This is a genomic window from Propioniciclava sp. LT432 (assembly GCF_059515965.1).
On the sequence record NZ_JCAKNE010000020.1, the window covers coordinates 1 to 57,671 of the forward strand.

The 57,671-nt window shown below is 71.2% G+C and carries 46 protein-coding genes and 2 pseudogenes (1 of these 48 running past the window's edge); 22 read left to right on the forward strand and 26 right to left on the reverse strand.

Translation table 11 applies throughout. From position 1 onward, the window contains the following. Positions 1-100 precede the first annotated feature (100 nt). Positions 101-1,291 (reverse strand): integrase catalytic domain-containing protein, encoded by a 1,191-nt coding sequence (locus AC5YDV_RS12210; protein ID WP_496182577.1) that lies wholly within the window; start codon positions 1,289-1,291, stop codon positions 101-103. A gap of 173 nt (positions 1,292-1,464) precedes the next feature. Here AC5YDV_RS12210 and AC5YDV_RS12215 point away from each other — a divergent pair, with 173 nt between their 5' ends. From AC5YDV_RS12215 to AC5YDV_RS12290, 16 genes and pseudogenes are all read left to right on the forward strand, one after another. Then, entirely contained in the window at positions 1,465-2,229 is a 765-nt protein-coding gene (locus AC5YDV_RS12215) for a dihydrofolate reductase family protein (protein ID WP_496184020.1), read from the forward strand. Between the two features lie 383 nt (positions 2,230-2,612). Continuing rightward, on the forward strand, positions 2,613-3,485 hold the full coding sequence (locus tag AC5YDV_RS12220) for a transporter substrate-binding domain-containing protein (protein WP_496184019.1): 873 nt from the start codon (positions 2,613-2,615) through the stop codon (positions 3,483-3,485). A 1-nt stretch (position 3,486) separates the two neighbouring features. Further along, positions 3,487-4,170, forward strand: coding sequence for an amino acid ABC transporter permease (locus AC5YDV_RS12225; RefSeq protein WP_496184018.1), 684 nt, complete (start codon positions 3,487-3,489; stop codon positions 4,168-4,170). Further along, a pseudogene (locus AC5YDV_RS12230) lies at positions 4,167-4,901 on the forward strand (amino acid ABC transporter ATP-binding protein); the annotation flags it as partial. The gene AC5YDV_RS12225 and the pseudogene AC5YDV_RS12230, both read left to right, overlap by 4 nt. Before the next feature lie 94 nt (positions 4,902-4,995). Beyond that, positions 4,996-6,198: a CaiB/BaiF CoA transferase family protein gene (locus AC5YDV_RS12235; protein WP_496184017.1), complete on the forward strand. Its 1,203-nt coding sequence runs from the start codon at positions 4,996-4,998 to the stop codon at positions 6,196-6,198. Continuing rightward, positions 6,195-6,923 (forward strand): enoyl-CoA hydratase/isomerase family protein, encoded by a 729-nt coding sequence (locus AC5YDV_RS12240; RefSeq protein WP_496184016.1) that lies wholly within the window; start codon positions 6,195-6,197, stop codon positions 6,921-6,923. Before AC5YDV_RS12235 ends, AC5YDV_RS12240 begins: the two co-directional genes overlap by 4 nt. Before the next feature lie 145 nt (positions 6,924-7,068). Then, positions 7,069-7,491 (forward strand): DoxX family membrane protein, encoded by a 423-nt coding sequence (locus AC5YDV_RS12245; RefSeq protein WP_496184015.1) that lies wholly within the window; start codon positions 7,069-7,071, stop codon positions 7,489-7,491. Between the two features lie 215 nt (positions 7,492-7,706). Beyond that, positions 7,707-7,979 (forward strand): hypothetical protein, encoded by a 273-nt coding sequence (locus AC5YDV_RS12250; protein ID WP_496184014.1) that lies wholly within the window; start codon positions 7,707-7,709, stop codon positions 7,977-7,979. 37 nt (positions 7,980-8,016) lie between these two features. Further along, complete coding sequence (locus AC5YDV_RS12255; RefSeq protein ID WP_496184013.1) at positions 8,017-8,694, forward strand: helix-turn-helix transcriptional regulator; 678 nt, start codon at positions 8,017-8,019, stop codon at positions 8,692-8,694. A gap of 125 nt (positions 8,695-8,819) precedes the next feature. Next, positions 8,820-9,104, forward strand: a complete 285-nt coding sequence (locus AC5YDV_RS12260) for a hypothetical protein (protein ID WP_496184012.1) — start codon at positions 8,820-8,822, stop codon at positions 9,102-9,104. Between the two features lie 134 nt (positions 9,105-9,238). Beyond that, positions 9,239-10,429: a WXG100 family type VII secretion target gene (locus AC5YDV_RS12265; protein WP_496184011.1), complete on the forward strand. Its 1,191-nt coding sequence runs from the start codon at positions 9,239-9,241 to the stop codon at positions 10,427-10,429. Then, positions 10,429-10,917, forward strand: a complete 489-nt coding sequence (locus tag AC5YDV_RS12270; RefSeq protein WP_496184010.1) for a hypothetical protein — start codon at positions 10,429-10,431, stop codon at positions 10,915-10,917. The genes AC5YDV_RS12265 and AC5YDV_RS12270 overlap by 1 nt, the downstream gene beginning before the upstream one ends. Further along, entirely contained in the window at positions 10,914-11,636 is a 723-nt protein-coding gene (locus AC5YDV_RS12275) for a hypothetical protein (RefSeq protein ID WP_496184009.1), read from the forward strand. Before AC5YDV_RS12270 ends, AC5YDV_RS12275 begins: the two co-directional genes overlap by 4 nt. Before the next feature lie 12 nt (positions 11,637-11,648). Next, positions 11,649-12,449: a hypothetical protein gene (locus tag AC5YDV_RS12280; protein WP_496184008.1), complete on the forward strand. Its 801-nt coding sequence runs from the start codon at positions 11,649-11,651 to the stop codon at positions 12,447-12,449. A gap of 3 nt (positions 12,450-12,452) precedes the next feature. After that, the gene (locus AC5YDV_RS12285; protein ID WP_496184007.1) at positions 12,453-13,886 is read left to right on the forward strand and encodes a WXG100 family type VII secretion target; all 1,434 of its coding nucleotides are present in this window, start codon (positions 12,453-12,455) and stop codon (positions 13,884-13,886) included. 5 nt (positions 13,887-13,891) lie between these two features. Next, on the forward strand, positions 13,892-14,290 hold the full coding sequence (locus AC5YDV_RS12290; RefSeq protein ID WP_496184006.1) for a hypothetical protein: 399 nt from the start codon (positions 13,892-13,894) through the stop codon (positions 14,288-14,290). 45 nt (positions 14,291-14,335) lie between these two features. Here AC5YDV_RS12290 and AC5YDV_RS12295 read toward each other — a convergent pair whose 3' ends face one another. From AC5YDV_RS12295 to AC5YDV_RS12360, 14 genes are all read right to left on the reverse strand, one after another. Beyond that, entirely contained in the window at positions 14,336-18,709 is a 4,374-nt protein-coding gene (locus tag AC5YDV_RS12295; protein WP_496184005.1) for a type VII secretion EssC family protein, read from the reverse strand. Then, on the reverse strand, positions 18,706-19,431 hold the full coding sequence (locus tag AC5YDV_RS12300) for a hypothetical protein (RefSeq protein WP_496184004.1): 726 nt from the start codon (positions 19,429-19,431) through the stop codon (positions 18,706-18,708). The genes AC5YDV_RS12295 and AC5YDV_RS12300 overlap by 4 nt, the downstream gene beginning before the upstream one ends. After that, positions 19,428-21,074 (reverse strand): serine/threonine-protein kinase, encoded by a 1,647-nt coding sequence (locus tag AC5YDV_RS12305; protein WP_496184003.1) that lies wholly within the window; start codon positions 21,072-21,074, stop codon positions 19,428-19,430. Before AC5YDV_RS12305 ends, AC5YDV_RS12300 begins: the two co-directional genes overlap by 4 nt. Then, on the reverse strand, positions 21,071-22,408 hold the full coding sequence (locus AC5YDV_RS12310) for an FHA domain-containing protein (RefSeq protein ID WP_496184002.1): 1,338 nt from the start codon (positions 22,406-22,408) through the stop codon (positions 21,071-21,073). Before AC5YDV_RS12310 ends, AC5YDV_RS12305 begins: the two co-directional genes overlap by 4 nt. 2 nt (positions 22,409-22,410) lie before the next feature. Beyond that, positions 22,411-23,262 (reverse strand): PP2C family protein-serine/threonine phosphatase, encoded by an 852-nt coding sequence (locus AC5YDV_RS12315; RefSeq protein WP_496192497.1) that lies wholly within the window; start codon positions 23,260-23,262, stop codon positions 22,411-22,413. A 5-nt stretch (positions 23,263-23,267) separates the two neighbouring features. After that, entirely contained in the window at positions 23,268-24,443 is a 1,176-nt protein-coding gene (locus AC5YDV_RS12320; RefSeq protein ID WP_496184000.1) for an FHA domain-containing protein, read from the reverse strand. Next, the gene (locus tag AC5YDV_RS12325; protein WP_496183999.1) at positions 24,440-26,743 is read right to left on the reverse strand and encodes a transglutaminase TgpA family protein; all 2,304 of its coding nucleotides are present in this window, start codon (positions 26,741-26,743) and stop codon (positions 24,440-24,442) included. Before AC5YDV_RS12325 ends, AC5YDV_RS12320 begins: the two co-directional genes overlap by 4 nt. Further along, positions 26,740-27,969, reverse strand: a complete 1,230-nt coding sequence (locus tag AC5YDV_RS12330; RefSeq protein WP_496183998.1) for a DUF58 domain-containing protein — start codon at positions 27,967-27,969, stop codon at positions 26,740-26,742. The genes AC5YDV_RS12325 and AC5YDV_RS12330 overlap by 4 nt, the downstream gene beginning before the upstream one ends. Beyond that, positions 27,966-28,937, reverse strand: coding sequence for an AAA family ATPase (locus AC5YDV_RS12335; RefSeq protein ID WP_496183997.1), 972 nt, complete (start codon positions 28,935-28,937; stop codon positions 27,966-27,968). Before AC5YDV_RS12335 ends, AC5YDV_RS12330 begins: the two co-directional genes overlap by 4 nt. Positions 28,938-28,981: 44 nt before the next feature. Continuing rightward, the gene (locus tag AC5YDV_RS12340; RefSeq protein ID WP_496183996.1) at positions 28,982-35,011 is read right to left on the reverse strand and encodes an Ig-like domain-containing protein; all 6,030 of its coding nucleotides are present in this window, start codon (positions 35,009-35,011) and stop codon (positions 28,982-28,984) included. Between the two features lie 171 nt (positions 35,012-35,182). Continuing rightward, positions 35,183-35,827 carry a CoA transferase subunit B gene (locus AC5YDV_RS12345; RefSeq protein ID WP_496183995.1) on the reverse strand — a complete coding sequence of 215 codons (645 nt, stop codon included), beginning with the start codon at positions 35,825-35,827 and terminating at the stop codon, positions 35,183-35,185. Position 35,828: 1 nt separating this feature from the next. Continuing rightward, complete coding sequence (locus AC5YDV_RS12350) at positions 35,829-36,605, reverse strand: CoA transferase subunit A (RefSeq protein ID WP_496183994.1); 777 nt, start codon at positions 36,603-36,605, stop codon at positions 35,829-35,831. 2 nt (positions 36,606-36,607) lie between these two features. Next, on the reverse strand, positions 36,608-37,813 hold the full coding sequence (locus AC5YDV_RS12355; protein WP_496183993.1) for an acetyl-CoA C-acetyltransferase: 1,206 nt from the start codon (positions 37,811-37,813) through the stop codon (positions 36,608-36,610). 118 nt (positions 37,814-37,931) lie between these two features. Further along, positions 37,932-38,630: a GntR family transcriptional regulator gene (locus tag AC5YDV_RS12360; protein ID WP_496183992.1), complete on the reverse strand. Its 699-nt coding sequence runs from the start codon at positions 38,628-38,630 to the stop codon at positions 37,932-37,934. A 98-nt stretch (positions 38,631-38,728) separates the two neighbouring features. On the opposite strand from AC5YDV_RS12360, the gene AC5YDV_RS12365 reads away from it, so the two are divergent. Genes AC5YDV_RS12365 through AC5YDV_RS12385 form a run of 5 tightly spaced genes read left to right on the forward strand, consistent with a single transcriptional unit; the run spans position 38,729 to position 43,037 of the window. Beyond that, complete coding sequence (locus tag AC5YDV_RS12365) at positions 38,729-39,952, forward strand: NRAMP family divalent metal transporter (protein WP_496183991.1); 1,224 nt, start codon at positions 38,729-38,731, stop codon at positions 39,950-39,952. Further along, complete coding sequence (locus tag AC5YDV_RS12370) at positions 39,949-40,713, forward strand: LamB/YcsF family protein (protein WP_496183990.1); 765 nt, start codon at positions 39,949-39,951, stop codon at positions 40,711-40,713. Before AC5YDV_RS12365 ends, AC5YDV_RS12370 begins: the two co-directional genes overlap by 4 nt. Next, complete coding sequence (gene pxpB, locus AC5YDV_RS12375) at positions 40,710-41,369, forward strand: 5-oxoprolinase subunit PxpB (RefSeq protein ID WP_496183989.1); 660 nt, start codon at positions 40,710-40,712, stop codon at positions 41,367-41,369. Before AC5YDV_RS12370 ends, pxpB begins: the two co-directional genes overlap by 4 nt. Further along, complete coding sequence (locus tag AC5YDV_RS12380; RefSeq protein ID WP_496183988.1) at positions 41,366-42,250, forward strand: 5-oxoprolinase subunit C family protein; 885 nt, start codon at positions 41,366-41,368, stop codon at positions 42,248-42,250. Before pxpB ends, AC5YDV_RS12380 begins: the two co-directional genes overlap by 4 nt. After that, entirely contained in the window at positions 42,243-43,037 is a 795-nt protein-coding gene (locus tag AC5YDV_RS12385) for a putative hydro-lyase (protein WP_496183987.1), read from the forward strand. Before AC5YDV_RS12380 ends, AC5YDV_RS12385 begins: the two co-directional genes overlap by 8 nt. A gap of 15 nt (positions 43,038-43,052) precedes the next feature. Here the strand turns inward: AC5YDV_RS12385 and AC5YDV_RS12390 are convergent, their stop codons facing one another. The 4 genes from AC5YDV_RS12390 to AC5YDV_RS12405 all read right to left on the reverse strand — a co-directional run bounded on the left by AC5YDV_RS12390 (position 43,053) and on the right by AC5YDV_RS12405 (position 47,287). Then, positions 43,053-43,322, reverse strand: coding sequence for an HPr family phosphocarrier protein (locus AC5YDV_RS12390; RefSeq protein WP_496183986.1), 270 nt, complete (start codon positions 43,320-43,322; stop codon positions 43,053-43,055). Positions 43,323-43,356: 34 nt separating this feature from the next. Further along, entirely contained in the window at positions 43,357-45,405 is a 2,049-nt protein-coding gene (locus tag AC5YDV_RS12395; protein ID WP_496183985.1) for a PTS fructose transporter subunit IIABC, read from the reverse strand. 11 nt (positions 45,406-45,416) lie between these two features. After that, positions 45,417-46,421, reverse strand: a complete 1,005-nt coding sequence (locus AC5YDV_RS12400; RefSeq protein WP_496183984.1) for a 1-phosphofructokinase family hexose kinase — start codon at positions 46,419-46,421, stop codon at positions 45,417-45,419. Between the two features lie 98 nt (positions 46,422-46,519). Then, positions 46,520-47,287 (reverse strand): DeoR/GlpR family DNA-binding transcription regulator, encoded by a 768-nt coding sequence (locus AC5YDV_RS12405; protein ID WP_496183983.1) that lies wholly within the window; start codon positions 47,285-47,287, stop codon positions 46,520-46,522. Positions 47,288-47,428: 141 nt separating this feature from the next. Between AC5YDV_RS12405 and ptsP the strand changes: the two genes are divergently transcribed. Further along, entirely contained in the window at positions 47,429-49,096 is a 1,668-nt protein-coding gene (ptsP, locus tag AC5YDV_RS12410; protein WP_496183982.1) for a phosphoenolpyruvate--protein phosphotransferase, read from the forward strand. A 13-nt stretch (positions 49,097-49,109) separates the two neighbouring features. Here the strand turns inward: ptsP and AC5YDV_RS12415 are convergent, their stop codons facing one another. The 7 genes and pseudogenes from AC5YDV_RS12415 to AC5YDV_RS12445 all read right to left on the reverse strand — a co-directional run. Beyond that, the gene (locus tag AC5YDV_RS12415; RefSeq protein ID WP_496183981.1) at positions 49,110-50,588 is read right to left on the reverse strand and encodes an FGGY-family carbohydrate kinase; all 1,479 of its coding nucleotides are present in this window, start codon (positions 50,586-50,588) and stop codon (positions 49,110-49,112) included. Positions 50,589-50,619: 31 nt separating this feature from the next. Beyond that, entirely contained in the window at positions 50,620-51,882 is a 1,263-nt protein-coding gene (locus tag AC5YDV_RS12420; protein ID WP_496183980.1) for an ROK family protein, read from the reverse strand. A gap of 129 nt (positions 51,883-52,011) precedes the next feature. Then, the gene (locus AC5YDV_RS12425) at positions 52,012-52,968 is read right to left on the reverse strand and encodes an ABC transporter permease (RefSeq protein WP_496183979.1); all 957 of its coding nucleotides are present in this window, start codon (positions 52,966-52,968) and stop codon (positions 52,012-52,014) included. A gap of 4 nt (positions 52,969-52,972) precedes the next feature. Beyond that, entirely contained in the window at positions 52,973-54,481 is a 1,509-nt protein-coding gene (locus AC5YDV_RS12430; protein WP_496183978.1) for a sugar ABC transporter ATP-binding protein, read from the reverse strand. A 60-nt stretch (positions 54,482-54,541) separates the two neighbouring features. Further along, on the reverse strand, positions 54,542-55,624 hold the full coding sequence (locus tag AC5YDV_RS12435; RefSeq protein ID WP_496183977.1) for a sugar ABC transporter substrate-binding protein: 1,083 nt from the start codon (positions 55,622-55,624) through the stop codon (positions 54,542-54,544). 48 nt (positions 55,625-55,672) lie between these two features. Then, positions 55,673-56,437, reverse strand: a complete 765-nt coding sequence (locus tag AC5YDV_RS12440; protein WP_496183976.1) for an SDR family oxidoreductase — start codon at positions 56,435-56,437, stop codon at positions 55,673-55,675. A 228-nt stretch (positions 56,438-56,665) separates the two neighbouring features. After that, positions 56,666-57,671 (reverse strand): annotated as a pseudogene (locus tag AC5YDV_RS12445) (zinc-dependent dehydrogenase); its annotated part runs 34 nt beyond the window's last position; the annotation flags it as partial.

Consider the following 57,671-nt stretch of genomic DNA (forward strand, 5'->3'; position numbering starts at 1 on the left):
CCGTGATGCCTCATGTCAATACCTCCGGATGGATTAGGTCGTTGCCTCACCTGTGACCTCCGGTTCGGCAGGAGTCGTTGCCTCACGTGTCTCCTCCGGTTCAGCCGGTCGCGGCACGGCGTTGCCGGGCGGTACGGCCCTTGGCCTGGGCGAGGGCTTCGAGGCGTCCGGTGTGGTGGAGGATCTCGCGTTGCAGGGCACCGAGGCGAAGCTTCTTGAACCGGGCGTTCATCGTGATCACGGGCCGTTTCCGGGTCGCGGGGTGGGCGAGGGCACGCTGGTGCGGGGTGGCGGCCTGGTGGTACTTCTTGACGACCTTGGCGCCGTCGCGGTGCTTGGAGGCCAGCTTCAGGCTGGGCAGGAAGTAGTTCGCGAACGCGTCATCCAACGCCCAGATCCGGTTCAGCAGCTCGAGCTCGGCGTCGGTGTCGTACCGGTAGTAGCCGACCAACTCCCGCACCCGGGCCCAGTTCTTCTGCTCCACGTAACAGCCGTCGTTCTTCTTCCCCGCCCGCCCGCGCGTGAACGTGATCTTGCGGGTCTCGCAGTAGTGCAGGAAGTGGTGGTTGATGAACTCCGACCCGTTGTCGGAATCGATCCCCACGATCGGGAACGGGAACATCCCGGCGGCGTGGTCGATGGCCTCGATCACCCACCGACGGGCCCGGTTCGGCACCGACCGGTTCACCGTCCACCCCGTCGCCACATCGGTCATCGTCAACGTGTAGCAGTACTCACCCGAGGCCACCCCACCGTCGTGGGCGACCAGGTCGATCTCGACGAACCCCGGCGTCGCATCGTCCCAGTCAGCGAACGTGCGGATCGGGATCTGGTGTTTCAACAACGACCCCGGCTTGGTGTGCGTCCGGCCGCGTAGCGTCATCCGCTTCCGCTCCCCGGCGAGCATCCGGTCGATCGTGGCCGCCGAGATACCGGCCAACAACTCGGCCTGGGTGTCGTCCAAGACGATCTCCCCCTCCACCCGCAGCAGGGGCACCAGCACGGGCATGAACGGCGCCAGGATCTTCCCCGCCGGCGCCCGCAACAGGGTCCAACAGCGCACCAGGGCGGGCAGCAGGTCATCGCCGTAGACCCGCGACCGCGGCTTGCGAGGCCGGACCGGTTTGACGACCAGCACCTCCCGTAACGCCGCCCGCGCATAGTCACGATGCCAGCCCGTCAACTCGACCAACTCGTCCAGGATCCGCGACTTCCCGGCCCGGTCCGCCCCCTTGTAGGCCAACGCCTTCTTCACCGTGACAGCCCTGCGCTCGCTCAAGGTCAGCTCCATCCCCGGATCGTTCAGGCGGAGACCCTTACGCGAGGCAACGACACCCCCGAACCGGAGAAACTCACCTGAGGCAACGACCCCCTCGAAGCGGAGGTCTTAGGTGAGTCAACTCGTTCCCTTGTCGCAGGCGCGGGAGATTGCCATAGTGGCGCCACCACCGATCCGGAGGTCCCATGGACACGCCCTCGTTGCACCACCGCCCACTCGCCGGCGAACCGTTGGGTCTGGGGGCCCTGCTCGAGCGGCTCGGCGCCGGGCCCGGGGTGCGGGCGAACATGGTCTCCTCCGTGGACGGCCGGGCCACCATCCGGGGCCGGGTGGGCGACCTCACCGGGTCCGCCGACCAGGTGCTGCTGAACGCCCTGCGGGGTTGGTGCGACGTCCTCCTCGTCGGTGCGACAACCATTCGGGCCGAGGGTTACGGCGTGATCGACCTGCCCACGGAGGCAGCGGCGATCCGCGCGTCCCGGGGCCAGGCAGCGCGGCCGGTGCTGGCCATCCTGAGCGAGAGCCTCGACCTCGACCCGGCCCTGCCCGCCTTCGCGGAAGCGGGGCCCGACGAGCGCCCGTGGGTGATCACCGGTCCCGGTTCGGACCGCACCCGACTGGAGGGACGCGCGCACTTCCTGGAGGTCGACGCCGGCCCGGACGGCCGCCCCTCCCTGAGGACGGCGATCGCGCGCCTCCAGGGCGCCGGGCTGGGGCGGGTGCTGAGCGAGGGTGGACCGAGCACGCTCGGTCACCTCGTCGCCGCAGGGCTGGTCGATGAGTTGTTCCTGACCGTCTCGCCCCTGCTGGTCGGCGGCGACGGCCTCCGGATCCTGCACACGCCGGAGTACCCCGAACCGGTGGCGCTCACCCTCCTCGACGTGCTGGGCGGGAACGACGAGGTCTTCCTGCGGTACGCGGTGGCTGCGAGCGGCGACCGCTCTTCCTGAACCGGCGCCACGGCAACCAGTGGACACCGTGCAGGCCTCGGCCGCACGGCGTCCTAGACTCCTCCCCATGCACGCAGTCCTGGTTGGCCGACGCTACCTCGACCTGCAGTTCTTCCGCGGCTCCAAGTGTTGTCTCTGACAACCTGACCGCCGGGGAACTCAAGGGTCGGGCCCTCCGCCTGCCCTCCTGATCGGACAGCCGGCTCCTGCCGTCGATGCGGGACCCTGTCCAGTCGTGCACCCCTGACCCCCGGTCCGGTCCTCTGCATCCCCCTGCCCTGGCAGCGACGTCCCGACAGGACGACCCCCAGCCGCACACCCGACCACGCGCTCCCGCGCACCGAACACGCGCCCCCGCGCACCCAGAACACACAAGGACACCCATGAACCGCACCTTCTCCGTCGTCGTCGCCGCACTCTCCCTGTCGGTCCTCGCCGCCTGCTCCACTCCCGGCAGCGCCACCCAGCCCACCGCGGGGGGAGCCCCCGCGCCGGCGGGCGACAAGGTCATCCGCGTCGCCGGCACCGGGACGAGCTACCCGCACAGCTACGCCGACGGCGGCCAGCAGGTCGGCTTCGACGCCGACGTCATCCGCGAGGCGGCCAAGCGCGCCGGCTACACCGTGGAGTACTCGACGATGGACTTCCCCGGCCTCATCCCGGCCCTGACCGCCGGCCGCATCGACACCACCGCCACCAACATCACCTGGACGCCGGAGCGCGGCAAGTCCTACTACTTCACCAGTGCCTACGCCTTTGACGGGGTGGGCTTCGCCGCCAAGGCCGACAACGACAAGATCAACAGCCTGGCCGACCTCGACGGCGGGAGCATCGCCACCGGCGCCGGCTCCACCAACGAAGCCGTCGCCAAGAAGTGGATCGCCGAATCCGGGTACACGGTGGACCTGCGCAGCTTCGACACCGCAGCCAGCGCGCTCCAGGAGGTGCAGACCGGACGCGCCGACGTGCTCGCCGGTCCCCGCGGCAGCACGATCGCCCAGATCAAGAACAAGGGCTTGGGCCTGAAGTGGATCGAGGGCATCCTGAGCTACGAGCAGACGCGCTTCCCGTTCGCGAACACCGAGCGGGGTCGCCAACTCGCCGAGGAGATCTCGGCCCAGTTGAAGGCCATGCAGGCCGACGGCACCCTGTCGGCGCTGTCGCAGAAGTACTTCACCTACGACCGCACCAAGCCCGAGGGCGGCGACTTCACGACCCCGAACCCGGACGAGATCACCTCGCCCGCGAAGGCCTGACGTGAGCGGATTCGACCCGCAGTACATGCTCGACAGCCTGCCGGTGCTGGTGGGGTTCCTCCCCACCACCTTGCTGCTGGCCATCGCCGCCATGTTCTTCGGCGTGCTTCTGGGGCTGGTGCTGGCCATCATCCGGTTCACCCAGGCCCCGGGGCTGAACCAGGTGGCACGGGTCTACATCTCGTTCTTCCGCGGCATCCCGACGCTCGTGCAGCTCTTCCTGATCTACTTCGGGCTCCCGGCGATCATCCCCGCCATGTCGGCCATGGACGCCGTCACCGCGGCGGTCGCCGGGCTCAGCCTGAAGCAGGCGGCGTACCTCGCCGAGATCTTCCGCGCGGGACTGGTGTCCGTGCCGGGCGGGCAGTACGAGGCGGGCCTGGCCACCGGGCTGTCCTCGGCGCAGGTCTACCGGCGCTACATCATCCCGCAAGCCGCCTACAACGCCCTCCCGGCAACGGGAAACATCTTCATCGGGCTCGTCAAGGAGACCTCCGTGGTCTTCACCCTGGGCATCACCGAGATGTTCGCCAGCGCCCAGATGCTGGCCGCCGAGAACTTCCGCTACTTCGAGACCTACCTGACGCTCGGACTCCTCTACTGGGGAGTCGTCGTCCTCACCGGCCTGCTCCTGGGGCTGGTCGAGAAACGCCTGAGCGTCCCGTACACGAGGGTGACAGCATGAACAAGATCCACGTCCGCGACCTGCACAAGAGCTTCGGCTCCCACGAGGTGCTCAAGGGCATCGACCTCGACGTCGCCGAGGGGGAGGTGGCGGCCATCATCGGCCCGTCCGGCTCGGGCAAGTCGACGCTGCTGCGTTGCCTGAACCTGCTGGAGACACCACAGCGCGGCCACATCCGCATCGGGGACGCCGAGGTGAGCTCCGGCGCCATCACGCGCCGTTCGGCGTCCGTCCTGCGCTCGCGCAGCGCGATGGTCTTCCAGCACTACAACCTGTTCCGCAACCGGACGTCCCTGCAGAACGTCACCGACGCGGTCCTGCTCCGCAAGCAGGCCACCAAGGTGGACGCCCGACGCCTCGGCCTGGACCTGCTCCAGCGGGTGGGGCTCGACGAGCTGGTGGCCCGGCAGTACCCGGTGACGCTGTCCGGGGGTCAGGCCCAGCGCGTGAGCATCGCACGCGCGCTGGCCGTGCAACCGGAGGTGCTGCTGTTCGACGAGCCCACCTCGGCCCTCGACCCCGAGCTCGTCGGCGAGGTGCTCTCGGTCATCCGTGAGCTGGCGGCACAGCACACCACGATGGTCATCGTCACCCACGAGATGAACTTCGCCGCCGAGGTCGCCGACCGCGTCGTCTTCATGGACGCCGGCTCCATCGTCGAACAGGGTCCGGCGCGTGAGGTGCTCACCAACCCGCAGTCCCCGAGGTTGCGGCAGTTCCTGCAGCAGGTCCGGGTCGGCGATGCCCACCCGGGCGACCGTCGCGAGCGTGAGGCCGCACGGGCGCTGGACGAACTGGCCCTCGTGACGCAGGCGGTGAGCTGACGTGGGTGCCTTCAAGCCACTGGCCGGGCTGCGTGTCGTCGAGTTCAGCCACTTCATCGCCGTCCCCAGCGCCGGGCAGCGCCTGGCCGAACTGGGCGCCGAGGTCGTCAAGGTCGAACCACCGAAGGGGGACCCCACGCGTCCGTCATCGGGCAACAACCGCGCGGTCATGTTCTACGCCTTCAACCGGGGGAAGCGTTCCATCACCCTCGACCTGAACGACCCGGCCGACGAGGAGACCGCCCAGGTCCTGGCGACCGGCGCGGACATCGTGCTCCACAACGTCTCGGCGTCCTCGATGGCCAAGCACGGCCTGGACGCCGCGAGCATCCGTGGCGCCAACCCCGCCGTGATCTACGGCTCGGTGACCGGGTTCCCGACGAACACCGTCCGACGCCACGACAAGGGCTTCGACGGCATCGGCCAGGCCGAGAGCGGGATGATCTGGGTGAGCGGCACGCCGGAGTCCGGGCCGCTCAAGGTGCCCTACTCCCCCGTCGACACCATCACCGGGGAGGCGCTGGTCCAGGCCATCCTCGCCGCCGTGGTCCAGCGGTTGCGCACGGGCGAGGGCAGCGAGGTGGAGATCTCGCTTTTCGAGGGCGGCGTCCAGCTGCAGCAGGCCTACTGGTCGAAGTACCTGCAGACCGGGGTCGAGCCCGAGCGCATCGGCAACCTCGAGCCTGACGTGGCCCCGGCCGCCGAGATCCTCGCCGTGGCGGACGGGTACATCATCCTGTCGGCCTACCTGGCGAACCACTTCCAGGCCCTGCTCGAGCTCCTGGGGCTCGAGCACCTCCTGGTTGACGACCGCTTCGGCACGCTGGACGCCCGCGTCGACCACCAGGCCGAGCTCCACGACCTCATCCAGGACGCCGTCACCGCGACCGGCTGGACGGTGGCCGAGGCCGGGGCCGCCCTGGAGTCGATCCGGATCGCCCACGGCGTCGTCGGCAGCTATGGGGACATCCTCGCGGGCGACGTGCTGCGCCCCAGCGGCATGCTCGCCACCGCCCGCCGCGAGGACGGCAGCGAGTACCCGGCGCTCAACGTGCCGTTCCGGGTCAACGGCGAGCGGCGTCCCGCCATCGCCCCCGCGGTGCCCGCCCTGGGCGCGGACGCGGAGGCCCTGCGCGCCGAGATCGCAGCCGGGGCGTGGGGCCCCGGCATCCACCACGACGACGACGAGAGAGCCACGGCATGACCCAGTTCCTGACCCCCCACGACGCCCCGGTCCTCGTCGAGGACCGCGGCGCCCACCTGGAGATCACCCTCAACCGGCCGAGCAAGCTCAACGCCCTCAACCAGCAGGTCGTGGACGCCTTGGCCGAGGCCTACGCGACGTTCGAGGCCGGGCACTGGGGAGCAGCGGTCATCACCGGGGCCGGACGGGCCTTCTGCGCCGGTGCCGACCTGAACAACCCGCCCACCAACGACGACCCCGCCTACCCGAACTTCGGGACGCCGCTGTCCAAGCCGGTGATCGCGGCGGTCGAGGGCCACGCGGTCGGCGGTGGTTTCGTCCTGAGCCAGGCCGCCGACATCGCGGTCGCCGGGAAGGGCGCCCAGTTCCGCTACCCCGAGGCCGGCCTGGGCGTCACCGGCGGTGGGGCCACCTTCCTCACGAAGCGGGTGCCGGCCAAGGTGGTGGCCGACCTGCTGCTGACCGCGCGCGCCTACGACGCGGAACGGGCGCTGGCGTCCGGCCTGGTGAGCGAGGTCGTCGCCGCCGGCCAGGCCCTGGCCAAGGCGCGCGAGCTCGCGGAGCTGGTGGCGGGCAACGACCCCGCCTGCGTGCAGGCGCTGAAGGCGCTGATCGACGCCGACACGCAGACGTCCACGATCGAGCAGGCCCAGCGGGCGGCCCGGTTCACGGCCAACACCCGCGACAGCTCGGTCCTGGCCAACGCGCGGTTGAAGTCAGCCTGAGGGAGGGCGGGCCGCCTCGACGGGTCGTGATACGACCTTCCCGGGGCCGGTCCGCCGCACCCGAATCTCTATCGAAGAAACTTCTTGACGTTACATCTCCCCAAGTCTAACGTTTAGTTATCTACTCGTTAGAGGGGAGTTCGTGATGACCACCACATCCAAGACCCACGCAGTGACTCCCACCGCCCAGGGCCTCCCACCTGCCTCGCGACAGGCCTTCCGTGTGCTGCGCACCGTGTTCACCGTCGCCCCGATCGTGTTCGGGCTCGACAAGTTCTTCAACCTCCTCACCGATTGGCCCCAGTACCTCGCGCCGTGGATCGACGGGATCGTGCCCGGGACAGCCCAGCAGGCCATGTACGCGGTCGGCGTCGTGGAGATCATCGCCGGCATCGTCGTGGCGCTGCGACCCCGTTGGGGCAGCCTCCTGGTCGCCGCGTGGTTGGCCGGCATCATCGTGAACCTCCTCAGCCTGCCGGGCTACTTCGACGTGGCCCTGCGTGACTTCGGCCTCCTCGCCGGGGCGACCGCCCTGTGGTTCCTCTCCCGCGATGCGGACGGCTCCTGACGCGGTCAGCCCCGCCCGCACAACCGTCGGGGTGAGTGCGTTCCCGCCCCCGCTGGGCCTCGTGCTCAGCGGGGGCGGCGCACGCTGATGGACGGCGGCCTGGTCGCCGACCTGCCCGTCGACCACGTGTTCGACCTCGGCGTCCGCTCGGCGATCGTCCTGGACTCCTCGGGGCCCTGCGAGGTCACGCACCCCCGCGCACGATCGTGGAGTCCATGGCGACCGCCCTGCGGATCCTGACCCGCACCCAAGCCGAGGCCCAGGCGCACGCGGCCGCGCAGCGAGGCCTGGTCGTGCACCTGCCGACGCCGTGCACCCTGCGCCGGTCCGCGCTCGACTTCCGCCGGGTCGCCGACCTGATCCCCACCACGCGTCGGATGAGGCACGAATTCTTCTCCGGCCGCGCAGGCGTGCCGTGGCCGGACCAGGGCATCGTGGGCCGCCTGCACCGCCACGCCGACGGCCACGCGTGCGCCGTCGCGGCGTAGGGTCGGGACGCAGCATCCGCTGGGAGAGAGGAATCCGATGGCTGACCGAGACCCCGTGGCCGGGATCGCCTCACTCGCCGACCCGGTGCGCCGCAGGCTCTACGACCACGTGTGCGCCCAGCACGAGCCCGTCAGCCGCGACCAGGCGGCCGATGCCTTGGACCTGCCCCGCCACAAGGTGAAGTTCCACCTCGAGCGCCTCCTGGCGGACGGGTTGCTGGACGCGCACTACGCCCGCACCAGCGGCCGGACGGGCCCGGGCGCCGGGCGTCCCAGCAAGCTCTACGTACGGGCGGCCGGCGAGGTCTCGGTGTCGCTGCCCGGGCGCGACTACGCCCTCGCGGGCGGGCTGCTGGCGGCCGCCATCGACGAGACCCGCACCACCGGGGGTGACGCCGCGGCCCGGCTCGGCGAGCTGGCGGCCGAGCGGGGCCGGGCGCTGGCGTCCGAGCTGGCGACGGTGAGCGGCGACGCGCTCGACCGCGTGGGCGAGCTCCTCGCCCGGCAGGGGTACGAGCCGCGCCGTGAGGGATCGCGTTGCACCTTGCTCAACTGCCCCTTCCACGTGCTCGCCCAGCAGCACACGGACCTGGTCTGCACGATGAACCTGCGCCTGATCGAGGGCGTCGTGGGGTCCCTCGACGACGTGGAGGCCAGCCTCGACCCGGCGCCCGATCGGTGCTGCGTGGTGCTGGAGGGCCGGGTCGAGCGCTGAGGCGTGCGGCGCGGGGGGTGTTGGACAACCCATCGACGCCCCTCGGTCGCCCCTCTAGGGTTCTGGACATCAGGGAAAGACCCACCCCGACCGGGTCACCCCCATCCCCCACGAAGGAGAGCCCCATGGCCAACATCACGCACGGCATGAACGTCGACGTCGTCAACGGCACCATCGCCCCCGGACTCGACCGCGAGGCCGCCCAGATCCAGCAGTCCATCACGGCCATCGACCGCCTCATCCAGCAGGCGGAGGAGAACTGGAAGGGCAACGACGCCAGGCAGTTCCAGGCCAAGTGGCAGGGCGACTACCGCGCCAAGCTCAACAGCCTCGCCGCCGAGCTCAAGCAGCTGGCCTCCATCGCTCGGCGCAACGCGAGCACCCAGAGCAGCACCTCCTCCGCCCTCTGAGCCCGGTTCCCCCGGCCACGTCGCACGGTCCTGGACGCCCCGCGTCCAGGACCGTGAGGTGATCCACCCACCCCCACCCCGCAGGACGGAGTCATGACCGAACAGTCCCCCACCAGGCGCAGAGGAGCCCCCAGATGAGCCTCCAGGGCATGAACCTCGCCGAGGTCCGCTCCATCGCGGCCCGCCTGCGCCGCGAGGCCGACGCCCTGGAGCAACGCTCCCAAGCGGTCGACCGGCTGGTCCAGCAGGCCGGCCAGAGCTGGTCCGGCCCCGACATCGCGGAGTTCCGCTCCCGCTGGCAGCGGGACCTGCGCGTCACCGCCCAGCGGGCGGCGCTGGACGTCCGGGCGCTGGCCGAGACCATCATCCGCAACGCCGACGACCAGGAGCGCATCTCCAACGACCTCGAGTCGTCCGGCCTCGGGGTCACCCCCAGTGGCGGCGACGGGGGCAGCGAGGAGGGGCAGGGCCGGCCGGTCGGCACCGACTGGTCGGACAACGACCACGGCGTGTCCAAGCCGCCGGCCGGCGTCGACCTGCCGAAGTGGACCAGCACCCGTGCCCACTCCTTCGAGCACAGCACGGACGTCCAGGACGCCCTGGGCGACGACCCCACGCTGACGGAGACGTCCAGGAGCACCACGTGGGATGACGGCTTCGAGAAGGACGACAACCTCGGCGACTTCGAGGGACAGGATGGGACGAACGGCCCCGACGTCCCGACCAACGTGAGCCTGACGATCGCCGACCACGAGCAGCAACACCTCGGCGGGAGTGCCTCGGCGACCGGCTCGACGGGCAACGAGACCACCGGGGCCGCCTACGAGGCCGAGGCGCTGGCCGGCGTCAAGACCGAGGGCGCCCTCGCGTACAGCACCGCGGCGGGCCTCACCGCCAGCGGCGGCATCCTGCTGGGTGCCAGCGCCTCGGCCAAGGGTGAGGCCTACCTCGGACCGCTGTCCGCTGCCGGTGAGGCCGAGGTCATGGCGGGCGCCAAGGCCGAGGGCCACGTCGCCCTGGGGCCGCAGGGAGCCAGCCTGTCCGGTGAGGCGTTCGCCGGGGCCAAGGCCGAGGCGAAGGGTTCGTTGGACGTCGGCGGCGTCGGCGTCACCGGATCGGCCGAGGCCTGGGCCGGCGTCGGCGTCGAGTTCGACGTCGACTTCGGTTGGCAGGATGGCAAGCTGTCCATCGGCGCCGACGTCGGGGCCGCCCTCGGGATCGGCGGTTCCCTCGGCGGTGGCGTCACCATCGACCTCAACAAGGTCGGCAACACCCTGTCCGACGCGGCCGACGCGGCCGGCGACTTCTTCGGAGGCCTGTTCTGATGACCGACCCAGCAGCACCCCGGCTCACCCTGACCCTCCCCCCGGAGCGGTGGCAGGTCGTGGACCCCTCACCGGGCACGCACTTCCAGGCCCAGCGCAAGGGGGACTTCGAGTACTTCCGTCCCACCATCTCCGTCACCGTCACGGCCCTTCTGCCCGAGGAGACGCTGACCGACGCGGCCTCCGCCCTGCTGGCCGACGTGCGCCGACTGGCCCCGGACGCCACGGCGGACACCGACCTGTCGGGGCTGGGCGAGGGACGCCTGCTCCAGCGGGTCCTGTTCTCGCTGCACGCCGACGACCTCCCAGCGCTGGAGCTCGCCCAATGGCAGGTCGTGGTCGCGATGCCGGCCTCCGACGGTGAGCACGGCCGGACCTTCGCCATGGCCTTGGTCCTGACCGCGGAGCGGGAGACCATCCACGAGTACGGCGCCGACTTCCACGCGTTCGTCGGCAGCGCCACCGTGACCGAGGAGCCCACGCCTTGAGCCGCCTCCCTGCCCTCGTCACCGCCATCCTGGGCGTGGTGTTCATCGCCGCCGGCGTCCTCGTCCTGACGTTCGTGCCCGGCACGCTGCGCTGGGTGATCGGCACTCCCTTCCTCGTCCTCGGGGTGGTCAACCTCGCCCTGGTGCCACGCTTCTTCCGGGAGGAGCTGCCGCCGGAGGATGCCTTCCTCCCGCTCGACGACGCCGGGAACGCCGCCGTCGGGAACGCGCAGGTGCGGCAGATGGCCGAGGTCCTCGACGCGGAGTTGAGGGACACCCCCCACCGCGTCTTCACCAGCCCGGACTCCGTCCGCGTCGAATACGACAGCGGTCACTTCCTGCAGCCGGGCGCACGACCCTCTGTCCGTCGCTTCCGGTGGCGGACGACGTTGGCGGCCACCGGTACGCCCGGCAGGTACCTGCGCCTGGACCAGGAGTTCGACGAGCGCCGCGGCGGCCTCTGGGGACGCCGTCAGGCGTCCAGCGGACGCCGGGCCGCGGCGTCCGCGCGCGTCACCGTCGGGGCGGGCGGGGTGACCACGCGGACCGTGACGACCTCGCCGGTGAGCGCCGCCGTGAAGGCGGTCTTCGAGCGCACGGAGGCCCGGCCCGCCCTGTCCACGGATGCGCTCGTGGGGCTGGTCAACGGCGGCCTCGGCTTCCTGGTCGCCATCGCGGCCGTCGTCATCCCGCTGGCCTTCCCCGAAGCTCTCGGCTGAGCCGGGTGTGACATGACCGCCGAACCCCCCGCCGTCCACGCCCAGCGCGTCCCGCTCCTGGCATGGAACGCCGCCTGCCGGCTGGTCGCCGGCGACACCACCCCGGTGAGCGACGTCGCATGGGACGCCCTCGTCGCCGCCGGACTCGCCCCAGCTCCCGGTGCCCTGCACGATCGCTGGGCAGGCCTCATCCGTTCCTTCCTGGACACCCCCAGCTCGGTCCGGTGCACGGCGACGTACAACGGCCTGCTCCACCGGGCCTCCCTCGCGCTGGGCCCCGTCAACGTCTGCGTCCTCGAGCGCTTCACCACCGCGCCCCTCCCCGACGGCAGCGTCGAGACCACCGGGCGTGACGACCGGCTCGAGGTGTCGGTCACCCGGGACCACCCCTGGACGCTGCTGCGCCGTGTCTTGCCCCCGCTGCACACGATCCAGGCCCCGACGCGCCAGACCAGCGCCCAGAACGCCGAGCCCGTCCGCCTGCCCGAGCCGATGCTCGCGTGGGCCCGGGAGCAGGCGAGGACACACCCCGCGGACCACGTGCTCCGGACCCTGCAACAGCGGTCGTCCGGGCGTCTGCACGACTTCCTGGGCGCGGACGACGCCTCGATCTCCTGGGCGTGGACGACGATGGGTCGCGAGGGTCCCCAGCTCGCCTTCGCGTGGTACCTGGCCTCGGCCGAGCACCTGTTCCGCGCCACCTTCTCCGAGGATTCCCCCTTCGAGGAGGTCCGACCGGGCGACCTCGCGTTCACCTTCGAGTACCAGCTCCTCGGCGTCCTCGACGCCTTGGGCGCCGGGAAGGGGGCGTGAGTCATGTCCTCCCTCACCGGCATGAACATCGCCGAGATCCGCAGCCTGGCCGGACGCCTCGAGCGGCAGGCGGACGCCCTGCAGAACTCCGCCCGCGACATCGACCGACTGATGCGGGTCGCCGAGCGTTCCTGGCGGGGAGACGATGTCGCCGCCTTCCACGACCGCTGGGCCGGAAGCCTCCGTCGCGTCACCGAGGATGCCTCCCAGAACCTGCGCGACCTCGCCGAGGCCGCCCGTCGCAACGCCGACGACCAGGAGCGGACGAGCAACGAGCTCGGGGCCAAGGGGTCGGGGGGCTCCCCCACAACCGGCCCCGCACCAGCGCGACCGGGCGGCTCCGAGGGGCCAGATCCGTTCGGGTGGACCCAGGACGGGCTCGACTGGCTGAGTGATCGCGGCGAGGACATCGCGAACTTCGTCGTCCCCCGTGTGGAGGCCTACGGAGCCGGGCTGGCGCGACACGGCCAGGCCGGGGGCGCGTGGGCATCGGTGTGGCTGGACACCTTCGAAGGGCATCCGCCGCAGCTCACCGAGGTCCTGGCCTCGGGAGCCCTGGTCTGGGGCACCTGGTTCGGCGCCCATGCCAACCTGCTCACCGGCAAGGACCACGAGTTCCTGTCCCCCGGTGACGCGGGCGTGGGACCGGCCACCAACCTCACCGCAGACCCCACGGCCCGGCCGATCACCGACTTCAACTCGCTCACCGACGCGACCATGTCGGCCTACGACCACGGCGTCCGCGTGGACACGATCGTGGGCCCCGACGGCCAGACGCGATACGTCGTCTCGGTGCCCGGCACCCAGGCAGAGCTCGGCCAGATCGACGGGTGGAGCGGCAACGAGAACGCCCGCGACTGGGCGGCCAACCTGTGGGGCATCACCCAGAAGGGCGACGCCACGAACGCCCGGGCGGTGGCGATGGCGATCGAGGCGGCCGGGGTCCCCGACGGCGCGGACATCCTCCTCACCGGCCACAGCCAGGGTGGCATCATCGCGGCCAACCTCGCGGCCGACCACGACTTCTCCTCGCGCTACCACGTGGACGGGGTCATCACCTTCGGCTCCCCCGTGCACGCCGCCGACCTGCACCGGGATTCGGCCCCGGTGCTGTCCTTCGTTCACGGCAACCTCATTCAGGACGGCAACCTGAAGCAGTTCGGGGATCCCGTCCCGCAACTCGACTTCGCTGGGGCGCCCGTCCTGCCCTGGCTGCCGAGCCACGAGGGCACCCTCAGCGAGGTCCTCCTGCCCCCCAAGGGCGACGCGTCCTTCGACATGCCGGCGAACCACGAGCAGTCGGGGTACGCCCGGGACGTCCGGCACCTCTCGCCCCACCACCAGCAGACCGTCGATCACTACCTGTGGGACAACGGGCTCACCAACTACCTCCAGGGGACCACGACGTCCACCGTGGCCGTGGAGACGAAGGGCTAGGGTCCATGGATGTGAAGAAGCTCGGGGCCCTGCTCGCCGTGGCCGTCGCGCTCGGGGGCCTGTTCACCGGCTGCGGGAGCCCGTCGGAATCCCGCGAGGAACGTCAGGCCCGAATGGAGCCCATCCTCCTGGCGGTCTCCGGCGTCACCGGTGGCTCGCTCGAGGTGACGAACGCCGGGATGGTCAATCTCTACCAGTGCCGCCTCACCAGCGACGCCCCCGACACGGACGCCCTGAAGGCCGTGCTGACCGACGTGTTGCGGACTCTGGCCGCCGAGGCGAACGACGCGGAGGGTTCGATGGTCTCATGCGGCGTGTCCAACCAGACGGAAGGGGTGGCCAGCCACGACCTCGGACTGGCCAACCCCACGTACTTCAGCGAGATCCGCGAGAAGCTCGGCTGACGCGGCTGACGCGGCGGACGGCGGAGACGCCGCGGACGCCCGCCCTCACTCCACCCGCGGCAGCTGGACGCGCCAGATCTTGCCGCCCTGCACCCACAGGCCCCGGCCGGGCGGGAAGTCGGCCCGCTTGACCCGCCCCAGCGGCGTCCGGAACACGACCTCGTCCTCCTGGTCGGGCTGCAGCCCCAGTCCGGCTCGCGGCTGCTTGAGCTCCGACATCACCGAGCTGAAGCCGCTGCCGGCCTCGCCGACCTCCGACTCCCCCACCAGGATGTGTCCGTTCCGGCGCGCGGCGACGACCAGGTCGGCCAGCCCCATCTCGGCCGGCCCGTTCACGAAGCCGGGCACGTTCTCCACGATGACCGCCCACGGACGGCCGCCCGCCTCGGCGTCCTCCCCCGCCCGCGGCAGCAACGTGTCCGCCACGAGGGCGTCCACCTCGGTCGCCCCGCGCGCCACGCGCGTCCACCCGTTCCAGGTCGCCAAGGACGACGTCCGCGGGGTGAGCAGGTAGAGCTCGATGCCCGGACGCCAGCGGCGCAGCGAGTGAGCGAGCCAGAGCAGGGCCGCGGTGCGTCCGGACCCGCGGGGGCCGGTGACCAGCACCACACCGGTCGGGTCGAAGCCCATCGGCGCAAGCGACTGGCCCTCCAGACCGAGCACCGGCCTGCCCCCGACCTCGGCGGGCATCGTGGACGGGTCGACCTGCTCGGGGAGCGAGCGGATCTGGAACGGTCGCCCCTTCAGGCGCGGCGCGATCTCCCGCGCCAGCTCCTCGATCAGGCGACTCTGCGCCAGCGGGCTCGGATCCTCCCCCAGGATCGCGATCTGCATCTCCTCCGGATTGTCCTGCAGCATCGCGCGCCCGGGCGGGCTGAGCGGGGTGATCACGTCGGAGGGGACGTCGAGTTCGCCGTACCCCTCCTCGTTCGCCTGCCGCAGCACGACCCGCTGCTGGAAGGCGACCTGGACCGCCCGGGGCACCGTCATGCCGCGGTCGGCGGTCATCGCCACGTGGACACCCACCGCACGGCCGTCAGCCGCCACCCGCCGGAAGCCCTCGTAGACGGCCAGGCGGGCCACGGTCGTGTCGTACTCCGTGCGGAAGGCCCCGAAGTTGTCGAGAAGCACCAGGATGCGCGGCTCATCCGGCCGGTCGGCCAGCCTGCGGTACTCGCTCAGTCCGGACGCCCGGACCGCGTTGTAGCGGGCGGCCCGCTCGTCGACGGTGGCCATCAGCCACCGGATGAGGCGGGTCAGGCGCTCCTCGTCGTCGCCGGGAACGATCGACCCGACGTAGGGCAGCCGCTCCAGCATGGACAGGCCACCGCCACCGAAGTCGATGCCGTAGACGTGCACCGGCCCCCCACGCGGGGTGATGCCGGCGGCCACGCCGAGGGTGCGCAGCGCGGTCGTCTTGCCGGAACCGCCGGCGCCGATGAACAGCACCGAGCCGTGCTCCTCGGGGCGGAAGTGGGTGACGACCTGACGCTGGCGGTCCGGGTCGTCCATCGCGCCGAGCACCAGTTCGGTGTCCGTCCGCTGGCCCATGTTCTCCAGGTTGTAGAGCTCGGCGAGCGGCTCCAGCCACGGACGCCGCGGCGTCCGCACGCGACCGGATCGGGAGGCGTCCCGGATCGCGGCGACGACGCGGTGGATGTCGCGCTCGGGCTGGGGCCCGTCGTGGCTGGTGGTGGCGACCTTCCAGGGACGCCCCAGGCCGAAGTCGAGCTGGGTCACCTGGATCGGCGGGACGGGCGGCTCGTCGTAGGTGCGGGCCCCGGGGTAGGCGGCCTGGAAGCGCGTGATGCGGCCAGGTCCGGTCCGGGCGGCGGCGCGCCCGGGGATCGTCGGGTCGAAGCGGGCCGCCATCGGGTCACCCAGGACGTCCGTGGAGTCGGCGTCGTCGTTCATCCGCAGGGCGACCCGCAGGTTGGTGTTGGCGCGGAGGCTGTCGGTGATGACGCCCGCGGGCCGCTGGGTCGCCATGATGAGGTGGAGGCCGAGCGAACGGCCGCGCTGGGCGACGTCCACGATGCCGTCGTAGAACTCGGGCACCTCGGACTTCAATGCGGCGAACTCGTCGACGACGATGACCAGTGCCGGCGGACAGGCCGGGTCGCCGGTCAGCTCGAAGTCGATCAGGTCCTTCACGCCCTTGCGGTTGAGCAACTCCTCGCGGTGCCGGATCTCGGCGCGCAGGCTGCGCAGGGCACGCCGGACGAGGTGGTCGGAGAGGTCGGTCACCATGCCCACGCTGTGCGGCAGGTCGGTGCACGTGGCGAACGCGGCCCCGCCCTTGTAGTCGACGAACAGGAACGTCAGCCGATCGGGGCTGTACCGGTTCGCCAGCCCCAGCACCCACGCCTGCAGGAACTCCGACTTGCCCGACCCCGTGGTCCCGCCCACCAGGGCGTGCGGACCCTGGCCCCGCAGGTCGAGGGTGAAGGGGTCGGTGCCGGTGTGGCCGACCATGGCCATCAGGTCGCTCGCGCGCTCCCGGGGCCCGGCGGGAGCGTTCCGGTCCACCAGCGACCCGTTCTCCCGCCACCGGACCAGGATCTGCTCGGCGTCCGTGGCGGTCTCCGCCCCCAGCAGGTTGACCACCGACACCAGGCGCGGCACGTCCGACTCGTCGACCGTCGGGGTGCCGATGTCGACGACCGGCGCCAGCCGCCGGGAGACGCGGGCCGCGGTCTCGGCGTCCGCCGCCTCGACCTTGACCGGGCCGACGATCACCTCGTCGCGGACCATGCCGACCACCGGGCTCGTCCCGTCGCCCAGGTCGAGGTAGGTGCGGCAGGCCGCCGGGATGAGCCGCTTCTCGGCGGCGACCCACAGCACGTGGACGCCGACCGCGGGCCCGTCCTCCGCGAGGCGGGTGAGCCGTCCCCGGTCGACCAGCGGCTCGTCGACGACGACGAGCACGGCCGGCAGGACGGGGCCCTCCCGGTCCTGGGACCGGGTGGCGATGACGTCCTCGAGGCGCTCGAGCAGCAGGCGTCCGGTGGCGCCCTCGCTGGACAGCTGCAGCGCGCCGGTCGGCGACTGCGGGGACGCCGCGTGCGGCAGCCACTCGACCCACCGCCACCGTTCGCGGCCCGCGGTGGAGGTCAGGACGGTGACGACGAGTTCGCTCGGCGAGTGCAGGGTCACGACCTGGAGCACGATCGCGCGGGCCACGCCCTCGGCCACCCCGGCGGTGCCGGCGATGCCCACGCCGCCGACACCGCGCAGGTCGGCGACCACGGGGGCATCGGCGATCCAGGCGTACTTGGCCAGCAGCAGGTCCCGTGGACGGGTGTACCGCTCGGCCGCGTCGAAGTCGGCGTTGGCGAACTCCACCAGCGGCCGCACGGGACCATCACCCAGCCGGACCTGCAGGAACTCGGGGTGCTCGGGGCGGCGCGTCCACACGAGGTCGCCGAGGCGTCCGATCTGCTCGACGCACTCCCCCACGGTGGGGTGCGCCTCGCGCAACCGGTCGCGCTGCTCGCGGTGGATCCGCCCGAGCCGGTGGTCGACCTCCGCCAGCCGGGTGTCGTAGGCCAGGTCGTTCTCGCGCCGCTGCCGCCGCTGGTCGAACACCTGGTCGGCCCAGGTGCCGATCAGCATCAGGGGGCTGAACAGGATGAAGAGCAGGCTCATCGGCGACTGGGTGACCGCGAACAGGCCGACGCCCATGAACATCGGAGCCATCATCGCCAGCATCGGGAAGCGCTGGGCGTTCTGCGGCTTCTGCGGGGTCGGCAGCTCGACCTCCTCGCCCTGGCGTCGTCGCAGCACGCGCGGGGAGCGGATGTACTCCACGTCCGTGCTGGACGCCGCCGCCTGGTCCGGACGCCGGGCGTAGCTGATCGTCACGGTCGTGTCGCCGACCACGAAGGGGTCGCCGGGTCCCACGGCCACACGAGGGGTGCGGACGCCCCCGACGAGGACGCCGTTGGCCGAGTTGGCGTCCACGACCTCGACGGTGTCACCGATCTCGATCCGGGCGTGTGCCTTCGACACCAGCGGGTCGGTGAGCCGAACCGTGCTGTCGGCGGACCGGCCGATCGTGGAGGTTCCCGCGTACAGCGGCACCTCGACGCCGGCGTCCGGACCGGCCAGGACGCGCAGCAGCGCGACGGCCTCGCCGCGGTCGGCCGACCGGGAGGCGCCGGGCACGACCTCCAGCACCGCGCCGGAGACCAGCCCGGAACTGACCACGGGCTGGGTGGGGGCCAGGACGGTGACGCGTCCGGCCTGGTCGGTGACCTGCAGGGTGGGCCGGTCCGCCTCCTCCACGGGGCCGTCCGCCGTCGGCCCCTTGAGCAGGGCCCGGGCCACGTCGGCGGCGGTGACCGTGGCGTCCGCCGTCACCTGGACGTGCAGGGGGACCCGGTCGCCGGGCTTGCGGAACAGGACGCGGAGCTTCATGCCTGCGCCCCCGCCCCGGAGTGGTTCGCCAGGCACTCGGCCCGCAGCATCGGCAGGTCGGCGCTCGTCACCAGCAGCGTGGAGACCGCGTACTCGACCAGGCTCACCCGCCGGTTGGCGGCGCTGTTGCCCGGCCCGCCCCGCAGCCCGGCGACGCCGGCCTTGTCGAGCTTGTCGCAGACGTTGTCCAGCTTGCGGTTGAACCGGGTCTGCGACCAACCGAGCCGAGCCGCGGCCTCCACCGCCGACGGCACCTGGGACGCCCCCGTCCCGACCCGCTCCAGCAGCGGCTCGGCCAGCGCGAGCACGGCCAGCTTCTGGCTGTCGGTCAGGGCGGCGTGGGAGATCGTCGTGTCCCCGCCGACCTGGGCGCCGCGCACCGGCTCCGCGACGGGTCCGTCGGTGGTGAGCAGCACCTCGTAGCTGGTCGACCCCGCCGCGAAGGTGAGCGCCGTCTGGTGGAAGACCAGCGGCTGGCGAGCCCCCGGGGACAGGGTGGTGCGCAGCAGCCCGTGCCGGTCGGTGAGGTGGGCGGCGAGGCGTCCGCCCACATTGCTGCACCACCACAGGCCGTCGGCGGACGTGATCTCGATGAAGGCACGGTGCAGGTAGGGGTTGTCGTCGATCTCCAGGTCGCCGGTGCGGCCGATGACGAAGACGCCCTCGGGATCCGGTTCGTGGAGTTCCCCGGCGAAGTCGACGACGAGGCGCGGAACGGTCATGGCACGCACTTTCTCAAGGGTGGGGACGACTGGCCGGTGGATCGCTTCGTGGCGACCTCGAGGCAGGTGGCCTGGGGCCGGGCGGGGACGGTCACCGTCGTCTCGGTGGTCTCCTGGACCGCGGCCTCCCCGTCGAGGAGCACCACCCGGTAGAGGTAGGTGTCGCCGGGTTCCGGCGCCGGGTTGGTCCAGGTGAACGTGACCTGGTCACCCGTCGCCTGCCCGGTCAGGCCGGTGGGCTGACGGACGGCGTCGAACGGGTCCCGGCCCTGGGGGACGACCGGGGACGGTGTCGGGGCCACGGTGGCGTTGCCCGTGCCGGTGACGAGCCAGGCGCCGCCCAGCGCGATCACGACGACAGCCGCGACCGCTGCGAGCACCAGGGGGAGCCGCCTGGCCGGTTCGGGCTCGGGTTCCGCGGACGCCCCGGGCACGGGCCGGCCGGGCGTGACGATGAACGTGTCGTCGGGGGCGACTTGCGGGATGGCCGGGCCGGTGAACTCCAGGGGCTCCCGGGCGGGTGCGGAGCCGCGTCCGTGCTGCAGCACCCGCGGGCCGGTCTGGCCGGTGGTCCCGGACGGGCCGGTCCCGGAAGAGGCGGTCCCGGAAGAGGCGGTCCCGGAGGGGGCGGCGTCCAGCTCGCCCGTGCGCAGGTCGGTCTGCCGCGTGCCACGGGTGCCGCTGTCGAGCCAGCCGGAGTTGGTGTCGGTCGACAGCTCGGGGTCGATCACCGCGAAGCCGGTGACCCGCGTTCCCGTTTCGGCGTAGGTGGTGGCCTCGTCCTCGGCACGGTCGTCCCGGACGTCGATCGTGGTGACGGACTCGTGCAACTCGGCCTGGACCCGTTGCAGTGCCCGGGCGAACTCCAGGGCGGACGCATACCGCTGCTCCGGACGCTTGGACAGCGCGGTGCGCAGGACGCCCTCCAGCGAGTCGGGCACGTCGGCGCGTCCCGTGGGCGGGGCCGGCATCGTCTGGACGCGCTGGGCCAACTCCATCGCGTTGTTCTCGCCGGGCACGTCGAAGGGGCTGTGCCCGGTCAGCATGGCGTGCACGGTCGCGGCGAGGGAGTACACGTCACCCTCCACGCCCATCGGCCCGTTGGCGATCTGCTCCGGCGGGGCCCACGCCACGGAGAAGGCGGCCGCCCCCCTGCCACCGTCCGCGGCCGAGATGCCGAAGTCGGTCAGCGCGGGGCGTCCGAAGTCGGTGAACAGGATGTTGGCCGGCTTGATGTCGCGGTGCAGGATGCCGAGGCGGTGCGCCGTCTCCACGGCCCCGGCGATCTGGATCGCGACCTCCAGGGCCCGCCCCACCGACAGCGGGTGGTGACGCAGCCGTGCCCCCAGGTGGCGGGGGTGGCAACTCTCCATCACGAGGTACGGACGCCCGTCGGGCGCGATGCCCGCCGCGTGGATGCTGACGATCGAGGGATGGCTGGACAACAGCGCCATCACGTTCGCCTCGTCCTCGAACTGGCGCACCGCGTTCTCGCCGAGGCCGCGCAGCAGCACCTTCACGGCGACCTCGCGGCGGGGGCGCAGTTGTCGGTACTGGAACACGTCGGCGAAGCCGCCGGTGCCGAGGACGCCCAGGTACTCGTAGCCGTCCAGCCGCGGCGGCGTCGACGGGGCCCGGCTCATCGCAGGCCCTCGAGGAGGAGCTGGACCCCATGGCCCAGGTCGAGCACGTCGCCGTCCATCAGCAGTTCGGGGCGCTCCCCCAGTCGGACGGGCGCCTCGCCGCGGCGGCGCAGGAACGTCCCATTGGTGGAGTGCAGGTCGACGGCCAGCACGTGCCAGCCCTCCAGGCGCAGTTCGACGTGGTTGCTGGAGACGTGCCCCTGGGACAACGGCACGAGCCGCGGCAGGTCGGAGCCCTGGTGGCGGTCCACCCGCGGGTTGCGGCCCACGATCACCGGGGTGGTCAGGTCGACCACCTCCCCGCCGGGCACCCGGAGGCGTCCCAGCGAGGGGCGGGGCATGCGGAACGGCTCGCCGCCGAGCCGTGCCCCGCACTCATGGCACGTGTCCCGGTGCGGCGGGTTGGCGTGCCCTTCGGTGCAGCGGATGCCGAGGACGGCGTGCTCCCCGGGCGGCACGTCCTCCGGTTCCGGCTCCGGCGCAGTGGGCCGTTCGGCGAAGTCGGCGGCGAGCACGGTGTGGCCGTCGTGGTCGGCGAACTCATCGGCGGACGCCGCGGGCGCGGGGCGGTCCGGCGTCCGGTCGGTCTCGGAGGGCACCGAGGAGATGAACTCGCCGTCTTGGTCGCCGCGGATGGCGGCGTCCTCGACGCTGAAGATCTCCGTGTCCCCGTACTGGCGGGCGAACCTGCCCCCGGGGGCGGGTGCCTCCGCCGGTTCCTCGGGTTCCTGGTCGACGACGAGCACCGGGTCCCAGGTGTCCGCGTCGTCCCGCGGGAGGGGCTCCGCCGGTGCGACCGCGGCGTCCGGCTGTGGTGCTCCGAGGAGGTCGTCGGCCGAGGCGGGGAGGTCCAGCAGGGCGACGGGCGCCACCTCCGCGGGGGCGGCGTGGCCGACGCCGGCGTCCGGCACGCGGGCACCCCACGCCAGGCCGGACGCGAGGACCAGCCCGGCGACCACGGGGCGTCCGTCGGTGGGATCCCCCACCCTGCCCACGCGCGCGCCGTCCCCACCGGGGACGAACCGCTCGGTCCACGTGGTGATGCCCGCGCCGCGGACGACCTCGTCGTCGACCTGCGCCTCGGCCGCGCCGCGCGCCGCCAGCTGCCAGTCGCCCGACCGGGTGCGCAGCGCGATCGCGAAGTCGGGCAACGACAGCACGTCCGTGCCGGTGTGGGTGCTCAACAGCTTCAGGAACCCCGCCAGGTCCCCACCCTCGGTGAACCCTTCCCAGATCGCGACGACGGCCGGAATCCCGACGTCGCCGGACACGATCGCCAGGCCGTGCGACCACACCAGCCCGTGGTCGCTCCCCTCGAACCACAACGTGTGCATGCTCAGTCCTCTCCCCCCGCGACGCGCCGGGGCGCCCACGGACTCGGCTGCTGCTCGGTGACCGTGTCGTCATCGTCGGCGCTCGGTTCGGTCAGGGTGTGCTCGTCGGCGTCGGACGCCGCGGCCCAACGCACGGACACGGCGTCCACCACCACCGCGGTCACGTTGTCGCGCCCGGACGCGGTGACGGCCGCGCGCACCAGGCTGCGGGCGGCCTCGTCCGGGTCGAGCAGCGTGCGCAACATGGCGGTCATCAGCATCGGGGTGAGCTCGGAACTCAGCCCGTCGGAGCACACCAGGAGCCGGTCGCCCTCCTGCAGGGGCAGCAGCCACTGGTCGACCGCGGGGGCGCCGCCGGCGCCGGCACCCAGGGCACGGGTGATGACGTTGCGCCCCACGGTCAGGGACTGCTCCTCCAGGCCGAGGTCGATCAGCTCCTGCCGCCGTGAGTGGTCGACGCTCACCTGCTCCAGGCGTCCGTCGCGCAGCAGGTAGACCCGCGAGTCGCCCACGTTGAACACCAGCCAGTAGGGGCGTCCCCCCTGCTGGGTGAGGGCCACCCCGGCCACCGTGGTGCCGGGCGCGCGTCCGGCGCCGGCGAGCGCCTCGATGTTGGACGCCGCGGTCGCGACGGCGTGGTGCACCTGGTCGGTGCTGGTCCACTCACCGGTGATCCGGGCGAACTGGCGGACGGCCTCGGCGGAGGCGGCGTCCCCGCGGGTGTGCCCGCCCATGCCGTCGGCGACGAGGAAGAAGGGGCGGCGGGCCCAGAACGCGTCCTCGTTGTGGTCGCGCAGCCGCCCGGGGTCGGTGGCCGCCCCGCTCCGAACGTCCACCTGGGGGCCAGGGGTCACCGTGGTCATCCGATCGTGATCCGGTGTCGACCGAAGTGGACGCTGGAACCCTCCCGCAACCGCACCTTGCGGCCGGGCATGACCGGCGCGGGTTCGGCATCGGCGACCGGCGCGACCGCCGTGCCGTTGGTGGAGTGCAGGTCGATGACCCACACCCCCTCGTCGTCGCGGCCGAGCAGCAGGTGGGTCTTGGAGATGAGGGAGTCGTCCAGATGGTGGGCCACGGCGTCCGGGTGGCTGCCGGGGACCGTCGGGTTGCGGCCGAACACCAGCGGCGGCGCCACGATCAGCGGGTGCTCCCCGTCGAGGGTGATCTCGGGGGTGGTGCCCGTGGTCGTCGAGCCCTCCAGGACGCTCGGCTTCAGGATGGTCTGGTCGACCTCGGCCTGGTGGCGGACCTCGGCCCGCTGGTGGGACTCCGGCCCGCGCGAGTCGCGCACGACCGGGGGCACGACCGGGGGCGCGACCGCGGGCATGGACGCCGGCCCCCCAGACGCCAGCGCCCCGGAGCCACCCGGAACGGCGGTGATCAGCCCGCCGTCGGACGTCACCGACGACACGGCGGGGAACTCGTACGGCGAGGTGCTCTGCCCGCCCCAGGCGGTGGGCGCTGCTTCCGGGTTGAACTGCACCGGAGCCACGTTCGGCACGTCACGCGGTGCGACGGGCGCCTCCACCGGGCTGCCGGGCTTCCGGCCGGTGCGACCGTCGACGAGCATCAGCGAGGTGGCGCGGTCGAACCAGTTGCGGCGCATCGGCCCGTGCACCGTGGTGAACACCAGGATGGCCGGGAGGATGCCCGCGGTCAGGGCGCCCAGCAACGACTGCAGCATCTGCTTGCCGAAGAAGCGGCCCCCGGACAGGCGTCCGGTGCGGACGTCGACGTACTGCGCGTTCAGGAACACGCCGGCCAGCCGGGAGGACCGCGCGAACATGGCCACGAGCGAGGCCACCCCGTAGACGACGGAGACGGCGACGACCACGGGGAGGGCCCACGGCTCCTGGATGCTGGACAGGTAGGCGGCCAGGCCGGCGACGGCCGCCGCGATCACCACGTCGACCAGGACGATCAGGACACGGCGTCCGGTGTCCATCGGCGTGTAACCCGCGACGGCCGGGTAGGACCCGGTCCGGTCGGTCGGCGCCCCCTCGGCGGTCAGGTTGTAGGGGTACACACTCATGGCTTCACCTTTCGCGACGGAAGGGGCAACGGGGGCAGCCGGAGGGCACCCCGACGGCGGACGAACGACCTCAGCGAGACGAAGGACCGGAACCGCCGCCATCGACCCTGCCCGGATGCCATGGCCGCCAGGGCGGAGTCGACGCCGGTCCACACGCCCGCCGCCGCCTCCGGTGAGGGGACGGCCGGACCGAACACCCCGGCGTCGACCGCGGCGGCGACCTGCTCCAGCCGGGCCTGCGGGTAGGTGAGCTGGAGCTCCTGCGACGTCTCCCGGCGCGTCGCCAGGAGCGGCACGTGGGCGCCCCGGTCGACGGCGGCGTCCTCGAGTTCGGCCCATGCCCCGGTGAACCGGTCGGCGACGTTGGGGGCGTGCCGACGGCGTTCGCGTCGCCGGCTCTTCAGCCAGGCGATCCCGACGAACGGCGCCGCGACCAGGGCGCCCCCGAGCAGGACGAGGCCCACGGTGAGCAGGACGCGCACCAGCAGGTCGTCCCCGGGCTCGTCGGTCTCCTCGTCGCTGCCGGGCTTGTCCGTGGAGTCCTGCAGCACGGTGATCGGGGGGTCGGGCGGGGGCAGGACCTGCGGTCGCGGCTTGGGGCGCGGCTGGGGAACCGTGGTCTGCGGCACCTTGTCGCGGTCGGGCGTCGGGTCGAACGTGACCCAGCCCAGGCCCTCGAACGGCACCTCGACCCACACGTGGGCGAGGTCGCCGGTGACCTGCAGCGGGCCGGACCGTCGAGCGTCCGCCGGCTCGTGGAACCCCATCACCACACGGGCGGGGAAGCCGAGCTGGCGGGCCATCAGGGCGAACGCGACCGCGTACTGCTCGTCGTCCCCGGCCATGACCGGGGCGGCCAGCATCGAGGAGATGCGCTCCATCGAGTGCCCGGGACGTGACTGGTCCCCCGTCACGTAGAAGCCCGCATCCTGCAGGCCCTTCTCCAGGGCGCGCAGCTGCTCGATCGGCGTGACCGCCTCCCCGACCAGTTCGGTGGCCAACTCGCTGAGGACGTCGGGAACCCGCTCGATCCGGCCCAGCGGGACCTGGGCGACCCGCTCGGCCCGCTGGTCGTCTACCGGTGGCGGCACGACGAGGTCGACGGCGTAGCGATCGCCCGCGCCCACCCCGGCGGTGGCCAGCAGGGTGCCGCCCCAGGCGTTGTGGTGCAGGCCCTCGGCCTGCGCCTCGGCCCGGGGGCCGGTGAAGCGGACGCCGCGGACGTCGCCGCCGCCGGGCAGCCACACCGCCTCGTAGGCGTCCACAGAGATGTCGAGCGTCTCGCGGACGCCGGCGCTGCCGCCGTGGACCGTGGGGCCGATGCGCAGGAAGCTCGCCGAGTCGGAGTCGACGTTGTAGACCTGGCCGTCGTAGGCGTCGAGTGTCGCCACCCGGAGCCGGCCCCGCTCCGGCAGGCCGGACACCGTGAACAGGGTCGCGTCCCGCTGGTCGTCGAGTATGTACCGGTAGGAGGTGAGCGGGCTCGGGTACTCCTGCAGGTTCAGGGGCGGCTGCACGTACTGGCGCAGCACCGTCCGATTGCCCCCCTCGAGGAGGGGCGAGGTGACCATCGCGAGCGTCGCGGCCGCGGCGACCAGGGCGGCGGCCGCGGCGAGCGTGCGCGGGCCGGAGGTGGCCGAGGCGTCCGGGAGCACCTCGTCGCCGGCCAGCGCGGTGGCCCGATGCTGCCGCCACACCGCCCACATCAGGGCGACGACGCCCAGCAGGACGCCCAGGCCGCCCGCCGCGGCGGGCACGTCGATGCCCCACAGGATGCCGACGAGCAGGAACACCGCGGCCGGCACCAGCGCCAGCAGGTGGCGCCGGACGCCGATGGCCGCCCAGGCGGTGAGCAGGCCGGTGACCATGCCGGACAGGTAGGGCACGACCGCGGGGCCGACGAAGCTGCCCGCGGGGGGACGCACGGTCAGCAGGTCACGCCACGACTGCACGGCCAGCGGAACCAGGCGCAGCAGGGTGTCAAGGGTCGGGATGACGCCGAACAGGGTCGTCTGGCGCAGCGCCAGGGCTCCTCCGAACAGCAGGTAGGCGCCCACGAACACGGCCGCCGTGGTGGCCAGGGGCCAGCGGCGGAGACGGGCCGCCAGCCCGATCGCCACGCCGAGCAGGACGCCCCCGCCCGCGGCCACGTAGCCGGGCGGGCCTGCGAAGACGGGCCCGAAGGCGAGGACGCCGGGGAGCAGCAGCAGCGCGGCGGCCACGGCCGAGACCACGAGGTCCGGCCCGGTGAGGAGGCGCGTGGAGGAGGGACGCGGACGGTCCACGGACAGCAGGCTCATCGCAGGCTCCTCAGGCCGCGGGGCAGGTCGTCCAGCGTCGCCACGTCCAGCACGTGCAGGTCGGACGCGGTACGCCGGGCGGCGGTGCCCGTCCGGTCGCAGCGGACGGCGAACGTCGTGACCTCCCGCGGGATCGCCAGCCGGGCCGCCCGCAGGTCGGCGGCGGTGCTCGCTCCGGTGACGAGCACGGCGACCGAGGCGTCCGGTACGCGACGGGCGCCCTCCTGCGCGACCGCGCGCAACGTCGCCCGGGCGCGGTGCCGCAGCTCCAGGCGGGAGAGTTGGTCGAGCAGGGTGAGCGCGTTGGTGAACCCCAGGGTTCCGGCGGCGGTGTGGACGGTCACCGCCCGCTCCTGGGTCAGCGAGGCCCGGGCCAGGCTGGCCGCGCACGACACGGCCAGCTCGAAGTCGTCCTCGTCGCGGTAGTCCTCCGGATCCAGGGACAGCACGATCAGCAGGTGGGTGCGCATGGTCTCCTCGAACTGGCGGACCATCAACTTCCCGACCCGAGCCGTGGTGCGCCAGTGGATCGCGCGCCGGTCGTCCCCCGGGCTGTACTCACGCAGCGCGTGGAAGGACACGTCCGAGCTGGACAGGTTCTGGGTCGTCGCACCCTCGACGTCCTTGAGGAAGCCCAGGGCGACGTCCTCGAGCCGGACGGTCTCGGGGTGGATGAACAGGTCCACGGGGTCGCTCCACCGGCGCTGGCGCTGCAGCAGGCGCAGCGGGTCGGTGCGCACGGCCCGGACGGGCCCGATCCGCACGACCGAGCGGCGGCGTCCGGGGATCTGGAAGATCTCCTCGTGCTCGGCGTCCGGCCCCAGCCGGGGCACCCGGAACGCGGCCACGTTGCGGCCGACAGGCAGCTCCAGGACGGTCGAGGCCGCGCCGCGGCCCGAGGTGGTGCGGAGGACGACCCGACCGAGGGCGGTCTCGCCCACCTGGATGCGGCGGGTGCCCAGTTCGATCCGGGCCTCGTAGTCCCAGCGGCCGAAGGTGAACGCGACCGCGACCAGCAGCAGGACGGCGAGCATCAGCGCGAGCGTGCGCAACTCGACCCAGTCGTGGCGCCACCCGAGGAGCCCGGCAACGACCAGCGTGCCCAGCGTGACCCAGCCCAGGGGCGAGACGGTCGCCACCACCGGTTCGGCCCGCCGGCTGACCGTGGTCAGCACCGGGCGCGCCACGTCCCAGACCCGGACGCCCACCCGTGCGGCCCGGCTCACTGGCCCTGTCGCTGCTTCGGGGCCTCGACGTTGTCGAGGGCGCGCGCGATCACCTGGCTGCCGGACGCCCCGGAGAACTCGGCCTCCGGCGACATGACCAGGCGGTGGGTCCACACCGGAGCCGCCAGCTCCTTGACGTCGTCCGGCACCGCGTAGTTGCGACCGTGGGCGGCGGCCCAGACCCGGACCGCGCGCACCATGGCGATGGCGCCGCGGGTCGACACGCCGAGCGTGGTGTCCTTGTCCTCGCGGGTGGCCTCCACGAGCCGCTGCACGTAGTCGAGGATCGATTCGTTGACGTAGTTCGTCGTCACCATGTCCGCCATCTCCGCCACGGCGTTGGCGGCGATGACGGGACGCAGGTTCTTCGCCCGGTCCGGGTTCGCCGACCCGGCCAGCACCTGCAGCGAGGCGGCCCGGTCGGGGTAGCCCACGGATGTCTTCATCAGGAAGCGGTCCAGCTGGGCCTCGGGCAGCCGGTAGGTGCCGGCCTGCTCGATCGGGTTCTGGGTCGCGATGACCATGAACGGACGGCCCTGGTCGTGGCGGACGCCGTCGACGGTGACGTGGGACTCCTCCATGACCTCCAGGAGGGCCGACTGGGTCTTCGGCGAGGCCCGGTTGATCTCGTCGGCCAGCACGATCGAGGCGAAGATCGGTCCCTTGTGGAACTCCCACTGGCCCCTCTTCTGGTCGTACATGGTGACGCCCGTGATGTCGGAGGGCAGCAGGTCGGGGGTGAACTGGATGCGGCTGTGCGTCCCCTGCACCGTCGCGGCGATGGCCCGTGCGAGGGCGGTCTTGCCCGTGCCCGGGGCGTCCTCCAGCAGCAGGTGTCCGCCGGCCAGCATGCAGGTCACCGCCAGCCGGATCACCGGGGCCTTGCCGAGCAGCGCGTGGCCGACGTTGTCGGTCAGCTTCGCGAACGTCTCGGCGAACCAGGCGGCGTTCTGGGGAGTGAGGTCCATCGATGATTCCTTTGGGGTCGTGGGTGGGAGGGTGGAGGGAGGTGTCACCATCGGATGCTGCCGGTCACCCCACCGCAGGTGGCCGACACCGTCGATCCGGGGTAGCCGTAGTACTGGTTGAGATTCCGGCTGTCGTTCGGACCCAACGTCCAGGGCCCGCCGGCATAGCTCAGGCCCCCGGTGCCGTAGGCCTGCCAGTAGAGCGTGCAACTGACGTTCCCGGGGAAGTCGGCGGTCCTGATGCCGATGTACTGGCACGACGACGTGCTGCACCCGGGCTGTCCGACGGCGTTGCCGTACTTGTAGATGCTCACCGTCGGGTCCGGTGGCTTGGGCCCCGTCGTGGCGCTGTCACAGTTCTTCGCGCCAACCAGGCCACCGGTCTGGGCAGCCTGGATGCAGAGGGTGCGGCTGGCGGAGTAACCGACTGTGCCGAAGCCATGGCTGCCGGACGCTCCTCCGTCGGTGGCGGACCAGTCACCGCTGACCACGAAGTTGGTCTGCCGTCCGTTGGCGTTCCCGCCGCTCCACGAACAACTGATCGAGGTGCCGCTCGCCGAACACGACATGGACGGGCTGATGGGGGGACCGTAGGCGTTGACCGTCGTCGACGTGGACGGCCCCTGCACCGACTCCCCGTTGACCGTCGAGACCGCGTAGACGGCCACCGACGTGTTCACCCCGTTGGGGAACGCCGCGTTGGTGATGGTCGTCGTGCCCGGCTTCACCGAGCCCGTCACCCCGTTGGCCCTCCAGTAGTAGGCCATCTCGGCTGAGGTCGCGCCGTTGCCGTCGGCCGCCGCAAACGTGAGGCGGATCTGGTTGTTGACGCCGGTCGCCTCGGCGGAGAGTCCCTTGACCGCGCTCGGGGTCTGCCAGCCCCGGATGCCGTTGGACGCCGGCGACCAGGGGCCCCAGCCTGCCTTGTTCCTGGCCCGCACCTCGAACGTCTGGTTCGTCGTGGAGACGTCCAGGGTGACGTGCGTCGAGGTGGCGGTCCCGGTGTAGAGCGTGGCGCCTCCGGTGCGGCGCATCTCGTAGGTGAGGTTGGCGTCACCGTTGGCGTTGGGCGCGGTCCAGCTGATGGTGGCCGACGGCGGCAGGGCGCTGACCGGGTCCTTGACCGCCCGGGGGGCCGCGGGCTGCAGGGGCGGCCCGGCGGGCACGACGGCCACGGAGCTGGCCGACCAGTCCGACGGGTTGGGGTCGTTGTTGTGCGCCTGCACCCGGAACGTGTACGCCGTGCCGTTGGTCAGCCCGCTCCACGTCAGTGACGTGGTCGTGACCTTCTGGGTGGCCCCGCCGGGGCTGATCTGGACGGTGTAGCTGTGCACCGCCGAGCCTCCGTCCGGCACCTGGGCCGCCGGCCAGGACAGGCTGACCTGCTTGTCGCCGAAGGTGCCCACGGGCATGCCCGGCGGGTTGGGCTTCACGTCAGGACGGATCGGAGCACTGGCCGCGGACGGGTCGGACTCCCCCACCTCGTTGACCGCGGTGACGGTGAACACGTACGTGTGGTTGTTGCCCAAGGTGTCGATGAGGCAGGTGGTGACAGCCCCGCACGCCTTCGTCCCGCTGGTGCCGCCGTCGGCGCTGGTCCAGCTCACCCGGAAGTCGGTGATGGGGGCGCCGTTGTTGGCCCCCGCCGTCCACGACACGGTCGCGGTGCGCGACAGGTGGGTCTCCGCCACGACCGCGGTCGGCGGGTCCGGCCTGTCTCGGACGGTGACGGTGACCGTCCCCTTGACGTACCGCGAGGGAGAGGCGGTGGCGTCGGCGAGGGTGTAGGTGACGATCAACTGGCCGTGGTACCTGGCCGGCGGCGTGATGGCGAGGGTCAAGCCGCTGACCGTCACCTTCGCACCCGGCACGTTCGCCTGTGGCACCCCGACGATCGTGACCTGCTTGCCTTGGTCGGAGAACGGGTTGGAGACCACCGTGGACAGGTCGACGGTGCTCGGCTGGCCGGCGCGTCCGTCGTTGATCGCGATGGGCTTGGTGGTGATGAGCGGTCGCGTGGACGCGGTCGCCCGCAGCATCACGTTGCCGGAGATGGGCGGGGTCGACCCGTCGGTGAGGGTCACCGGGAGGGGCGCGGTCGTGCCTGGCTGGGTCTCGGCCTCGGCCTTGACGGTCAGGGTGGTGCCGTCCAGCCCGGCGGTGAAGCCGGCGGGCACGGCCCCCAGCGAGAACCTCAGGCGCTCGAGGTCGCCCGGGTCGGGGTCGCTGGCCATCTGGCGCAGGTCGACGCTGCGCGTCTCGCCGGCCTCGGTGGTGACCTCGGAAGGGGTGAACACGGGCGGGTTCGGCTGGGCCGCGGCGGGCTCCACGACGATGGGGATCGACAGGGTCGCCGTCCGGCCCTGCGGGTCGTCCGCGGACGCCCCGTCGGTCACCTCGAAGGTGATCGAGGTGGGCCCCGAGAAGTCCGGCACCGACCGGTACTGCAGGGTGAACTCGTCGCGGACGGGCTCGGTGGTGTCCGCCCCCACGCCGACGCGGACGCGGTCGGCGAAGGTCAGGCGGGGCGTGTGGCCTGCGCGGACGACCACCACATCACGGAGGTTGACGTCCAGCACCTCACCGGCCGTCACTCGCAGCGGGACCTTGGTGAGGTCCAGGTGGGGGGCCATCGAGTCCCGGGGCGGGACGACGATCGCGCCGCGGGCCGTGAGTCCGTCCGGATCGGTGATCGTGTACAGCAGCACCTGGCGCTGCTCGGTGAACTGGACGGTGATCCGGTTGCCGTTGGTGACGGTGGCGCCCGGCTCGTCCGTGCTGACCCTCAGGTCGGACGTGCTGCCATCGGGGTCGTGGTCGTTGGCCAGCACGTCCACCTCGGCGCTCGCCCGCTCCTGGCCCGTCTCGGTGGTGGGGACCAGGTCGTCCTCGGCTACCGGGGCCCTCGTCACGGCCTCGGGGCTGACATGCACCGTGAGGACGCCGCGGGTGCGGCCGCCGCGACCGTCGGTCACGTCGTGGTAGTAGCGCAGAGTCGACGCCTCCCTCGGCGACCGCAGGGACACCTGGCCCTTCTCGACCGTTGCCTCGACCTTGGTGGTCGAGTCGGTCGGGACGATGCTGTTCGGGTCGAGGGACAGGGTGTCGCCGTCCGGGTCGACGTCGTTGCTGATCACGTCGACGCTGAGGAGTCGGTCCGGGCGCATGGAGAGGTCGTCCGGCACCGCGAAGGGGGCCTGGTTGCTCTCGTTGGGGGTGGCGATGCCCACCCGCACGGTGGCGGTCGCGCGAGCGCCGAAGCGGTCGGCCACCTCGTAGGAGAAGGTGTCCGTGCCGGTCGCGGACTTCGCCGCGGTGTACACGATCGTGGCGCCCTCGACCTGGGCGGTGCCCAGGCGGGGGCCGGTGCCGAGGCCGGCCAGGGTGACCGAGTCCCCCTCGGGGTCGATCCCGTCCGTCGGCACGTCGATGGCCACCGTGGAACCGGCGATGACCCGGCCCTCGAGAGGCCGCGGCACGGGCGGGCTGTTGGTCCCCTCGCTCATCGGGGAGATGGTGAGGACCACCTGCCCGGTGTCGAAGTTCCCGGCGGAATCCTTGACCGTGTAGTTGAGGCGGACGTTGCCCGCCTTCCTGGCGCGGAACCGCACGGTGTCCCGGGACGCGAACGCGTCGCCGTACGAGGCGTCACCACCCTCGATCGTGACCTCGGGGTCGATGGCCAGGGCCAGACCCGAGGGGGACAGGTCGTTGCGCAGCACCTCCACCGAGACGATGTCGCCCTCGCGGACGACCGCCTCGTCGTCGTTCGCCCGCGGCGGGATGAGGGTGGCGCTCGGGGGGAGCGGGACGACCGTGACGCGCCCGGTCGCCTCGCCGGTGCCGTTGGAGACCTTGTAGGTCACGTCGACCGGACGCTCCAGCCCCGCCGGAGAGCTCACCAAGAGCGTGCTGTGGTCCACGATCTCGACGGCCAGGCCCGCATCCTCCGGCACCTCGACCGCCTTCAGGACGAGGACCCCGCCCTGGGGATCGGTGTCGTTGGCGAGCGGGGCCACCATGGCGGTGCCGCCCGTGGGCAGCATGGTGAGGTCGTCCACCGGAACCGGACGCCCCTCGACCGGGTCGGCGACGTCCACGCGGATCCAGCCGGTCGAGACGGTGGAGGACTGGTTGGCCACCTGGTAGGCGAGGTAGAAGGTGCCCGTGGTCTCCGAGGTGTAGCGGATCGTCCCGGTGGTGAAGTCGGGGGTCGCCCGCATGCCGGCCGGGGCCGGGTCCAGCGAGGTGAGCCGGAGGCCGCGTCCGTTCGGGTCGACGTCGTTGGCCAGCGGCGCGATGACGACGTCCTGGCCCTTCAGGGCCGTGACGTGGTCGTTGTTGGCGACCGGCGGCTGGTTGGGCTCCAACACGGTCACCGTGAGCGTCCCGGTGCCGCTGTTGGCCCCATCACTGACGGTCACCTGCACCTTCTGCGGGCCGGGGCCGGCCGTGCCCAGGTCCTTCACGGTGATGACACCGTCGGGCCGGTACTGCACCGAGAGGATCGGCGGCGCGCTGATCGAGGAGACGTACATGGCGTCGCCCTCGGGATCGCGGAAGTCGCTGAGGATCGCGTAGGAGACCTCACCGTTCGCGCCGACCCGGACGTCGGAGTTGCGGCGCTGGAACGGGGCCTGGTTGACGTCGGGCCCGAACACGGAGACACGGACGTTCGCGTCGTCGGAACCGCCGCGTCCGTCGTCGGCGGTGTACTGGAAGGACATCGTGCTGGGCGCGTCCTGCGGGACGTCGATGCTGAGCGTCTCGCCACCGCGGGACCGCGAGACGGCGGCGCCCTGCGGTTGGGTCTTGACCGAGGCGGTCAGCAGGTCCCCGTCCGGGTCGACGTCATTCTCGAGCACCGGCAGCGTGAAGGTGCGGCCGGGCCGGACGCCGTACTCGTCGTCGATGGCGTCCGGCTTCGTGTCGGCGCGCTCCTTGTCGACCGAGATCTGGTCGACGGTCTCGGTGGCGGAGAGGGTGTCGTCCTGCTTCTCCTCGTCCTTCGTGTTGATCTGCTGCCAGTCGTCGAGGACTGTCATGTCCTGGTTCACCATCACGAGCAGACCGGTCGCCACGTCATTGAGGACGACCAGGTCACGGTTGACGCGGAAGACCAGGTCGACCGAACCCTGCAAGGCCGCCACGACCTCGGCCCGGTCGTCGGCCGGGTTCCCGCACGAGCGGACGTAGGCGCCCGACCCACCCCACGCGAAGTAGGCGCAGCCCAGGACCACCACCGGACGCGCGGGCTTGCCGACCCCGTCGACGGGCGTCACGGTCGCCTCCCCGCCATCCAGCCGCGCGACGACGCGGGACGCCTGCCCGGCGGCGAGGACCTCGTCGGCGTCCGGGCCCGGCTGCTGCAGGACGAGCTCGTCGGCATCGGCGACCGGCGTCGCGCCGTGCACGGTGCGCAGCATGGCGGACGCCTTGTCGAGGACGACCACGGTGTCCCCCACGACGGTCAGGTCGGCCGAGGCGAGGTCCTGGAGGCCCTGGATGGTGCCCACGTCCTTGACGTCGCGGTCGATCCGCTTGACCAGCCCGCCGGGCAGGACGACGTTGGCGACGCCGTCGGTGCCCACGATGGTGCGGGCCCCGGGGACCTCCTCGAGGACCGGCTCGGCGGTCGGGCTGAATCCGCCGGCCTGCGCGGCGTCCATCACCCACACGCGTCCGTTCTCCGCGTCGGTGAAGGCCGTCCTGGTCGCTCCGTGGCTGAAGGCGACGGCCGGGCCGTGGTCCGCGCCCTCGTCCAGGGTCAGGGCGGCGGTGTCGATGGCGCTGGCGCGCGCGTTGGCGGTGTCCTGCAGGAACACCGTCCGCGCGGACTGCGAGACGTCGAAGCTGGCCGACGGCGTCCGGACGCCGCCGTCGAGGGTGCGCGAGGGGTAGTTGAGGTGGCCGACCAGGCGCAGCGACTGGTTGGTGACCCACACGCCCCCGTCGTTGAGCTGGAGTTCACGAGCCGGGACTCCGGGGTGCAGCACCGCGAGGAGGGTGAGCACGAGCGCGATGGACACCAGCGCGAGGGCACCCCGCTTCTGTCGACGCCATGTGTCCGCCATCGGGCACCATCCTCCGTGGCGCGCACGAGGTCGGAAGCAGGATCGTGGGGGCGGCACGCCGCGGTCAGCGTAGCAAGCACGGGTCGACGGGCCGAAGTCGGCCCAGAAGCACCGGACGCCCGGCGGCCGTTATGGCCACCGGGGCGTCCGCCGACCCCCTCGGGGTGAGGCTCAGCCGGCCACCTGCGTGGTGTCGACCGCGGCGTCCGTGGCGGCCACCAAGTCGTCCACGGTGACCCCGGGGGCCAGCTCACGCAGGACGTAGTGGGTCCCGGCGCAGTCGAGGACGCCGAGGTTGGTGATCACGCGCTGCACCACCCCCTCGCCTGTCAGCGGCAGCGAGCAGCGGGACAGCACCTTGGACTCACCCTTCTTGTTCTGGTGGTCCATCAGCACGAGGACCTTCCGGGCGCCGTGGACGAGGTCCATCGCGCCGCCCATGCCCTTGACGAGCTTGCCCGGCACCATCCAGTTGGCGAGGTCGCCGTTGCAGGCGACCTCCATGCCACCGAGGACGGCCACGTCGAGGTGCGCACCCCGGATCATCGCGAAGCTGGTGGCCGAGTCGAAGTAGGACGCCCCGGGGTTCACCGTGACGGTCTCCTTGCCCGCGTTGACGAGGTCGGGGTCGACCTCGTCCTCGTACGGGTAGGGACCCGTGCCGAGGATGCCGTTCTCGGAGTGCATGATCACGTGCACGCCCTCGGGCAGGTAGTTCGGGATGAGCGTCGGCAGGCCGATGCCGAGGTTGACGTACTGGCCGTCCGACAGCTCCTGGGCGGCGCGGGCCGCCATCTCCTCACGCGTCCATGCCATGTCAGTTCTCCTCGTCGGTCCCGCGCGGTGTCGTCGTCCGCTTCTCGATCATCTTGAACGCCGCCTGCTCGGGCGTCAGCGCGACCACCCGGTCGACGAAGACACCGGCCAGGTGAACGTCGGCCGGATCCAGCTCGCCGGCCTCGACGACCCGCTCGGCCTCGACGATGGTGATGCGACCCGACATCGCGGCCGGCGGGTTGAAGTTCTGGGCCGCGGCGTGGAACCGCAGGTTGCCGTGCCGGTCGGCGATGGCCGCGCGGACGAGCGCGACGTCCGCCTCGATGCCCTCCTCGAGGACCATGCGGCGTCCGTGGAACTCGCGCACCTCCTTGGGCGGGGACGCGATCAGGACCGAGCCGTCCGCGTCGTACTTCCACGGCATGCCGCCGGTGGCGACGACGGTGCCGACGCCCGACGGCGTGTAGAAGCCGCCGATGCCGGCCCCGCCCGCGCGGAGACGCTCGGCGAGGGTGCCCTGGGGCGTCAGCTCGACCTCGAGCTCGCCGGTCAGGTACTGGCGCATGAACTCCTTGTTCTCGCCGATGTAGCTGGAGACCGCCCGGCGGATCCGGTGGGCCTCGAGCAGCTTGCCCAGGCCTTGGCCGTCCACGCCGAGGTTGTTGCTGACGATCTCGAGGTCGGTCGCGCCCTGCTCCAGCAGCGCGTCGATCAGGAACCACGGGATGCCCGCGAGCCCGAAGCCGCCGACGGCGATCGTCGCACCGTCCTTGATGTCGGCGACCGCCTCAGCCGCCGACCCCACCACCTTGTCCATGCTCACTTGACCCTCTCGAACACGGCGGCCAGGCCCTGGCCGCCACCGATGCACATCGTCTCCAGCGCGTAGCGCCCCTCGCGGCGGCGCATCTCGTACGCCATCGTGGCGAGGATGCGCGCGCCCGTCGCACCGACGGGGTGACCCAGCGAGATCGCCGAGCCGTTGGGATTGAGGCGCTCGTCGTCGGGGCTGATGCCCCACTCGCGCAGCACGGCCAGCGCCTGTGCGGCGAACGCCTCGTTCAGCTCGATCAGGTCGAGGTCGGCGAGCGTGAGCCCGGCCTTGGCCAGCGCCTGCGCGGACGCCGGCACCGGCCCGATGCCCATGCGCTCGGGCTCCACACCGGAGACGGCCCACGACTTCAGTTCGAGCAACGGCTGCAGGCCGCGGCGCTCCGCCTCGGACCGGGTGGTCACGATGCACGCGGCCGCGGCGTCGTTCTGGCCGGACGCGTTGCCGGCGGTGACCGTGGCGTCCGGGTCGGCCTTGAGCATGATCGGACGCAGCTTGGCCAGCGCCTCCAGCGACGAGTCGGGGCGGATGTGCTCGTCGGCGTCCACGACGACGTCGCCCTTGCGGGTCGTCACGGTCACGGCGACGAGTTCGTCGGCGAACTTGCCGGACGCGGCCGCGGCGGCGGCCTTGCGGTGGGACGCCAGCGCCAGGGCGTCCTGCTCCTCACGGCTGATGCCGTACTCGCGGCGCAGGTTCTCGGCCGTCTCGATCATGCCGCCGGGGATCGGGTGGTCACGTCCGCCGGCGGTCGCCCGGGCGCGGGCCAGGCGGTCGACCAGCTGGACGCCGTCGCCGCGGACGCCCTGGCGCAGCAGCGCGGAGTGCTCGACGCGGCTCATCGACTCGGCGCCACCCGCGATGACCAGCGTGGACGCCCCGGACGCGACCTGCATCGCGCCGTAGAGGACGGCCTGGAGGCCGGAGCCGCAGCGGCGGTCGATCTGCAGCCCCGGGACGCCGATGCCCAGGCCTGCGTTCAGCGCGGCGATGCGGCCGATGGCCGGGAACTCACCGCTGGGGTTGCAGTTGCCGAGGATGACGTCGCCGACGTCCCCCTCACCGAGCGAGCCGCGCCTGGCCACCTCGGTCACGACGATGGTGGCCAGCTCGTCGGCCGGCACGGATGCGAGCGATCCCCCGAAGCCGCCCACGGGCGTCCGAACGGGATGGCACACGACGATGGAATCCATCACGAACCTCCTTGTGTCGGATTCCACGCTCCCACATCAGACCATGTCACGTCCAAGACTGAATTCTGCTTGATTGATAGCGTCGAGGCACACAATCGACCTCTGGCGGCGGAGACGGTCACCCCCCCGGGGACGCAACGCCCCCCAGGAGGCCCGCCACCTCGTCCGCTGCCGCGACGAGGTAGTCGCGCAGGCCCTCGGCGGCCTCAAGGCGACGGCCTTGCTCCAGCAGCGTCGCCAGGGAGTCGTTGCGCACCAGGTAGGGGGCGTGGAAGTCGAGGTTCCCGATCACGTTGAAGACCAGCCGCAGTTGCGCCAGCGTCGTCTCGAAAGCATCGATCGCCAGCGTGCCGCCACTCAGGGCCACGAGCGCGCGATGGAAGTCGAGGTTGGCCGCGACCCCGGCGGCCCAGTCGCCACGCGCCCAGGCCTGCAGCCCGCTGTCGGCGGTGCCGCGGATGCGCTCGACCGCCTCGGGCGACCAGGCGATGCCCCAGGCCACGGCGCCCGCCTCCACGACGAGCCGGCTCGCGTAGACGTCGCGGACCATGGCCAATGTCGGCTCCACGACGTAGACGCCGCGATGGGCCCGGCGCTCGCAGATGCCCTCGCCCTCCAGCATGATCGACGCCTCGCGGAAGGTGTTCCGCGAGACCCCGAGCATGCCCGCGACGACCTCCTCGGTCAGCTTGGTCCCCGCCGGCAGGTCTCCGGCCATGATGCGCTGGCGGACGACCGCCGCGACCGACTCGGCCATGGACGACTGGCGCGTGGCGGCACCCGCGAAGGCCTGGGAGAGCACGGGGGTCACGGACACGTGAGCCAGCTTACGGATTCGAAATCCGGCACGAAACCTCTTGTTGGATTGTAGAACAATCTGTCACCCTTGGGTGATGCCGCTGAAGGGAGCAGCCCATGCCTGAGCCGATGACACCCACCACGACCTCCACCGCGTCGGGCCGTCGCGCCGCCCTGCTGGGCGCCATGTTCCTGATGGCCACCTCGGCCATCGGCCCCGGGTTCATCACCCAGACGACCGCGTTCACCGTGCAACTCGGGGCGGCGATGATCTTCGCCATCGTGGTGTCGATCCTCGTCGACATCGCGGTCCAACTGAACGTGTGGCGGGTCCTCGGCGTCTCGGGGCTCCGCGCGAACGAACTCGCCAATGCGAACCTGAGGGGCCTCGGCTGGTTCCTGGCAGCCCTGGTCGCGCTGGGCGGCATGGTGTTCAACATCGGCAACGTCTCGGGCACCGGCCTCGGCATGAGCGCGATGTTCGGCGGGCTCGACCCGCGCATCGGTGCGGCCATCTCGTCGGTGCTGGCGATCATCATCTTCATGGTCAAGCGGGTCGGACCGGTGCTCGACCGGATCGTCGTGCTCCTGGGCCTGCTGATGATCGTCATGACGACGTGGATCGCGATCACGACGCAGCCGCCCATGGGCGCGGTCCTGCGCAACGTCGTGGCCCCGGAGACCATCAACGCGGGCATCATCGTCACCCTCATCGGCGGCACGGTGGGCGGCTACATCACCTACGCCGGCGCCCACCGCCTCATCGACTCACGCACCACGGGCCCCGAGAACGTCAAGGCCATCACCAACTCGTCGGTCACCGGCATCCTCGTCACGGGCATCATGCGGGTCGTCCTGTTCCTGGCCATCTTCGGCGTCGTGGCCAGCGGCGCCACGCTCGACCCCGCCAACCCGGCCGCGGACGCCTTCCGGCAGGCCATCGGTCCCATCGGCGGGGTCATCTTCGGCATCATCTTCTGGGCCGCAGCGATCACGTCCGTGATCGGCGCCTCGTACACCTCCATCAGCTTCGTCACCACGCAGCGGACGCCGGAGCGCACCCGCAACCTGCTCACCGTCGGGTTCATCGTCCTCGCGACGATCCTCTACGTCGCGATCGGTGCTGCGCCGGTCCAACTGCTCATCTTCGCCGGCGCCTTCAACGGCCTGATCCTGCCGATCGGGTTCACCGTGATCCTGTGGGTGGCGTGGCGTCGTCGCGACCTGCTGCAGGGCTACCGGTACCCGGCCTGGCTGCTCATCATCGGCGCCCTGGCCTGGTTGTTGACGCTCTACCTCGGCTTCATCGCACTGCAGGGCCTCGGAAGGCTGTGGGCATGAGGGCCATCGACCTCAACGCGGACCTCGGGGAGGCCCTCGGGCAGTGGCCCATGGGGGACGACGAGGCGATGCTCCAGCTCGTCAGCAGCGCCAACGTGGCCTGTGGCTTCCACGCGGGCGATCCGCTGACCACCCGCCGGACGGTGGCCGCGGCCGCCGACCGTGGGATCGCCGTGGGCGCCCACCCCTCCTACCGCGACCTCGTGGGGTTCGGTCGCCGCTTCTTCGACATGGACCCGGACGAGCTCGCGGCCGACATCCTGTACCAGCTGGGCGCCCTCCAGGCGATGGCCACGGCGGCCGGCACCAGCGTGTCGTACGTGAAGCCGCACGGCGCGCTGTACAACGCGATCGTCAAACATGAGGCGCAGGCGGCCGCGGTCGTCGAGGCGATCGTGGCGTTCTCCCCCGGGCTCCCCGTGCTCGGGCTGCCCGGCTCTGCGTTCCTCCGCATCGCCGAGGACAACGGCCTGCGCCCCGTCCGAGAGGCCTTCGTCGACCGCGCCTACAACGCCGACGGCACGCTCGTGTCGCGTCGCGAGCGCGGGGCGGTGCTGCACGACCCGGACGCCGTCGCCGAGCGCATCGTCGGCCTGGTCACGACCGGCACGCTGGTCGCCATCGACGGCTCGGTCATCGAGATCGAGGCCGACTCGCTGTGCACGCATGGGGACTCCCCGGGCGCCGTCGCCATGGCCGCCGCGGTCCGCCGCGCGCTGACGGAGGCAGGGGTGTCGATCGAGCCGTTCGCCCGATCATGACGAGCCGGCTGCTGAGAGCCGGCGAGCGGGGCGTCCTCGTCGAAATGGACGGCCTCGACGCCGTCCTCGGCCTCAATGCGCACCTGGACCGGCTGGTCGAGGCCGGCACCTCGCCGTGGGACCTCCTCGAGGACCGCGTGCCCGCAGCCACCACCCTGCTGCTCACCGTGCGCCACGCCGCCGCCCTCGGCCCGGTGCGGGCCGGCCTGCGCACCCTGGTGGAGGAACTGGACGCCACCGACCTCGCCACCGAGGCGGACGAGGCGCCCACCGTGGAGATCGCCGTCGACTACGACGGCCCCGACCTCGCCGACGTGGCCGAGCTCACCGGGCTGTCACCGGCCGAGGTCGTGGCCGCCCACACGGGCCGGCGCTGGCGTGTCGGGTTCGTGGGGTTCGCCCCGGGCTTCGCCTACCTCGTGGACGGGGACCCCCGGCTGACGGTGCCGCGCCGCAAGGAGCCGCGCACCAGCGTGCCCGCGGGCGCGGTCGGGCTGGCGGGCCAGTTCTCCGGCGTCTACCCCCGCTCGTCGCCGGGCGGGTGGCAGTTGATCGGGCACACGGAGCAGCGCCTCTGGGATCCGGAACGCAATCCGCCGGCGCTCCTGCAGCCGGGCGCGTGGGTGCGCTTCGTGGATCGGGGGACCCGGCCGTGAAACGGTTCGTCGAGATCCTCCGGACGGGAGCACTGGCCTCGTTGCAGGACCTGGGGCGTCCGGGCTGGGCCCACGTCGGTGTCGGGCGCTCCGGCGCGGCGGATCGCGTCTCGCACTCGCTCGCCAACCGGCTGGTCGGCAACTCGGCGTCCTTCGCCACGATCGAGGTGCTGCTCGGCGGGCTCGAGTTCCGGGTCCACCATGGCTGCATCGTCGCGATCACGGGCGCGCCCGTGCCGGTGGTGGTCAACGGCCACGCGGCCGACCACCACTCCCCCCTCTACCTGGCCCCGGGCGACACGGTGCGCCTCGGCATGGCCGCGACAGGGCTCCGGGCGTACGTCGCGGTCTCCGGCGGCTTCACCGATCCGCCCGTGCTGGGCTCCCGTTCCTGGGACACCATGGCGAACCTCGGGCCCGAACCGCTCGCGCCCGGCCGCCGCCTGCGCGTCGGCAAGCCCCCGAGCGAGCACCCCACGGTGGGGGTGGCCCCCGTCCTGTTGCCCACCCTCGACCCGATCGCGGTGACGGTTCTCCCGGGCCCTCGCGACGACTGGCTGGCCGGCGGGCTCCTCCCGCTGTGCGAGGGTTCCTGGACCGTCTCGTCCCGCTCCGACCGGGTCGGCGTCCGCCTCGAGGGGGCCCCGCTGGTTCGGGCACCGGGCCACGAGGACCGCGAGCTGCCCAGCGAGGGTGCCGTCCGCGGCTCGATCCAGGTGCCGTCGGGCGGGCTGCCGGTCCTGTTCCTCAGCGACCACCCGGTGACGGGTGGTTACCCCATCGTCGGCGTCCTCGAGGAGGCCGACTGCGACCGGGTCGCACAGGCGCGTCCCGGGCAGGCCATCACCTTCAGGACGAGCAGAGGAGCCGATCGTGACTGAACGTCCCCGCGACGTCGCCGCCGCCACACCGCACGAGGCGCGGGCGTTGTTCCGTGCCGGGTTGAGCGAACCGACCAGCGGGTGGAGCGCCGGCCACGCCCAGGCGAACCTCCTCGTGCTGCCCCGGGCGGACGCCTATGACTTCCTGCTGTTCGCCCAGCGGAACCCGAAGCCGTGCCCGCTCCTCGACGTCCTGGACGCCGGCGAGACACGAGGCGCGATCCTGGACGGCGACATCCGCACCGACATCGGCGCCTACCGCGTCTATCGCAACGGCGAACTGGACGCCGAGGTGACGGACGTGTCGGACATCTGGCGCGACGACCTGGCCAGCTTCCTCATCGGGTGCTCCTTCACGTTCGAGCACCCGATGGTCGCGGCCGGCATCCCCGTGCGACACGCGGACGCGGGGCGCAACGTGCCCATGTACCGCACGTCCCTGCGGTGCCGGTCCGCCGGGAAGTTCTCCGGTCCGATGGTGGTCTCGATGCGTCCGATCCCGGCCGCCCAGGTGGCGGACGCCGTGCGCATCACGTCGCGCTACCCGGCCGTCCACGGCGCCCCCGTGCACGTCGGCGACCCCGCCGCCATCGGCATCGCGGACCTGGCCGTCCCCGACTTCGGCGGGATCCCGGACGTGCGGGAGGGGGACATCCCCGTGTTCTGGGCCTGTGGGGTGACGCCGCAGGCCATGGTGATGGAGTCCCGGCCGGAGCTGGCCATCACCCATGCGCCCGGATACATGCTGATCACCGACGCGCTCGACGCGGCCTACCAGGTTCCCTGACGGCCGCGCCGGCGGTCAGTCGGCGTCCAGGTCCTTCTCGATGAGCGCGGCGATGACCTCGACGGCCTCGGCGTTGTCGGACGTCACCACGACCTCCGCGCCCTTCTCGGCGCCCAGGGTCATGATCATCAGGCTGGACGCCGCGTCGACCGCCTCCTCCTCCTCGTCACCCGCGAGCGACAGGAGGACCTCGTCGTCGTAGGCCTCGGCGGCCTTGGCGATGATCGAGGCGGGACGGGCGTGCAGGCCGACGGCCGACCCCACGACAACGTTCTTGCTGGCCATGTGTTCTCCTTCGAATCAGTGGTGCAACCGGTCGTCAGGCGACGACGGCCTTGGTCCTGGAACCGATGAACTGCTTCGCGGCGATGACCGCGGCCGCGCCGACGATCATGCCAGCGAGGATCGCGAGGATGAAGCCCACAGGGTTCGTGATCGCGAACGCGACGAAGATGCCACCGTGCGGGGCGCGGCTCCCCACGCCCAGCGCCATGGCGATGGCACCCGTGACGGCGCCGCCGGCCATCATCGACGGGATGACGCGCAGGGGGTCGGCCGCGGCGAACGGGATCGCCCCCTCGGAGATGAACGCGGCACCGAGCAACCAGGCCGTCCGCCCGTTCTCGATCTCGGGCTCGGTGAAGAGCTTGGGGCGGACGACGGTGGCCAGGGCCAGCGCCAGCGGCGGGACCATGCCCGCGGCCATCACGGCGGCCATGATCCCGAACGAGGCGTCGGTCTGCGCCGAGAGTCCGGCCGTGGCGAAGAGATACGCCGCCTTGTTGACCGGCCCGCCCAGGTCGAAGCACATCATGAGGCCGAGCACGACACCCAGGACGATCGCGGACCCACCCGACATCCCGGACAGCCCGTCGTAGAGCGAGGTGGTCAGCGCGGCGAGGGGCTTGCCGAGCAGGGTGTACATGAGCCCACCGGTGATCAGCGTGGCGATCAGGGGGATGATCACCACCGGCATCAGCCCGGCCAGCCAGCGCGGCGGCTTGAGCGAGGCGAGCCACATCGCGATGAGGCCCGCGACCAGGCCGGTCACCAAACCCCCGATGAAACCGGCGCCGAGCGCGACGGCAATGGCGCCACCGACGAAGCCGGGAGCGATGCCGGGGCGTCCGGCCAGCGCGTAGGCGATGTAGCCCGAGAGCGCCGGGACGAGGAACCCGAACGCGGCCGCGCCGATCTTGAACATGATCGCGCCGAGCCAGATCAGGAGGCCGGCGTTCGTGCCGAGGGCCAGGGCCATGTCCGCGTTCGAGCCGTAGGTGGCGCAGGCGTCCGCACCCACGCCGGACGCCCACGCCGGCAGCGCGTCGCAGGTTGGGGCCAGCGCGATGTCGTAGCCGCCCAGGAGGAAGCCCAGGGCGATCAGCAGGCCGCCCGCGGCGACGAACGGGATCATGTAGGACACGCCCGTCATCAGCGCCTGCTGGATGCGCTTGCCCCACCCGAGCTGGGTACCCGACCCCTCGGACGACGCCGCACCCGGGGTGCCGGACACCCGCCGGGCGTTGGGGTTCGCCGAGGCGGCGACCGCCTCCTCGACCATCTTCTTCGGCTCGTTGATCGCACGCTTCACCCCCGACTCGATCACGGGCAGGCCGGCGAACCGCTCACGATCCTTGACGCCGACGTCGGTGGCGAAGATGACGGCGGCGGCCTGGGCGATCGTGGCGGCGGGCAGCGGCGTGACGCCGCCGGACCCCTGCGTCTCGATCTGGACGTCGTAACCGAGCTCCTGGCCTGCGGCAACCAGGGAGTCCGCCGCCATGTAGGTATGCGCAATGCCGGTCGGGCAAGCGGTGACGCCCACGATCATCGGACGCGTCACGTCGGCCCCGGACGCCGCGGCTGCGGCCGGTGCCGCGACCGCCGTCGCAGCGACGGCGGGGGCCGCGGCCTCCACCGGCGCGGGGTTCAGGACGCCATCGACCAGTTGGACGATCTCGCCGGCGGTCCGTGCGGAGCGCAGCGCAGCGAGGAAGTCCTTCTTGACCAGCGCGCGGGCGAGCTTGGTCAGCAGCTTGAGGTGGTCGGCGTCGCCGTCCGCGGCCGCTGCGATCAGGAAGACGAGGTCGGCCGGGCCGTCCTTGGCGCCGAAGTCGACCGGGTTGGCGAGCCGGGCGAAGGCCAGAGACGCCTCCGAGACGGACGCCGAGCGGCAGTGCGGGATCGCGAACCCGCCGGGCAGGCCGGTGGCGGACTTGCCCTCCCGCTCCATGGCGTCGGCGGTCAGGCCGGCGGCGTCGGCGCGGCCGGCCGCGGCGACGAGACCGGCGAGGGAGGCGATGACATCCGCCTTGGTGGAGCCGAGGTCGGCGTCGAGCGCGACCAGTTCTTCGATGATGAGGGGCACCGGCGTTCCTTTCAGGAGTTGCACAGGGGAGAGACGTAGGGCTGGGTGAGGGGGAGGTCGGCGGGGGTCGGGAGGCCTGTTCCGGGGAGGGATGCTGCGGCCGAGCCGTGGCTGACCGCGGAAGCGAGGCAGTCGGCCGGGGATCCCCCGGCGACGTCGGCGAGGATGAAGCCGGCGACCGAGGAGTCGCCCGCGCCCACCGTGCTGCGCACCTCGATGCGCGGCGCCGTGGCGTGCCAGGCGCCCTCGGCGTTCACGAGGACGGCCCCGGCACCGCCCAGCGTGACCAGCACGTTCGCGATGCCCCGGTCGCGGAGGCGGCAGGCCGCCTCGACGATGTCGTGGAGGTCGCCCCGGACCGCGGCGTCCTCGAAGGCGGCGGCGTCACCGCCGGTCAGCTGGGCCAGTTCGTCCGAGTTGGGCTTGATCAGGTCGAAGGACGCCCCGGGCAGGGCGTCCAGGACGGCGTCGAGGGCGGCGTCCGAGGTGTCGACGGCGACCCGGCACCCGAGGGGCTTCAGGCGGGCCGTGAGCCGGGCGTACCAGTCGGTAGGGGCGCCGGGCGGCAGGGACCCGGACAGGGCGACCCACGCGGCACCACGAGCGGCCGACACGAGCAGGTCCGTGGCCACGGCGAGGTCGTCGGCGGACAGGGTCGGCCCCGGCTCGTTGATCTTGGTCGTCGTGCCGTCCGGCTCGGTGATCGTGGTGTTGGTGCGCGGGTGGCGGACGGTTGCCGGGGCGAGGACCGTGAGGCCCGCCGGCAGGTCGGCGTCCAGCGACGAGCGGTAGGCCTCGTCCGCGAACGGGAGGACCGCCTCCGTGGCGACACCCCCCGCGGCGACCACCTTGGCCACGTTCACACCCTTGCCGGCCGCCTGGGCGGAGCCGGCGGTGGCGCGCTGGACCTCGCCGCGCGCCAGGGGCGAGCCGAGCGCGACCGTCCGGTCGATGCTGGGATTGGCTGTGAAGGTGACCACGCGGAGGCCTCGGTGCGCTGCGCTGCTGTCGGCCATGTCGTTCTCCCTCTCGGTGGAGTGTTGGCACTTTTATAGCGGGGTCAGCCACGCCTGCGCAAGGGTTTCGCGTGGATTCATGTTGCTTTGTGTTGGATTCAGGCCACCTCGACCCGCAGCCCCGCCGCGCGCAGCTCGGCCAGGCTCGCCTCGGGGAGCCCGGAGTCGGTCACGAGGGCGTCCACGTCCTCCAGCGAGGCGAATTGGACGAGGTGGTCGACCCCCAGCTTGGAGGAATCGGTGAGGACGATCACCTCGCGCGCGCTCGCGATCATCGCCCGCTTGACCGCCGCCTCGCTCGGGTCCGGGGTCGAGAAGCCGTGCGCGACCGAGAACCCGTTCGTGCCCAGGAAGGCGATGTCGACGCGGAGCCGCCCCAGCGTCTCCAGGGCCAGCGGCCCCACGACCGCCTGGGTGACCCCGCGGACCTGCCCCCCGAGGAGCCAGACCGAGCGCCCCTCCTGCTGCGAGAGGACAGCCGCCGCCGGGACCGAGTTCGTCACCACGAGGCCGACCCAGCTGGGCAGGAGCCCGCAGATGCGGCCCGTCGTGGTGCCGGCGTCGACGAGGACGGTGAGCCCCTCCCGGTGCGGGAGCAGCCCGATGGCCTTCTCCGCGATGGCGAGCTTCTCCTCCGGCGAGGACACATCCCGTGCGTTGACGGAGGGCTCCCCCAGCCGCAGCTTCTCGGCGGGCACGGCACCCCCGTGGACGCGGCTGAGGAGGCCCCGAGCAGCGAGCGCATCGAGGTCCCGGCGGATGGTCTCCGGGGTGACCTCGTAGCGCGCGGCGAGTTCGGCGACGGCCACACGCCCCAACTCCCGCGCCCTGGTGACGATCTCGTGCTGGCGCTCCTCGGCGTACATGGCACTCCTTCGTACTCAAGTCCACTGGATCGGACATGTTCCCACATTTGTATGGCTGGCTTGCCTTGACCTTACCGTTAGCTTCACGCCACAATCGGAGATACACCAACATGTACCAAAACCTCACCGCGGAGGAAACCCATGCAGCAGCAGCAGCCCGTCCGTGGCACCGGCGTCGTCGCCGGCTACGCCTACGCCCCCGTCGCCTGGACCCGGCCGGCCCCGGTGCCCCCACCGTCCCTGGCCCCCGTGGCGGAGGACCAGCGTGAGGCAGAGGTGGAGCGCTTCAAGGCAGCGGTCGCCACGGTGGCCGGACGCTTCGCCGACCGGGCGAGCGCGGCCACCGGCGTGGCCACCGAGGTCCTGGGTGCCACCGCGGCGCTGGCCCGCGACCGGGGCTGGAGCCGCGCAGCCGCGAAGCTCATCAACGGCGGAACCGCGGCCGAGGCGGCGACGGCCGCGGCGATCGAGCAGTTCGTCGTGCAGTTCGAGAAGCTGGGCGGCCTGATGGCCGAGCGCACCACGGACCTGCGCGACATCCGCAACCGCGTGGTGGCCGAGCTGATGGGCCTGCCCGAGCCGGGCGTCCCGAAGCCCACCTCCCCGGTCGTGCTCTGCGCGGAGGACCTCGCCCCCGCCGACACCGCCGGCCTGGAGCCGACGCTCGTCCGCGCGCTCGTCACGCGCCTGGGCGGTCCGACCTCCCATACCGCCATCATCGCCCGCCAGCTGGGGATCCCGTGCGTGGTGGCGGCGTCCGACCTGGACTCGCTGGCCGAGGGCACCCTGGTCCTGGTCGACGGGACGTCCGGCATCATCACCCCCAACCCGGACGCCGAGGAGGCGGCGGCGCTCGTGGAGGAGGACGCCCGCCTGCGCGAGGAGATCCGCTCGTGGAGCGGCCCCGCCCGCACCGCCGACGGCACCCACGTCCAGCTGCTGGCCAACGTGCAGGACGGCAAGGCCGCGGCCAAGGCGTCCGCCAGCGAGGCCGAGGGCGTCGGACTGTTCCGCACCGAGCTGTGCTTCCTCGCCGCCCAGACCGAGCCGTCGGTCGCGGAGCAGGCCCGGATCTACGGTGAGGTCTTCAGCGCTTTCCGCGGCAAGAAGGTCGTCGTGCGCACCCTGGACGCCGGCTCGGACAAGCCCGTCCCGTTCGCCAAGCACGAGCACGAGGAGAACCCGGCCCTGGGGGTGCGCGGGATCCGGCTGGGCTGGACGAACCCCGGCCTCGTCGAGCGCCAGCTTGACGCGATCCAGCTGGCGGCCGAGGACAACGGCGTCGCCGAGGCCTGGGTGATGGCCCCGATGGTCGCCACGGTCGACGAGGCGTTCGAGTTCGCCGAGAAGTGCCGGGCGCGCGACCTCAAGCCCGGGATCATGGTCGAGGTGCCGTCCGTCGCCATGCTGGCCGACCAGTTCCTCGCCGAGGTGGACTTCTTCTCCATCGGCACCAACGACCTCACGCAGTACACGATGGCCGCCGACCGGATGAGCTCGCACCTCGCGACGCTCACCGACCCGTGGCAGCCCGCCGTGCTGCGGCTGATCGCCCTGACCGCCCAGGCGGGTGAGCGGGCCGGAAAGCCCGTCGGGGTGTGCGGCGAGGCCGCCGCCGATCCGCTGCTGGCCTGCGTGCTGGTCGGCCTCGGTGTGACCTCGCTGTCCATGGCGACCAACGCGATCCCGGCGGTCGGCGTCCAGTTGGGCAAGGTCACCCACGACGAGTGCCGCTCCGTCGCGCCCCAGGTGATTGCCGCCCGCAACAGCCGCGACGCGAAGGAGCTGGCCGCGCAGCTCTTGGGCTGATCCCCCCTCGCGGCTACCGCTGCAGACTCGCCAACGCGTGGGCGATCTCCGCGGTCGCCGGGTACAGGCGACGGTAGAGGGAGTACAGGTGGTCGTACGCCTCCGCGTGCTCGGCGCGCGGGGCGAGGATCCTGCTGGGCGGATTCCATTCGGCCGCCGAGATGGTCGTGAGCAGGTTCGCCGCGAGCCACGCGACCCCATGACTCGCACCGATCGTCTCCCGTGGGATCACCTGCGTGCGGCCTGAGATATCGCTGACGATCTGCGTCCACACGTCACCCTTGGTCCCTCCACCGACGGCGACGATCCGCTCGATGCGTCCCCCCGCGGCCTCGATGGCCTCGATGTTGTGGCGCACGGCGAAGCCAGTGGCCTCCAGCGCGGCCCGGTACAGGTCCCCTCGCTTGTGCCCGATCGTGAGACCGATGACGGCGCCACGCGCCGCGGGATCCATGAGCGGGGTCCGCTCGCCGGCGAAGTACGGGAGCATCAGCAGACCGTTGGCCCCAGGACCCGCGACGTCCGCCTCCGCCACGAGATCGGCGAAGTCGGGCGCGCCGAACAACGAGCGCAACCACCCGGTGATGGCCCCGGAGGTAGCCATGCCCCCGGCCACGTTGCGCGTGTCGGGCAGCGCACCGACCGTGCCCCACAGCGACGGGCTGCGGACCGGGTCGACCACCGTGTTCACGAAGAACATCGTGGTTCCGTACATCAGCATCAGGTCGCCCGGATTGTGAGCGTCGACCGAGAGCGCTTCGGCCCAGGCATCGATCGTGCCCGCCGTCACCGGGATGCCCTCGGGCAAGCCCGTCTGGGCGGACGCCGCAGCAGTGACCGTCCCGGCCACGTCACCGGCCCAGCCGAGCTGCGGGAGTTCGATGCCCGGGGCGATCTGCTCAGCCCACGGCACGTACCAGGCGCGCGCCTCGATGTCGTACAGCGGCGTGCACTGGGACGCCGACTGGTGATCCAGGACGTAGGCGCCGGTCAGGTGCCAGGCCACGTAGCTGGCGGGCATGAACAGCCGCCGCGCACGCGCATAGACCTCGGGCTCGTGCGTGGCGACCCACGCGATCTTCGGGCCTGCCGCCTGCGTGGTGAGCGTCGACCCACCGCGCTCGAGGATGGCCTGCTCCCCTCCGAGCCGTTGCGTCCACTCCGCGATCTCCACGACCGCCCGGGTGTCCACGCCGTAGAGGATCGCCGGACGCACCGGCACCGAGTCGGCGTCAGCCAGCGCCACACACGGGCCCATGCCGCTCACCCCGACCGCCTCGACGGTCACCTCCGGGTGTGCGGCAAGCAACTCACGGCTCACCGAGCAGAACTCCTCCCACCACACCTGCGGCGCCATCTCCACGTGGCCCTGCCGGGGCCGCTGGACGTCATGGCTACGGACGGCCGTGGCGAGCACGCTTCCGTCCAGGCCCGAGAGAACCCCTTTGGAGCTCGACGTGCCGACATCGAATCCCATGACTGCCGTGGGCATGATGTTGTTCCTTCCGATCGGTGAAGTGTGGTCAAGGCGTCAGGACCTGCCCCGTCGCTGGGGCGTCCTGAGGGTGGGATGAGTCGCCGGGTTCGCCATTTCCGGACGGGACGGGCTCGTCCCACTGGGGGGCGAGGGACACCCGGCCGGGCAGGGTCTGAACAGCCCCCAGCGTTTGGCGGAACTCGTCGATGAAGGAGAGCGCGGCACCCGTGGCGATCGGGTGCTCGATGTAGGTGCAGGGCACCAGGAACGAGCGCGAGTCGACGTCGAGGAAGCTGAGGCGGTCCACCTTGTCGAACAACACCGGTAGGTGCGCCGCACCCCGGACACCGACGTCACCGCCCAGGATGATGGTGCAGCCGAACATGACCCAGATGTTGTGGACGGCGAGCGCGAGGTCGGACGTGTACCGGTCCCACGCCTCGACCAGGGCCGGCTCCGACCCATCGGAGAGCCGAGCGAAGAACGCCTCGACGGAGCCGTCCGCGTGCCGCGAGAGCACCGTGGAGTTGCAGTACGGGTCCAGGCACCCACGCCGTCCGCAGTAGCAGGGCAGCCCGTCGTCATGGATGCGCATGTGGCCGACCTCGCCCGCCAGCTCGCCGTCGCCCCAGTACATGCCGTTCTTGATCAGGACGGAGCCACCCACACTCTTGGAGAGGCTCACGTAGAAGGCGTTCTCCACGTTCCGCGTCGCCCAGAACTCGGCGAACCCTGCCGCGTCCGAGTCGTGGACCAGCCGCGTCTCATAGGGAATGTGGCGGCTGAAGTCCGCCGCACTCATGCCGGTGTTGTCGATCACGCGCCCGTACGTCACGGCGCCGGTGGTGGAACTGATCAGGCCGGGCATCGCGACACCCACGCCGAGGATCCGCTCCCGGTCGATCCCCGCTTGCTCGATCGTGGCCGCCACCTCGTCGCCCACGAAGGCGACGTAGGATTCCGACTTCTCGAACGGCCGGGGGGTGCGGCGGGTGGTGAGGAGCTTGCGCTCCAGGTTGATGACGAGGCAGCGGACGCGATCACGGGTGATGTCGACCCCCACGGCGAAGCGCCCGTCCGCCGAACAGGTGTACGCGATCGGGCTGCGCCCGCCCTGCGATCCGGAGGCGCGCTTGGCTCCGGGCTCGATCAGCCCGGCGTCGACGAAGTGGCTGAGGTACTTGTTCACGGTGGGCAGGCTGAGGCCGAGGGCGGCGGCGATGTCATTCTTGGTCGCCATTCCCTGCTCGCGGATGTACTCATAGACCGCGCGGCGCGTGCGCTTCTTGATGCCGGGAGTCTCCGTCATCCTGATCAGCCTCCAGATTGTGGGTTCCTGTGACGCTCCGGGCCGCACACGGCAGCTTGGCAACGAGTCTGCCCCGTCCGGGGAGCGCGGCGCCTCCACACCACGCTTCCCGGACGTCCGCGGAGCGAATCAGGTGCGTGCTTGGTAGAGGTTTCTCAGCGCGTCGATCAGCACGGCGACGAAGATCATCAGCCCACCGGCCAACGTGATGAGGGTCGACTGGATACCGAGGATGGCCAAGCCCACCTGGATGACCGTGAGGAGCAAGGTACCGGCCAGGACGCCGATCATGCTGCCCTTGCCACCGGTGAGACTCACGCCCCCGATGACCGCAGCGGCGATGACCTGCATCTCGTAGGTGGTGCCGAACGACGACGTGACCGCACCCATGTAGCCCGACAGGAGCCAGCCGGCCAGGCCGGACAGGAAGCCGGAGACGACGTAGGCGCCGATCTTGACACGATCAACGTTGATGCCGGCGATGTAGGCCGCGCGGGCGTTGCCGCCCACCGCGAACAGAGCGCGGCCGAACCGGGTCCGCTCCCAGATGATGTGGAAGGCGGCGAACGCGACGATGAGGACGAGTGGCAGTGCGGGGAAGGGGCCGATCTTGCCCTGGCTCACGAACTTGTAGGCGTCCGGCAGCTGGGAGATCGAGGCACCGCCGGTGATGGCCAGGAGCGCCCCCTGCAGCACCATGTTCATCGCGAGGGTCGCGATGAGGGCATTGGCCCGCAGCTTCGTCACGATGAGGCCGTTGGCGAGGCCGATGAGTGAACCCACCACGAGGATGACGAGGATGGCGAGGGGGACCGGAAGGCCCGCCTTCATCCACATGACTCCCATGAGTGCGGAGAAACCTGCGGTTCCGACGGTGGAGAGGTTGATGTCGCCGAGCAGGATGATCATCGCGATGGCGATGGTCAGCAGGCCGAGGACCGTGGCCTGAACGAGGATGTTCGACAGGATGCCGAACGAGAAGAATGAGGGCTTGAACATCCCCATGATGCCGATGGCCAGGACCAACAGGACCCAGACCGCATGGGTCATGAAGAAGTCGATGACCCGCTTCGCTGTGATTTCCATCTCGTCAGACCGCTTCCTTTTCCTGATCACGGATCGCCGTCAGCTGTTCGATCGTGATGTCCTTGTTGTCCAGTACCGCCGTGATTCGCCCCTCGTCGAAGAAGACGAGGCGATCCGCGACCCGGAGGAGTTCTTCGTAGTCGTTGGTGAGGTAGATGGTGCTCATCCCGGCACGGGTCAGCTCGAGCACCTTCGCGATGATCTCTTCGCGACTCAGGATGTCGATGCCGACGGTGGGTTCATCGAGGATCAGCAGGTCAGGATCAGTGTTCAACAGTCGGCTGATGATGACCTTCTGCTGGTTCCCACCCGACAGACTGTTCATGTCGTCGTCGACGGAGTTCGTCTTGATCTTCAGGGCGTCCCGGTACTGGTTGGACAGGGTTCGCCGCAACGCGAGGTCGATGAAGCCGCCCGACCGACGCAGCTTGCCCGCGTGGCTGCTGATACCGATGTTCTCGTTCACGTCGAAGGTGGGCAGGATCCCCTCCCGGTGACGGTCGAAGGAGATGTAGGCGATGCCCTGGCGGATGGCCTCGGCGGGGTTGGGCACGTGAATCTCCCGCCCGTTGAGGAGGATGGTCCCCCCGGTGACGGCGTCGATGCCGAAGAGGGTGCGGCAGAACTCGCGGGCCCCCGAGCCCGGGAACCCGATCACCCCGAGGATCTCTCGCCGCCGGACCGCAAGGGTGACGTCGTGCAGGTCCTGGCCCTGGAGGTCCCGCACCTCGAGGAGGACCTCGTGGGCCTGAGGGGACTCGTCGACCCAGCGTTGGGCGAGTTCCACCTCCGCGCCGGCGACCAAGCTGGCGAGGTGGTTCTCCGTGGCCTCGCTCATGTCGTCGACGGTGAACATGCGACCGTCACGCAGGACCGAGATCCCGTTGGACAACTCCAACACCTCACCCAGGTAGTGGGAGATGAAGATGAAGGCTGTGCCGGTGGCTTTGAGGTCCCGGACGAACTCGAACAACTCGGCTCGTTCGCGGTTGGTCAGCGCAGTCGTCGGCTCGTCGAGGATGATGAGCTTCGCCCCGCTGTGCATGGCCTTGATGATGTTGAGCTTGCGGGCGTCGATCGAGCTGAGTTCCCGGACCTTCTGCCGCGGGTCCACGCAGAGCCCGTACGCCTTGAGTTCATCGGCGGCCACGGCGTTGATGTGCTTCCAGTCGACCAAGGGCCCCTTTGTCGGAAGGAGGCCGGAGAAGATGTTCTCGGCGACGCTGAGGTCGGGGAACGAGCTCTCGTGCTGCGGCACGAGCCGGATCCCCAGTTCTTGACGTTCGAAGATGTTCAGGGGCCGGAGGTCTCGCCCCTCGAAGAGGACCTCGCCCGCACTCGGCGGGTAGATGCCGGCGATGATGTTCACCAGGGTGGACTTGCCCGCGCCGTTACGGCCCAAGAGGGAGTGAATCTCCCCGGGATGGATCTCGAGGTTGGCGTCGATGAGGGCCCGCGTGGCCCCGAAGATCTTCGAGACGTTGCTGACCTGCAACAGGGGTTGAGTGGTCATGCTGGTTCCTTTGCTGGGGGTGGGTGCCGACGCGCTGGGCGGCGGCACCCACCGAGCAGATCACTTGCTGGCGTTGCCCCAGATGAGCGGGTTGTCCGCACCGCTGGCGTCCACAACGATCGGGTCGAGCATCACGGTCGCGCCGGTGTCACCGGTGCTGAACGTGACAGCCTTGTTGAGGTACTGGCCCTGCGGGGTGAAGGTACCGCTGGTCGGAACGGCCTGCCCCTTCAACGGGTAGGCGTTCAGGATCTCGGTCGCAATGCCACCCACGCCGAAGACGTCGATGACGACCTCTGCGTCGACGTAGCCGTCCTTGACGAGGGAGAGGATGTCACCGAGCCCGTCATGCGAGATGACCATGACATGGTTGGCCTCGCCCGCCTTGGCCCACAGGCTGTTGGTCTTGAGGGACTCGACCACTCCGAGGGTCGCGGTGTCAGTGGGCGTGTTCACCAGGTCGATGGACTTGCCCGACGCCCGCGTGTCCGCGATCACGTTGTTCAGGGCGCTGGTGGCCTTGTCGGCCTGGGGCGCACCGAGGACGGAGACGAGTTCGATGTTCGGGTACTTCTTGATGACGGACTCGAACCCTTGGGCACGCTCCTTGAACACCTGCGAGACGACTTCGCCGTAGAGGTTGACGACGACGCCCTTCGGCTCGCCGTACTTGGCGGTCAGCAGCTCCACGGCCTTCTCGCCGGCCATCTCGCCGGAGCGGATGCTGTCGAACAGGACGGCCACGTCCACCTTGGCGTTGTTGGCCTTGTTGTCGATCACGGCAACGGGAATGTCGGCGTCGTTGGCGCGGGCGATCACGTCGGAGACACTGTCGCTGTCGTACGGGTTCACGACGATGGCGGCCGGGTGAATGTTCTGCACGAGGTTGTTCAGTTGGTCGTTCTGCTTGGCAGCATCAGCCTCGGCCACGACGACCTTGCCGGTCTTGCCCACGAGTTCGGCGGCCTTCGTGACGCCGTCGGCCATGGCGACGTGCACGAGTTCGGTCGAGTTCTTCGTGGAGTACCAGATTTCTCCGCCGCTGGCAGCCGCGCCGGGGGTGGTGGCGGCACCGCCGCCGCATGCTGCCAGGGACAGCGTGAGTGCGGCGATGGCCGCAGCGAATCCGAGCTTCTTGCGCATGGGACTTCCTTATCCTTGCTGAGTGGTGTGAAGGGTGGTGCAGGGGGATCAGACGACGGTGAAGGCACCGTCGATGATCAGGTCGGCGCCGGTGGTGTAGGTCGAGGCGTCCGACAGCAGGTAGATGACGGCACCGGAGAGCTCTTCCGGGGTACCCATCCGCTTGACAGGGATCATGTCGGTCCAGATCTGACGCCAGTCCTCGCGGACGTTGCCGGTCATCTCGGTCGCGATGTACCCGGGGCTGATCGCGTTGACGCGGATGCCCAGGGGCGCCCACTCGACGGCGAGCGACTTGGTCAGGTGTGCCACCCCAGCCTTCGAGGCGTTGTAGGAGGCCTGCTCCTGCGGGATGTTGACGATCGTGCCGGACATGGAGGCGGTGTTCACGATGGCGCCCCCCTTGCCCTCCGCCACGAGGTGGCGAGCGAACGCCTGGGCCACGAAGAACACCCCGTTGAGGTTGACGTCGATGACCTTGGTGAAGTCTTCGGGGGTGCAGTCCAGTGCAGCCTTGTGCACGACGATGCCGGCGTTGTTGAACAGCAGGTCGAGTCCGCCCATGGCGGCGGCGGCGTCCTCGATCACCCGGCCCACGGCGGCGGGGTCGGTGACGTCGCACGGCAGCGCCAGCGTCCGGACGCCGTGCTGATCAGCGATTTCGGCAGCCACCTCGCTCGCATCCGCGAGGTCGAGGATGACCACGTCCGTACCCTGACCCGCCAGCGCGTGCGCCACCACCTTGCCGATGCCCTGTCGGCCGCCGGTGACAACAGCCACCTTGCCCGTCAGCGCGAAGAGATTCGTTTCCATGCGTCAGACCTCTCTGTCAGCTTGTGCCCAGAACCAGCCGTCCTTGGCCGTCGAAGTTCTAGCACCTTGTTTTCTAAAACTAGATTACAGAACCGATTGGCGATGTCAAGACCCCACGACGATTCGTCCGTGGCCGAAGAAGCGAGCGGCGGGCAAACGAAGAGCGGGGCGGCCATCCGGCCGCCCCGCTCCTTTCCTGGTGTCCCCACGACGGGGCGCCGACCCGTCAGGGCTCGACGTCACCTTGATGGCCTCTCCCTTGGCCACGATGTCGAACGCCGCCAGGGCGTCCACGAGCGGGACGTGGCGGGTGATGAGGTCCTTGACGGGGATCGCACCGCTGGAGATGTACTCCAGCGCCGCCTTGTGGTGCGCCGGCGCAGACCCGTTGGCGCCGTGGAGGTGCAACTGCGGTAGTGGACGAGGTTCGAGTCGCACGCGATCATCGGGTTGGTCTTCGGCAGCCCACCGAAGAACGAGATCCGTCCGTTGCGAGCCGCCATCGCGATGGCCTGCTCCTGGTTCACGTTGGCCGGGGTGGCCGTGATGATGACGTCGGCACCACGGCCGGCCGTCATGCGCATGACCTCGTCGACCACGTTCACCGACGAGGCGTCGATGGTGTGGTCGGGGTGGACGGCGTCCGCCGACATCTTGAGGCGCTCAGGGTTGATGTCGACCAGAACGATCGTGCCCGCCTTGTGCACTCCGCGGGCGATGCGGATGTGCATGCAGCCGATCGGGCCTGCACCGAAGACGACGAAGTCACCCTCCTGGATGCCGAGCTGCTCCTGAGCGTTGATCGCGCAGGCGAAGGGCTCGACGGCCGAGGCCTCGTCGAAGCCGACGTTGTCGGGGATGCGGTTCAGGCCGTCGACCTTGAGCACTTCCTTCGGCACGATCATGTACTCGGCGAAACCGCCGTCGTACTGATAGCCAACGGAGGTCTGGTTGGCACAAACCGCCATCCAGCCCTTCTTGCACTCGTGACACTCGCCGCAGGGGACGGCGGCGATGACTTGGACGCGGTCACCCACGGCGAACCCGCCGAGGGCGTCCGCCCCCACGTCGACGACCTCACCGGCGATCTCGTGGCCCATGGTGGTCACACGGGTGATGTTCACGTGGCCGTTGTTGCGGATCTTGACGTCCGTGCCGCACGTCGAACAGTTCTTGACCTTGATCTTGACCTCCTCGGGCCCGCAGGTGGGCTCGGGAACCTCTTCCAACCGGA

Coding starts and splice junctions, on each gene's coding strand:
- AC5YDV_RS12210 (WP_496182577.1), bottom strand. CDS start 1,291: ATGGAGCTGACCTTGAGCGAGCGCAGGGCTGTCACGGTGAAGAAGGCG.
- AC5YDV_RS12215 (WP_496184020.1), top strand. CDS start 1,465: ATGGACACGCCCTCGTTGCACCACCGCCCACTCGCCGGCGAACCGTTG.
- AC5YDV_RS12220 (WP_496184019.1), top strand. CDS start 2,613: ATGAACCGCACCTTCTCCGTCGTCGTCGCCGCACTCTCCCTGTCGGTC.
- AC5YDV_RS12240 (WP_496184016.1), top strand. CDS start 6,195: ATGACCCAGTTCCTGACCCCCCACGACGCCCCGGTCCTCGTCGAGGAC.
- AC5YDV_RS12245 (WP_496184015.1), top strand. CDS start 7,069: ATGACCACCACATCCAAGACCCACGCAGTGACTCCCACCGCCCAGGGC.
- AC5YDV_RS12250 (WP_496184014.1), top strand. CDS start 7,707: ATGGCGACCGCCCTGCGGATCCTGACCCGCACCCAAGCCGAGGCCCAG.
- AC5YDV_RS12255 (WP_496184013.1), top strand. CDS start 8,017: ATGGCTGACCGAGACCCCGTGGCCGGGATCGCCTCACTCGCCGACCCG.
- AC5YDV_RS12260 (WP_496184012.1), top strand. CDS start 8,820: ATGGCCAACATCACGCACGGCATGAACGTCGACGTCGTCAACGGCACC.
- AC5YDV_RS12265 (WP_496184011.1), top strand. CDS start 9,239: ATGAGCCTCCAGGGCATGAACCTCGCCGAGGTCCGCTCCATCGCGGCC.
- AC5YDV_RS12270 (WP_496184010.1), top strand. CDS start 10,429: ATGACCGACCCAGCAGCACCCCGGCTCACCCTGACCCTCCCCCCGGAG.
- AC5YDV_RS12280 (WP_496184008.1), top strand. CDS start 11,649: ATGACCGCCGAACCCCCCGCCGTCCACGCCCAGCGCGTCCCGCTCCTG.
- AC5YDV_RS12285 (WP_496184007.1), top strand. CDS start 12,453: ATGTCCTCCCTCACCGGCATGAACATCGCCGAGATCCGCAGCCTGGCC.
- AC5YDV_RS12290 (WP_496184006.1), top strand. CDS start 13,892: ATGGATGTGAAGAAGCTCGGGGCCCTGCTCGCCGTGGCCGTCGCGCTC.
- AC5YDV_RS12295 (WP_496184005.1), bottom strand. CDS start 18,709: ATGAAGCTCCGCGTCCTGTTCCGCAAGCCCGGCGACCGGGTCCCCCTG.
- AC5YDV_RS12300 (WP_496184004.1), bottom strand. CDS start 19,431: ATGACCGTTCCGCGCCTCGTCGTCGACTTCGCCGGGGAACTCCACGAA.
- AC5YDV_RS12305 (WP_496184003.1), bottom strand. CDS start 21,074: ATGAGCCGGGCCCCGTCGACGCCGCCGCGGCTGGACGGCTACGAGTAC.
- AC5YDV_RS12310 (WP_496184002.1), bottom strand. CDS start 22,408: ATGCACACGTTGTGGTTCGAGGGGAGCGACCACGGGCTGGTGTGGTCG.
- AC5YDV_RS12320 (WP_496184000.1), bottom strand. CDS start 24,443: ATGAGTGTGTACCCCTACAACCTGACCGCCGAGGGGGCGCCGACCGAC.
- AC5YDV_RS12325 (WP_496183999.1), bottom strand. CDS start 26,743: ATGAGCCTGCTGTCCGTGGACCGTCCGCGTCCCTCCTCCACGCGCCTC.
- AC5YDV_RS12335 (WP_496183997.1), bottom strand. CDS start 28,937: ATGGACCTCACTCCCCAGAACGCCGCCTGGTTCGCCGAGACGTTCGCG.
- AC5YDV_RS12340 (WP_496183996.1), bottom strand. CDS start 35,011: ATGGCGGACACATGGCGTCGACAGAAGCGGGGTGCCCTCGCGCTGGTG.
- AC5YDV_RS12345 (WP_496183995.1), bottom strand. CDS start 35,827: ATGGCATGGACGCGTGAGGAGATGGCGGCCCGCGCCGCCCAGGAGCTG.
- AC5YDV_RS12350 (WP_496183994.1), bottom strand. CDS start 36,605: ATGGACAAGGTGGTGGGGTCGGCGGCTGAGGCGGTCGCCGACATCAAG.
- AC5YDV_RS12355 (WP_496183993.1), bottom strand. CDS start 37,813: ATGGATTCCATCGTCGTGTGCCATCCCGTTCGGACGCCCGTGGGCGGC.
- AC5YDV_RS12365 (WP_496183991.1), top strand. CDS start 38,729: ATGCCTGAGCCGATGACACCCACCACGACCTCCACCGCGTCGGGCCGT.
- AC5YDV_RS12370 (WP_496183990.1), top strand. CDS start 39,949: ATGAGGGCCATCGACCTCAACGCGGACCTCGGGGAGGCCCTCGGGCAG.
- pxpB (WP_496183989.1), top strand. CDS start 40,710: ATGACGAGCCGGCTGCTGAGAGCCGGCGAGCGGGGCGTCCTCGTCGAA.
- AC5YDV_RS12390 (WP_496183986.1), bottom strand. CDS start 43,322: ATGGCCAGCAAGAACGTTGTCGTGGGGTCGGCCGTCGGCCTGCACGCC.
- AC5YDV_RS12400 (WP_496183984.1), bottom strand. CDS start 46,421: ATGGCCGACAGCAGCGCAGCGCACCGAGGCCTCCGCGTGGTCACCTTC.
- AC5YDV_RS12405 (WP_496183983.1), bottom strand. CDS start 47,287: ATGTACGCCGAGGAGCGCCAGCACGAGATCGTCACCAGGGCGCGGGAG.
- ptsP (WP_496183982.1), top strand. CDS start 47,429: ATGCAGCAGCAGCAGCCCGTCCGTGGCACCGGCGTCGTCGCCGGCTAC.
- AC5YDV_RS12415 (WP_496183981.1), bottom strand. CDS start 50,588: ATGCCCACGGCAGTCATGGGATTCGATGTCGGCACGTCGAGCTCCAAA.
- AC5YDV_RS12420 (WP_496183980.1), bottom strand. CDS start 51,882: ATGACGGAGACTCCCGGCATCAAGAAGCGCACGCGCCGCGCGGTCTAT.
- AC5YDV_RS12425 (WP_496183979.1), bottom strand. CDS start 52,968: ATGGAAATCACAGCGAAGCGGGTCATCGACTTCTTCATGACCCATGCG.
- AC5YDV_RS12430 (WP_496183978.1), bottom strand. CDS start 54,481: ATGACCACTCAACCCCTGTTGCAGGTCAGCAACGTCTCGAAGATCTTC.
- AC5YDV_RS12435 (WP_496183977.1), bottom strand. CDS start 55,624: ATGCGCAAGAAGCTCGGATTCGCTGCGGCCATCGCCGCACTCACGCTG.
- AC5YDV_RS12440 (WP_496183976.1), bottom strand. CDS start 56,437: ATGGAAACGAATCTCTTCGCGCTGACGGGCAAGGTGGCTGTTGTCACC.